A 57,671-nucleotide genomic window follows, 5' to 3' on the forward strand; every position below is an offset into this window, starting at 1 on the left:
GCGATCCAACGACAGTATCATGTCTTTAAGGTAGCGTTGCGCCAGGCCGTAACGGTTTTTGCAGGGGTCAGTTTGGATATCGAAAATTATTGTACTATAAGGACTTCCCCGGCATGTCAACGCCGGTGGTTACGGTTTCTGTCTGCACAACAGTTAAAAATAAAGGGGAGAGACTGCGGTACTATAAACGGCCATGATGAATCGCTATCGATTCGGACCCTGATGAAAGACGCTCGTGAGGCTCTCGTTCGGTAAACGGATAAGTATATCCTGTACAATAATCAGATATACCTCACGGGGTCTAACCCTTTATCATCAACGAGTTGCAGGTCAGATGGTTATACTGCTGCTTCGTGCTTTAACTGGCCGAGTACAACCTGAAATCATCACCGTAATGCAATGATGCCCAGCACAGCCTTGCGTTTTTGGCAGCGATGGCGACAACGGCACGCCAGTATCCTCTTCGCTCAATTAGCGAGCAAACCCAACGACTGAATGAGTCAGTCCTTTTTTCAGCACCAATCAGAACCGAACGGGCACCCTGAACCAGTAGCGTTCGCAGATACGAATCGCCCGCTTTCGTTATCCTGCCAAGCTTTGATTTTCCGCCACTGCTGTACTGCGATGGCGTAAGTCCGAGCCAGGCTGCGAGTTGGCGCCCATTCTTGAAATCATGCGCATTACCGATACTGGCGACCAGCGCACATGCCGTTGTAGGGCCAATCCCTTTCAGCTCCATCAACCTCTGACTGCGGTGATCAGCTTTGGCCATACGAGACAGGATCCGATCGTATTCAGCGATGTTATCTTCAATGCGATTAATGTGTTCCAGCAAATCATCAATGCATTGCTGAACCTGAAGCGGCAAGGAGTTCTTCTGTTCAGACACGATGTGGCGCAGGGCATCTGTACTCTGTGGAGCGATGATGCCAAATTCAGATATTAAGCCTCTTAATCGGTTATATGTTGCTGTTTTCTCTTCGATAAAGCCTTGCCGGGTACGGTGAAGGCATTGCATCGCCTGCTGGCTCTCATCCTTCACGGGCACAAACCGCATATGCGGGCGACGGACGGCTTCACAGATAGCCTGAGCATCAGCTGCATCATTTTTTCCTGATTTACCAGCCATGCGATAAGGAGAAACAAACTTTGCCGCCATCAGACGGGGTTCATGACCATACTGCCGGAACAGTCTTGCCCAGTAATGAGCACCGGAGCATGCTTCCATCCCGATAACACAAGGAGGTAAACCTGCAATCAGCTCAAGAAGTGCAGCACGTGATACTTTGGGTTTAACCAGAACAGTTCTGCCATTTTGGTCAACACAGTGAACAGCGAACACATTTTTAGCAAGATCGATACCGACAGTAGTGATGGTCATAACGAATCCCTCTGGGCTATGTTTACCCCATGATTGCACAGTATTTAACCAGGTGCATATCCAGGGGAAGTCCCTTCCATTCGTTAAGGTTATTTTTTGTACCTCTGAGCTATGGTAAAGCTTGACCACTTTGACAGGCAGCTTTGAGCGATCAACAGAAGTTCGTAATTGTTCTCACCGGCGACAGGATTGTGTAGTACTAAAATGACTAAGTGTTTATCAATGTGAGCAGAGCAAAATGACTATCATCATAAAAAATGGGAAAAATTCAAATACACTTGCGACCGACTGGTCGGTCGTATATCATTTCATTTTTACTCACTGGAATGATTTTTAATGCAACACTCATTTTTAAGGTTGTCGCTATCACTGGCCTTAATCACGATATTGGGGCCTTCAGCGATTGATATGTATCTGGCATCGCTGCCGGATATGGCAAAAGAACTCAATGCTTCCGTCACGCAAATTCAATTAACTTTGACAGTTTTTCTGCTGGCAATGGGATTAGGGCAGCTCGTTTCAGGACCAGTTATCGATGCAGTTGGCCGCCGCAAGCCCTTGTTAGCAGCTATTTTTCTATTTATCGTGTGCTCAATCTGGGCATCCTGGTCAGAGAGTATTACCATGTTACTTTATGCGCGATTCTTCCAGGGATTAGCGGCATCTATGACATTGGTCGTGGCAATCTCTACTGTCCGTGATCTAACTTCAGGGACAGAAGCTGCAAAGCTTTTTGCCTTACTGATGACAATAGAAGGGCTGGCTCCGGTGCTGGCACCGGCGGTTGGCGGCTATGTAGATGCACATGCGGGCTGGGCTGCGGTCATGTTGGTGCTGGCATTAATGGGATTAATTGCGTTCATCAACACCTGGTTTTCGCTGCCGGAAAGCTTGCCCGCAGAAAAACGTTTACCGCTTAAACCCGCTCTGGTGTTGAAAACATATGGACGTCTGCTCACAGATCGTGACTTCATGTTACCTGCAATGTCGCTTTCCGCAGCCTTTTTCTTTCTGTTTATCTACATAGGTGGTGCATCGATTGTGTATCAGTCACACTATGCCCTCTCTCCTGACACATTTGGTCTGGTGTTTGGCGGCACCGGTATGGCAGTGTTAATTGGAGCAATCAGCGCGGGGAAATGGGTGACGCACAGAGGTGTTCCGAAGGTAGCACTGCATGGCGTGCTGGCTATGGCGATTGGCGCGATGATTGCTGGTTTATCAGGCACCAGTGGTCTGGGATTGCCTTTTGTAGTGGCAGGCATGTTTGTTGCAATGTTTGGTTTAGGTGTGGCGGAAGCGACACTCATGTCCATGACCATGTCTACCCAGAAAACTGCCCTCGGTTCTGCTGCCGCGGTGCTGGGTGCCTTGCAGTTGGTGCTTTCAGCGGCAGCAACGCCAGTTGCAGGTTTCCTGTCAGAGCGGGGTAGTGCTTACTGGCTTGGCTTCCTTGTACTGTTTGGCATTGTGGTAGTGCTGCTCACTGTGATGAGCATTCGCTGGGCAAAAAGTGATGTAGAATACGGTTCCGCTCATTAATTCAAAGGGAAACACTTTCATATGGCAATCTCGTCTGCTGCGCAAAAAATATCCGATGCAGCTGTGTTACATTTCGCAGAAAAGGGTTTTGATGCTGGCTCACTGAACGCCGTTGCAGAAATGGCCGGAATTAAAAAAGCGACCATATATTCCCATTTCAAAAATAAAGACGAGCTGTTTATTTATGTCTTTGAAGAAGCCATCGCCGTAGAAAGTGTTTTCGCATTGCAGTGTTTTTCCCGTGATAGACATGTCGGAGAATGTTATCTCGCGCAGGTAACGCAGCGTTATCAAAATTCTGGCCATCTGCGTCTACTGCTTCGCACTGCATTCATTCCACCAGAAGGAGTGCGTGAGCAGGTTGCTTCGGGTTATGAGAAATTTCTTGCTCAACTGAAATCGAAATTCCTGGCTGGATTAGTCGATAAAGATGATAAAGATATGAGCATGCTGGCCGAGGCTTATTTAGGTATCGTCGACAGTGTGCACGTTGAGTTGCTTTATGCCACACCAGTCGCGGCGGAAATAAGACGAAGATCATTGTGGAAACTATTATCAGAAGCAATGTAAGTCACTTTTTCGTCGGCAGGATTGACGCATTGTTGATCATCTTCAGGCAGCCTAATAATATATTTGCTTTCTTGCAAGGTTATTACTGGATTAAATCCTTACTTCGATTATTACCTTTGGTTAGCAATGGAATACTTGGCGGAACGAACATTATGTCCGCTTCTGGCACACCGCGGACTTTACTTACATAGGGGGTCTACGCCGGAACCGCCGAAATTTCCGCCCTAGCATTTTTAGTGATCTTTGGGAAAGTCAATGACACCATCAGTAGCACCCTGCACCAAACGTTACATCCATTTTTGGGATTCTAAGCGAGAACCCGCCAACATTTTGTCATTGTGTATAAACCAAAGTCGGTAAATTTAACCATATGCTGATTAATCAACCACATCAGCTCGTAACAGGCGTGTAGCGTACATCCCCCCGGAAAGTCCCACCTAGTATCTAAAGAGTTATCTTTATCAATATATAAACTTTTAAAAACTGGTGAGACTCACCTGTAGCCAAAAGTCGCATTAAAATGTTCCTCAAAGCGAATACAATACAAATATTCACTAGAGCAAATATATTTTAGCTATTTGAAAACTACATTTCACCAATATTAATTATTCCCTTAGTGGCCCGTCTTTCTTCTTCATCTCAACGATCTTATCCCACTGATTTAAGACAGCCTTACATTGAATACATCCTATTTTTTCTGCTTTTAAATAGTACTCTTTGGACTTTATAAAGTCTTGCTCAACACCTTTCCCCAAGAGATATAATGTACCTAACTCTTGATAGCCCATATAGTCTCCATTTATACCGGCCTCAAGATACAATTTAACCCCAGAGTTATAATCACCATTGCTAACATTTATAGCCGCAAGGTTAATCATCGAATCTGTATAGTGGGAATCTTTACGAGCAATAGAAATTTTATATCTTTCTGCTGCTAGGGCCGTGTGTCGATTTTTATGATGGTATATTACCGCAAGCATCCAGTTAGCATCAGAGTTACCATCATCTGCAAGCTTTACCAATTTTTTAAAACTTGCCTCATTATTTGGCATTGTCACCGACAAGTTTGCCAAAAAATCTTTCCTATGTTTGTAAACAACTTCGGGAATCATTAACCCTCCTTCACGGTTAACTTCAGCAAAGCAGAAATGAGTAATGCTTATTAATAACAGAACCATTATCTTCAACATGCAACCTCCCTTATTCAATAACACCAACATCATTAACCCCAACTATATCGACCGTGTTAATTTTGTTAACATTAAAAACAATGTCAGAAATCACGGTTGTTGTACCGTTATCCCATGACACACTACCTTCAAGCCAGTGGTTGTTACCATTAGAATCATTGTGATTTTTTTGATAATACTCCAAGTTTATTTCGGAGATGCCAGAGGAAGAAAGAGAAATAAACTCCCCTTGTTCTGTTGCGCCGTTGACATTTTTATCAATCCAGAGCAATAGTGAATCCCACACATTGTCGAGTTCATTGATAACTCCGTCTGAATTAATGTCATGCTCTTTTAACGCTTCAAAACCATTTGAGGCATTGCCGCCCGAGGAAAGAAGTGTGTTATTACCGAATAATTCATTGCCGTTATTTATCTTGCCGTCTCCATTTTTATCTAAAGCAAGAAAAGCATTATTAGCGCCTATCCACCCAGTACTTTCCGCCACTCCATCGTTATTATGGTCAAAACAAATTAACCCGTCATTTGCTAAAGTGTTAATTCCTTCTCCTGTTAAGTCAATTACCAGTGGTGTTTCTGTTTCCTGTTGTTCCGTAATGTAATCATTAATTGCTTCTATAATCGCGTTAGGTGACATCCCCTGTAACTCGTTTATGAAATCAATATTATGCTTGTCATTATCATAGTGCGTAATTGAAATTACAGAATTAACAAATGAAATGCAATTATTCGAAACCAAGTTGTAATTTGGTGAGAAGTTTCCAAAGTCACCCATTTTCAGACCAGATATATAATTGGATATATTGTTGACAACGCTTTGAGAATAAAGTGGAAAAGTAATGCTCGTTGTCTTGGCATGGTCATAACCAATCGAGTCTCTAAATGTTAAGTTTTCTACTCCCCCCGTTGTTTTAGTGTCTCCCAGCCCCCACCCTATCGATTGTCCCTGAAACTCTATCCAAACATGACCAAACATAGAATTTGAAACTTTTTGATTCTCATTTGTATATTGAGTTCCCGATGGAGCCATTTTTATTGTCAATGTATCAATGTGCTGACCTTTTAATCTCGCACTGTCGTTTTTATCCACTAACCCAAAGTCTTTCCCTACATTAGTATTGTCCATCCCTTTTCCCTATATTAAGTGCGGCTATAACCGTTGTTATCCATCACCAATAAGAACGGTTATCATTATCACTTTCAAGCATTTTATTTATATATACCCAAAAGATCCGCCGCCCCCCTATAGGGACTGTTGGTGAGCCCAGATAGTGGCTCTTCGCCGAAACCCTCGAAAATTTTGTCACGTTTGTCACTTAAAAATGAAGCCGGATTATCAGTTTTGCCTGACTCGACTCAGTGTCCTGTAAACCGTCGGGCGTGAAACAGAAAATAATTCTGCCAGATCGCTGATTGAGTACTGGCCGGTTTCCCGCATACGGCACAGCTCTTTTTGTTGTTTTTCAGACAGTTTCGGCTGCTTCCCCCTCAATTTTCCTTTCGCCCGGGCAATCGCCATGCCTTCGCGAGTCCGCAGGCGTATCAGGTCGCCTTCAAATTCGGCAAACGTCGCCAGCACGTTAAAAAACATCTTCCCCATAGGATCTGCCGGATCGTAGAGGCTGGCTCCCAGCGCCAGCTTCACCCCTCTGGCCTGCAGCGCATCGGCTATCTGACGCGCATCAGGAACCGACCGGGCCAGGCGATCAAGTTTCGGAACGACCAACGTATCGCCACTGCGAACGGCGGCCAGCGCCTGATCCAGTCCGGGCCGTTGCCGGTTTGAGCCGGTCAGCCCTTTATCGAGGTAAATCCGGTCCGTAGATACACCGAGTTTCATCAGTGCCTCCTGCTGGGCGGTTAAATCTTGTTTATCAGTAGAGCATCGGGCATATCCGATCCGTATTTCAGTCATAAATGTGTACGTTTAAGGGGCCATGAAAGAGATTGATATCGTACCAGTTATGTGAGACAAGATCAGCGGTGATTTTAACTGAAGCGCAAATGTTATTTTTTACTGTCCGCAGAGCGATCCTCTTACGGACATTATTTCCGGGGTCAGGATGACAACTCGCAACAAAGCGACAGGCAAAAGTGAACGACTGGCAGTTTTAAATAGTGCCGAGCAGGAAGCTCTGTATGCTCTCCCGGATTTCGATGATGCTCAGCGACTGGAGTTTCTGGCGCTGGATGAATCTGAACTGGCGCTGGCCTGCAGTCGTCGGGGGCTTCCCGCTCAAATGTATTGCATCATCCAGATCGCTTACTTTAAAGCCAAGCACCTGTTTTTCCGCTTCGGGTGGGATGATGTTCCGGACGACTGCAGCTTTGTCCTGAGCCGTTATTTCCCCGGGGAGTCACTGCCTGACAAATCACCCACTAAGCACGAGCGCTATGCTCAGCGGGAAAAAATCTGCGCGCGGTATGGTTACCGCCCCTGGTCATCGGCACTGTCTTCAGCGCTTGAACAACAGGCCGCCCATATTGTCCACCGCGATGTCACCCCCGGCTTTGTCGCCACAGAGTTGATCATCTGGCTCAACGCGCACAAAATCATCCGACCTGGCTATAGCACGCTCCAGGAGCTGGTAAGCCGGACGCTTTCTGATGAAAGGCAGCGTCTGGGGCGTATCCTGACGGAGCGGCTTGATGACGCCACCATGGATGGTCTGAACACGCTGATTGAACGCGATGATACCCTTTCCCGGCTGGCGATCCTCAGGCAGGATGCACGTGATTTCGGCTGGCGTCAGATGGTTCAGGAACGGGAAAAACGGGCCATACTGGCGTCATTGCACCGCAAAGCCTGCGACATCCTGCCGGCACTGAATATTTCTCAGCAGAATCTGCTTTACTACGCCAGCCTGGCAAATTTCTATACCGTTTATGATCTCCGAGAACTGAAGCCCGATCAGACCCGCCTTTAACTACTGTGCTATTCATGGGTTCGTTACCGCCAGTTTAGCGATAACCTGGTGGATGCGATGTTTTTCCATATGAAACAGCTCGAGGATGAGAGCCGCAGCGTGGCCAAACAGCTTCTGGCCGACGTCCAGGAAAAACACCGGCGTGAAACGTCTAAAATCGGACGGCTGTTATCGCTTTACGTTGATGACAGCGTCCCGGATCCGACCACTTTTGGCGAAGTCCGCCGGCGTGCATGGAAAATCATGCCTCGGGAGACGCTGAAAACCACCGCACAGCGCATGAGTGTAAAACCCGTCAGTAAACTGGCGCTGCAGTGGCAGGCCGTGGACGGTATGACGGCATTAATCCGGCGTCACCTGCGGCCATTATTTTTGTCACTCGACCTCACCAGCGTTGTCCACGACAGCCCGTGGGCTGAAGCGCTGAGCTGGCTCAGAATGGTGTTCAGCAAAAAGCAAACGCTTTCACAGCGGTCACTGGCGGAATGCCCGCCGGGCACATTACCGGAGCGGCTGCGCCCGTATCTGCTGGAGTTCGGCGAGGATGGCGAGCCCACAGGCCTGAACGCCGGGCGCTATGAGTTCTGGCTCTACCGCCAGATAAGAAAGCGTTTTCAGGCGGGTGAATTTCACCTCAATGACAGTCTCCGCCACCGCCATCTTTCTGATGAACTGGTACCGGAAAGGGAACAGGCCGCTGTCCTGGCTGAAATGAATATTCCGTTTTTGCAAAAACCGGTTAAATCGCAGCTCAAGGCGCTGGAGTCCGAATTGCACCGGCAGTGGAAAGCCTTCAACCGCGAGCTGAAGCAGGGGAAGCTGAAACATCTGGAATACGATGCAGTAACGCAGAAACTGACCTGGCATAAGTCCGTGGTCAGCCGTCATAAGGCGCAGGAGAAGCGATTTTATGAACAGTTGCCTGACCGACGTCTTCCGGTTTGTTAACAGCCAGTGCCGGTTTCTTCATGCCATGAAGCCGCTGCAACCCCGCTATGCCAAAAAGAATGCCGATGCAGACAGCCTGATGGCGGTCATCGTTGCCCAGGCGATGAATCATGGTAATCATGTGATGGCACGAACCAGTGATATACCGTTCCATGTGCTGGAAACCACGTACGAACAGTACCTCCGCCTGGCGTCACTGGTCACGGCCAATGACTGCATCACCGATGCCATAGAGGCACTGCCGATTTTCCCGCACTATTCGTTTGATCCGGAAACGCTTTATGGTGCCGTTGACGGGCAGAAGTTTGGCGTTGAGCGGCCGACGGTAAAGGCCCGGCATTCGCGTAAATACTTCGGCCGTGGTAAAGGCATGGTGGCCTACACGCTGCTGTGTAACCACATCCAGATCAACGGTTATCTGATTGGCACAAACGACTATGAAGCCCACCATGTCTTTGATATCTGGTACCGCAACACCTCAGAGGTGAAACCCACGGCTATCACCGGCGACATGCACAGCATCAACAAAGCCAACTTTGCGATCCTGCACTGGTTTGGCCTGCGCTTTGAGCCTCATTTTACGGACCTTAACAGGCAGTTACAGACACTGTACTGCATCAGAGAGCCATCGGCCTATAAAAAATGCCTAATCCAGCCCGTCGGACAAATTGACCGGAAGCTTATTATCCGCGAGAAAAGCAATCTCGATCGCATCGTCGCCACGCTGGGGCTGAAAGAAATGAGGCAGGGGACGCTGGTCCGCAAACTGTGCACATACACCACGACCAATCCGACCCGGCAGGCACTATTTGAATATGACCGGTTGGTACGCAGCATTTACACGCTGAAGTATCTGCGCGATCCGCAGCTGGAACGCAACATCCGGCGTTCCCAGAACCGAATTGAATCTTATCACCAGCTGCGTGCCGCAGTGGCCAAAGTCGGCGGAAAGAAAGAGTTAACCGGGAAAAATGACATTGAAACAGACATCAGCAACCAGTGCGGGCGGCTGGTTTCCAATGCGATCTTATATTACAACTCGGCGATCCTATCGCGATTGCTGAAACGACTGGAAACGGAAGGCAATACCAAAGGCATAGAAGCTCTGGCCCGGATATCACCGGTGGCCTGGCAACACATTTTGCTGAACGGACATTATACCTTCCAGAACAGCAATGAAATTATTGATCTGGATAAATTGGTTGCCCGGCTGAAACTAGGGTAACATATTTATGGATATAACCAATTGATAAAAATGGGGTAATGTTGACAAAAGGATAATTTTACCTTTGGTGGTTTACAACGTCATTAATAAGACCTCTCTAGCCACAGCCTATTAGTATTGTTCTTATAAAGTTTTTTTTCGATGAAATTGTTTTTATTTTCCGAAAGAAAAATGAGAGCGGTCCCGTATCCTTTCGTTGGATCTATAAATAGCTTGCTGAGCTCTGCCTTAAAATAGTTAAGTTTACCTCGAGCAGGATCAATGACTTGGAACCATCCATTTTTGTAGCCAGTGTAAACAATAAAATGCCCACCGTTAGTTTTAGTTTTAAGTATCGTTGGCGAATTAACATTCTCAAGATCAGACATGGTTATTTTTAACCCGACACTTGATATGCCAAACTTCTTTGATGTGATGAATAAATCGAGCAGAGAATATTCAGGTTTCAGACCGATAAAAAAGAATAGATTCTTCTCTGAAGTGTTCTTATTAAAATACATATTGAATACATAGGCTAGCGAAGCGATACCACAAGAGTTATCCATAAGTTGTGGTTCAACCCCATTTGTACGGTAGTCTATCATTGTGTTTTTTATCATCTCTCGTGGTTTGCTCTGAGGGTAAACTTGTACAGAGAACATATAGAGTGTAATGATTAATGTAAATTTTTTAATGAAAGCACTCTCATTAATCATGAGCACTACCCCCAAAGAAATAATACGAACAAATAATTATCAGACTAACCAGAATGGCGATAAAAAAACTTACGGAAGAGTCTATTTTTTTGGCTGCCTTTTTATTTATTATCTTAATAATTACAGAAATAATGAACCAAATAAACATCAATAATGGGGTGGCGTACAAGTAGATATTCAAATATTATATCCTCACAATCAATCACAAGGTTAATACATTTATTTGCTTATGCCTGATTGCCATAATTTTTTCTAAATGAGAATCGATAAATGTGTTGATGTATTGACATCTCAATTAAACTAATGGCATTGAACACATGAACGATTCATTACTTTCTTCCATGAGGATGGATCGTCAATGGCTTTCCTAAATATATCATCCATTTTCGATGGTGCCATGCCGGGCATGTTTTTTAAGTGTTCTTTTGCCCAGTTTGGATTGTTAAGTATGGTATTTAACTCTGCCTGAGTAGGAACCGCGTCAAGTGGGGGGCCAATTTTATGTTTATTTTGTCCGAGAGCTCCTTCTCCTGCCAGGCCTCCAAAGAATAAACCGCCAGACTCCATTAGCATAAATTTGGTTATTGTTGTTGCGCCAGAGACCCCACCACTAAAGGCTCCGCTAGCAGCAGCAAGGACTGCATCAGTAGTGTTAAATTCCTTTCCTGAAATAGCTAACATGGCAGCATAGGAGCTTAAACTAATTGCCATACCTTGTGCTGCTCCCCATAGCAATGGAACCAAAACTACAGGAATAGCTTTGCCTTTTGTGTTTGCCATTTCAGCATCAGTCATCACCTGATGTGGAAAGTATTCCAGGTTGTCAATTTTTCCAAACGATGCTTTTGCCACTGCATTGTTGGACAATAATATTGTTGAAAGCAGCGTCCAAAGAATGGTTGTTTTCATTATACTCTCCATGAAAAATCAAGGGAAAACGTGTTGGCATTCATACCGCCGAGCTCGTGGTCAATTGTAAAGTCCACAACTAAATTTTTCCAACTGTTAAACGTTACTCCACTTATTATTGCACTTGATGTATCCCAGGATGGAGTATGCGGATTTCTTTTTTTTGTGGTATATATATCTTTGGATGCTCCAAATTTGATATCCACATCGTTATTTAAAGCAATGCTGAGTATACCTGCGGTTGAAAAATAGCGGTATTTTATATCATCCTTCTTACTGGATATTCCATCGATATAGGAAGGATAAAGAGTGAGAACTACGGGATCCATAACCCAGCTAAATGAGGATGATAGTGTATAATTGTTAACATTACCTGCCTTAAATCCTGACCCTACGCTTAGCACCGTTAACGGATAGAAATTATCAAGGCGATATGATAAGCCGACGTTATAATTATCTGCATTTCCTTTTGTTTCTGAGTTAAGGTTTAACTGTGAATCTGATGTGTCCTTTCTGGTATATTTACCGAACCAGGTTCCCCGTAAAGAAAAATTATCTGTCAAACCATATTTGAAAGAAGCATACCCACTAAGTTGTTTCGTTTTATTGTTAACGACTGACACCGAATTATCGAGGAAAAAAGAGCCTAGAGATGTGATATTTAACGTATACTGAGGAAGCGTGCTGGACTTGTTGTTTTCATAAATAGATATACCAGAACTGATAGTCCATTTATTTTTCTCTGGCAAAAAATCTTCAATTTTATAGATACTTCCCCCTGCGCCCATTACCAGATTTGGCGGGTTTTCTGCGTAAGCAAAATCAGTCTCCAGGCACATAGCCAAGATAGCAAAAGAACAAAAACGTCGTTTCATGTTGTTTCAACATCCATTGTTGATAATGATTATCGTTATCTTTATGTGGATTTTGCCATATGTATTCAGCTTGTCAATAAGTGAAAGTAATTGTTTCTTGTCGACAACAGGCCTGGCCTCAGCAAGAGCCCGCGGGAGAAGCGGCGGACGGCCTTACAAAATGACGCCAATAAAATTGCGATTGGCAATGGCATCAATGGGACGGCCAGAGACGAAAGTCAGTACGTTATGCCAGGAGCTGGGGATAACCCGACAAACGCTGTACCGTCACATTTCCCCAGATGGTCAACTGCGAGCTGACGGAATAAAGCTGCTCAACCGGGGATAATTTCGGAGAACGGAAAAATCTGGGGTTCCGGCGTAGAACCCCGATCTGCACCTTGCGAAATGGGTCACCCGCAAATATAAGCGGGTACACGGTAGCCAGGCTCAGGCATATGAATGGTTGAGAAGGATACAGAGCGCTAAGCCCTGCCTGTTTGCACACTGGGAAATTGGTACGCGGCGTGAACGGTCAACGACAAGAGCCGGATGACGGGAGAGTGTCACGTCCGGTTCCGTGGGAGCGCAGGGGGGAAGTTCCCTTGCGCGACCCGATAACCCCGAGTTGCAAAAACGGGAGTGACCATTGATTCGATATCCAAACTGACCCCCAATATATTTATCGGAGTTGGGAATATGAAACTAGGTCTTTAGCTTAATTATGAAATTTATTTCAGCGAACACTGGGTGTTTTTTGATAGGATATGACAATCAATTAAAAACTACCGATCGTTAATAACCATTGTATTAAAATGGTTTATAGGAGTACCTTTTACTTTCGATAGAGAGGACAACAACATTGAAAATGTCGCCATTTATTCCTGTTTTAAGAAATGTCCGAAATTATAAAAACTATTTTTCAAGGAAATAGAATATGCTTGCTTTGACTCGGTATTGCACCGACATAGAAGTAATGGTTGCATCTTTGTGCGGCGCATTGGTCTGGATTATGACACAACGGTGCTTTAATTGGAGGAAGCAACCCGCTTTATTTCTCGTTTCGTTTGTTATGGGAATAATGGGGGGGGATGTGACTCTGGATATTGTCAAGAGCATGGTGCCTGGGGTTTTTTCAGATGAAAGAACTATCGGGGCTTTCCTGTGTAGCGCTTTAATTATTACGCTTATAATAAATATCACACACAAAATAAACCTGATTAGCAAAAATAAGTGATAATTAAGGTGGGTAATATGTTTATTAGGTTTTTACATAAGTTTATAGGCGATTGTTTTGTTGGTTGATGATTGTGTTTTTTATGTAAAAACCAATGGTTTTTTTGTTATTCCAATAAAATATTTGTTTAATAAATTAAACTTATTTTACGAGAAAAAACAGGGTGAAATACGTCAGATGGGATGTATTAATCAGTCACTGAAGATCGAACAAATAAAAGGAAATCCGAGATGATACTGAGCGAACGGGGGCTTAGCTTGATTAAGCACTTTGAAGGTAAGCGCCTACAGGCATACCTATGTGCGGCTGGAGTCTGGACAATCGGCTACGGCCATACCGATGATGTGCGGCCCGGTGACGTTATTGACGATATGAAGGCAGACTCCTTTCTAAGAAGGGATGTAACAGTATCTGAAAATATCGTCAGACGTTTTGTCCGAGCTCCCCTTAATCAAGATCAGTTTGATGCTTTGGTCTCTTTTGTTTTCAATATTGGCATACGAAATTTTGAGTCGTCCACTATGCTGAAAAAACTCAATGCCGGTGATAGTGTCGGGGCATCTGATGAGTTTTTGCGTTGGGTTTATGCGGCCGGAAAATCAATTTCAGGATTGGTATTTCGCAGGCAGGCAGAGAAACGACTGTTCCTGAGCTTAGGGTGAAAGGATTTTATAGAATTATATTTCTCACATTGTCATTGGAAATGTCAATGTGGTTGTTTTTTTTAAATTAAAAATGACGTTAAGTGATGACAGTCTTTGTGTTCCATCAAAATACATAAGGTTGCGATATGCATATTGTCATTGGAGATGATTAATTCTGGCGCCTTCTTTAGGTTGGGTAAAACACAAGTTCAAGAAGAGAATAATTGATTGATATCATGAAAATGCTAAGTGATAATTAATAAAACACCCAATTTTTGAGTGTATTACTTGCTAAAAATGCAAGGAGCATTAATTGCGTGGTGAGTATTAGTGGCTATAATAATAAAAGATATTTTTAGTTAAACAAGTACTTGGGTTAATAGATTTAATTTCTGAAACATAGATGGGTTTTTATATATTTCTAGATAATGATTGTAAAGAGGAGATACATATGACTGATATATCAACCAGTGGTTGGGACGTGGTCAGTATTACCGACCTTGATACCATGAATGCAATTGTTAATTCTGATGGACTTTATCCGTCAGATTTCTCAGCAAGTGACAGTGTGCTAGGCGCTAAGATTGATCTTGAAGGAAAGTGGGGTAAATGGGATATAAGCAATAATTCAAGCGGAGGAAAGATCAACATCCGGTGTGAAATTTGTAGCGGTACCGTTGAATACGGTGGGGTTAAGGTTGATATTAATGACGATAATAATTACTCATATGTTGAAATTGAAGTAATGTTGAAAGGTATTCAAGCTAGCCCAGAAAAATGGACCTCGGGTGATGATGAGGTTACAGAAGATACCCTGTGTCATCAGCTTATGATGGACACTAGCAATATAGTTATTGTAACGGATTCTGACTTTACTGGCTCTGCTATGGGTCAGGATGGGCTTACTTATATCGTACCAGACTTATTCCAGGAGTGGTTTAACGATAATGTTGACAAATTCGGGCAGATTTTCTCCGTCATTCTCCTCGGTCTCGAGGCTGGCAACAGCGATTTTCAGTGGCTTTATCCCTCCGCATACAGTTATGCGTCCAACAGCTCAATAGACGGAAATACTACCGGGTTTGGCGTGCTGACTTTGGTTGACGGAGATATGGATACCGGGAACCTCCAGCAGAGTATTGACATTCAGGCTCTTAATCTTGTTAAGAGTTACGGAGCTAATCTAGCACTGGTCGTCAGTAAGTCCATGTTTGTTAAGCACATCCTTCTGCCTGCTGCCATCAGCATTGTCAAAGATTCCACCGATAGTGATTTTACCATCAGTGATACCGGTCTTTCCCTGACCAATAACAGGGAAATGGTCTGGCAGAATTTCGATGATGGGAAAGGACACACTGTTTCCCCTACCATTCCGAAAGAAAATTTCATACTCACTCTGCAATCAGATTATATCCATCTCTCCATGATGGGGGCTCATTACATGCCTCATGCAGGAGTAACTGTCTATATGGGGGTTGAACAGGACTTTAGATATAAAGTAGAAAAAAATGGTGAAGGAGAACCCGTGTTTGTACCCGATGAAAAGGGGATGGGCGATGCACAGATTTCTTGTTTCTGTAAATTTGATTCGTGGCTTGGTGCTCTTGAATTAGCGATGGGTATTATTTCATCCATTGCCGGAGTTATAGCCCTGGGCACAGGTTTTGCAGATGCAATAGCAGCTGGGGCTGCAGAAACAATGGCTATCGAAGAAGAAGAGCTGGTTATCAATTTTACGTTTAATATTGGTCGTTTTGAAATAACCACAAACGCTCTGGCTGACCTCGCTGTTGCTATCCAGGACGGAGTGATCTCCAACCCGACAATTTTTAATGTCGTGAAAATTGCCTCCATCGTTACAGCGGCTACCACCGGCATCGCTTTTGGTTCGATTATGATAGCTGAAGCTGTCTATAAGGGTATTTATAAGGAGGTCCCGTCTTTTCGCTCTATTGCGAATGCTATCACCGGCAGTGCCGTGTGGCCCAACATCAAAAATACCGAACTGAAATCTGCCTCTCTGGCTGACAGCTTTGTTATCGGGCTTGAACTCAAATAAGTGAGGTGTGCATACATGGATATGTATGGTTGGGACATAGTCTGCGCAGTGTCCTGTACTGAGCTGAACAAAAAACTCAAAACTGCTTCCCGAGATGCTTTTGGTCAGTTCAGCTGGTCTGATGAGGAAGGTAACAAGATTTCAGGCGAGTTTGAAGGGTGGGAAATCGTGGCTGGCGGGGATGCACAGCGTATTAATATTATTACCGCTGTCAGCACCGGAAGGCTAGAGGCAGAAGTTCTCGGTCGGCGTATTGACGTGCCCGTTGACGGACTTTGCCCTGAACTTCAGGTTGAGTTGACGTTTGTTAATGCAGGAACCGGCGATAACACCACACACCTGAAGTTTAACCTTGCCCGTGTGGATAAAAGGGATGATGCCATTTCTGCGGGGAGTGGCAGTGTCGTGGTGCTCAATCCGGATACAGCTCTGCTTTTTCCGACTTCAGAGTCTATTATACCTAAGCTTTACAGCGATATGATGGCTGACATGCTGGTTGTCATGAAGAATAAAATCAATTTTATCTTTGCTGAGGTGACGGATATGCCCGCTGGAAGTGAAGTTTCATGGTTAAAACCCGCCATGCTTGCTTATGCTTACAATGAAAAGTTGAATTGTCACCTGGGTTGCCTGGCCGTGCTGGCCACTCTGGATAATTATGCCGATCCCAGACCTGTGCCTGAGCAGCTAATTTTTGACTCGGCGCTTGTCCGGGAGGGCGGCAGTAAGGGGTTTATGCTGTCCCGGTATATGTTTATGGCCCATATTGTTTATCCCGGCTTGCCCAGCGTACTTAAGGGCTCGACTCTGGAGCAGTATTATGTTGATGGCAATGGTGCCATAAGAAATTCTTTACCCGTGTCCTTAAACAAGGTGGAGGGTTATACGCCATATATTAACAACCTTGAAATTGAGATTGTTGATAACCGTGTTGTCATTAATAATACTTATGGACGTTGTGATGTGGGAAAGGATCAGAGTTATAACACATTTGAACTGTCGGGGAAGTATGCTCCGGAATTATCGATCAGCGGAGACCGGTACAGCGTACTACTGAATAATACGAATGGTCCGCACCTGAATGTTGAAATACATGACTCTATGGCCAAATGGCTTTGGCTTTTTGGCGGTAAGCTGGTCGACGAACTTCTGCATCGGATTAAGGATGAAATGAACAGTCTTCTTTTTGAGTTTAGTTCAAAAATGAATTTTGATATTTTACCTGTAACGTTCAATGCAGAGGCTATTTACAGCAACTGCGGGCTGGCTGAAAATTTCTATATGCAAAATTGATTATTATTTGGGGAGGGGTATGGGTGGTTTCACTACTTTGACAGGCATAGAAACATTTGATTTATTGATGACTACAAACCAATATGGTGGTGCAGGTGAAAATATGCAAGGTGATGATTTATTTGTTATATTTAGGGGGCGGGATAATACCGGTCGTCTTTTACTTGTTGATTCTGCAAAAATAATTGAGTGTTTATCCAAAGAGTATATAAAGTTAATTAACTACATTGGAAGCGGGGCTTACACGGTAAGCCTTGAAGAAAGCAATCCTAAAAAAAATGACCTTATACTAAAAGAGAATTTTGGCTATAGCAAATCTTATTATCATGTGATTAAATTCACCGTAAGTGAAACATTTAAAAGTGCTGCTGTCAGTGTTGCCATTAACATGGATGGAACAAATTTTATTTCAACCTCATTTGTTTCTGATGAGCACCCAAGGAGAAGTCCGCCCAGTTTTGCCATGATTAAATAACATGTGCTTTTTACTTTAATTTGATTTTGTGGTCGCCTATTATGATAAAATCCAGCAGTAGGATAGCAGGTTTTCTTTGTTTTTTTGATTAAAGCCATGCAATAAAAACATAATTATGATGGCTATTTTATTTGATTACACTGTCTATAGATTGTTTGTAAAGGTTAAGTATGAAATTTTTAGTTAATGTGTTTTCGTCGCTAGCCCTTTTTCTTTTGCTTTATTTTTCTCAATTACCTATTGTAGAGGCAGTAAGTTGTGATTATTCACTCGAAAATGATAAAATTATATATAGTACGCAAGTTGATGTTTATAATGGAAAGTATTATATAAAAACAAAATTGAATGACAATTATGTTATGATGAAAGTTTATAATGGTAACAATAGTGATGTTATGGAAATTATGAATTTGGCAAAAATTGCCCAGGTATTAGGGAGTAAAGTAAATATTTGTTACTATAACTATTCGAGTGGTGCTCAAATATATGCCTTGGAGTTGCAGTAATCTAATAAGCGCTGGGTGATAATAATTTGGGAGTAGTGCACCTTAGGAGATTTGGGGGGGGGGGGGGCTTTCTGTATTAATATCGTGACAACGAACGAGTTAAGTGATTCTTTTAATATGCTCATGAAAGGGGGCTCTTATGAGCGATTTTGAGTTCTGCTTGCTAAGATAACTTGTTTTTTAATGCCGAAATATATAATTATATTTTAATATGGTGGTTTTTTGCTTGATTATATCTTCATTAAAAATAAGCGATAAGGGTTTTATGAAAAAGGTTATGATGTTCCTCGTCACGCTGTCGTTTTTTTTGTCGCTACCTTCTCAGGCTATAAATATACTCTATAGAAGCGATCAGCGAGCTCCTGAGGAAGTTTTTAGATATGGGTTTAGAAATTTGGGGGAGAACGATAATATTCTCTCTCATGTTGAAGGTGAATCCTGCATCTCAGGAACAAGAGATTCCGCTTTTGTTGCGACAACTACATCAAATACTTTTGCTGAACGATTTTCCCGAGATGTTAGGGCGGGGGATCCTTTTTGGGTTTACTCAATAAGACCTTCTAATAACTTTTACTCAGTGTATTCAAGTCTTATGTATGCATATAATGCTTCTCATAACGATATATTCCGGAGGACGGCTGAAACTTTCAGCGAACAAGGCGAATATGCAGCATTTGGTGGAGTTGAGTCACGGCAAATCATGGGGGCTTGGCTTTATCGCTCGAATGGTCCCGGCGTTCCTGCAACCAGACTTTCATACACAGTAAATCCTGGCTATATTGATGAGGACACTCATGTAAATACGGAGCCTTATGTCGTTTACTATTTGCCTTCAGTCACAAGTAGTCTTTTATCATGCGAAAGTTGTGTTAACTCATCCTCCCATAGTTTTTATATTAAAAATAACAAAGGTGACTTGGCGGAAAAGATAATTTACTGTAAAAGATTGTTTTATGTGATTTTGTTTGATTGATGATAATTGTCGGTGTCAATTTCGTACAGGCGGTTTGCTGAAAGAAAAAGGAAAAGATATTGGAAATTAAAATTATAGTGGAGAGCGTTATTAATACCGAGGTGCTATGAGAGGGCCGCTGTTCAGAGCCAGGTTGCAGTTGTGGGATGTGTATGCGCACATAACAGTTTAGTATTACCTGAACCTTCATTGAAAAGCGAATAGATTGTAAACATAGTGGGATAAAAAGTATATAAGCACACAGTTAATCGTTATAGGAGGGTAAAATGCAAAATAATCTCGTTGACATCCCTGATGAAGAGTTGAGAAAAGCGATTTGTTCCGTTTTGAATAAAGATGTGAGTGAGGATGTAACAATTGACGACATGGAACAAATTAAGGAGTTGAGTTTTTGGGCAGATAAGGAGGTAACGACACTTGAAGGATTGCAATATGCCAGTAACTTAATTATGTTGTCTATTGGCTTTTATGGTTATGGTGGGAGTGATTTAAGTTATCTTCCTAAGAAGCTAAGTGTTTTATCATTAGTTCTATCCAGAAAAACAGACTTCAAAAAAATCACTTTGCTTGATGATTTGTTCAAGTTAACAATCATTGACAATGAGGGGTTAATGGATTTTAATGATTTAATTGGCGTTAATACTGAACTGATGTACTTTGATTATACATCGGGAGTTTATTGCAATAATAATTCAAAATCATTGAATTTTGTAATGCCGTTAACTAACATTACATCTATTACAACTAAAAACTGCGATGTTTTAAATGAAAATGGAGAGCCATTGTATTTGGGGGTTTTGAATAATAAATCTTTCGAATTGAATTATTCTGCGTCGAACACTACATTGGTTGATATTTCAGACTTTGAAAGAAAGGGATTTGGTTTTTTTAAATTTAATTCTTTCATCGAAATCTTTGACCCTTTGGTTGGGAGTGAGGATATTTATATGTTTCAAAATGTGTTTAACTCCACGGGTGGTAGAATTCCTGTATTAGGCATGTATCCTCCAGGTGAGTATAATGAGAAAACAGGTGATGTGATTTTTAAAAATACTAAGGGTGCAGATTATGTTGGTTATTCAGTTGAAAAATTAGGGGGGAGGGTTGATTTCAGCGGGGTTTTACTTATAAAAAACGCAGTTTGATTAATATGGGGTTATCGGGTCGCGCAAGGGAACTTCCCCCCTGCGCTCCCACGGAACCGGACGTGACACTCTCCCGTCATCCGGCTCTTGTCGTTGACCGTTCACGCCGCGTACCAATTTCCCAGTGTGCAAACAGGCAGGGCTTAGCGCTCTGTATCCTTCTCAACCATTCATATGCCTGAGCCTGGCTACCGTGTACCCGCTTATATTTGCGGGTGACCCATTTCGCAAGGTGCAGATCTATATGACTGGCTATACAGTCCATCGCTGACCGATAAAAGCGCCCATAGTACTTAATCCAGCCTCGTAACATGGGATTGAGCCAGCGTGCCATTACTTCCAGAGACAACGGGATTTTGTGACTCAGATCCCAGCCCCGTACCGTCTGCCGGATTGCCTTCGCAGCTCTGGCGCTTATCGCTGGCAGGAAATTCACCGACAGCTCTCCCTCTTTCGAGAATGACTTTCTTGGCCTGAATGTATAGCCCAGAAAGTCGAAGCTGATTTCAGGGTATGCCTCCGTTCTTTCCCTGTCCTTGCAGTAGACGACTTTCGTCTTGCCTGGACTCATTTCCAGCTTACATTCACCCAGGCGTGCTCTGAGCCTGCCGCGCAACATCATTGCCTGCGCATGGCTCTTTGTAGTGGTTTACTGAATTTGGCCACCTGAACAGAGGTGATATGCTCACCTCAGAACAACACAGGTGCCATAATGAAAAAAAAGAAATTTCAGCGCAGAGTTTAAACGCGAATCCGCTCAACTGGTCGTTGACCAGAACTACACTGTGGCAGATGCAGCCAGCGCTATGGATGTCGGCCTTTCCACAATGACGCGATGGGTGAAACAATTACGTGATGAGCGGCAGGGAAAAACACCAAAAGCCTCCCCCATTACCCCGGAACAAATTGAAATCCGTGAGCTCAGGAAAAAGATGCAACGAATTGAAATGGAAAATGAAATATTAAAAAAGGCTACCGCGCTCTTGATGTCAGACTCCCTGAACAGTTCTCGATAATCGGGAAACTCAGGGCGCGTTATCCTGTGGCCACTCTCTGCCATGTGTTCGGGGTTCATCGCAGCAGCTACAAATACTGGAAAAACCGTCCTGAAAAGCCAGACGGCAGACGGGTTGTATTACGCAGTCAGGTATTTGAACTGCATGGCATCAGCCACGGCTCTGCCGGAGCAAGAAGCATCGCCACAATGGCAACCCAGAGAGGCTACCAGATGGGGCGCTGGCTTGCTGGCAGACTCATGAAAGAGCTGGGGCTGGTCAGTTGTCAGCAGCCGACTCACCGGTATAAGCGTGGCGGTCATGAGCACGTTGCTACCCCGAATCATCTTGAGCGACAGTTCGCCGTAACGGAATCAAATCAGGTGTGGTGCGGTGATGTGACCTATATCTGGACGGGTAAACGCTGGGCGTACCTCGCCGTTGTTCTCGACCTGTTCGCAAGAAAACCAGTGGGCTGGGCCATGTCGTTCTCGCCGGACAGCAGGCTCACCATGAAAGCACTGGAAATGGCATGGGAAACCCGTGGTAAGCCCGTCGGGGTGATGTTCCACAGCGATCAAGGCAGTCATTATACGAGCAGGCAGTTGCGGCAGTTACTGTGGCGATACCGGATCAGGCAGAGTATGAGTCGGCGTGGAAACTGCTGGGATAACAGCCCAATGGAGCGTTTCTTCAGGAGTCTGAAGAAGGAATGGGTGCCGGCGGCGGGCTATGTAAGCTTCAGCGATGCAGCTCACGCAATAACGGACTATATCGTTGGATATTACAGCGCACTAAGACCGCACGAATATAATAGTGGGTTACCACCAAACGAATCAGAAAACCGATACTGGAAAAACTCTAACGCGGTGGCCAGTTTTTGTTGACCACTACATTCCTGATGGCGGCTAGACGAGGGCGAATCGATCGGCGATTGCCCATTGATAAACCGATGATGTCTCGCCAGCAGGCTGGGACATGTGTCGTATTTCATGATGGATGGGGGACCGTAACGGGGCATTACGATCTCGGCACGCTTGATTTACCGCAGGATATTGCCCGTCTCCTGGCGGATGCCTTCCGCCAGCATCATGCCGCGTTGTCGCATAACTCTCAGCGCCATTGCTGGATTGCATTGCGGGGGTTTGCCCGCTTTGCGGCGGAAGACAGGCAAGTGTTGTCCGTGAATGATCTGAGTTCAGGCATGGTAGGGCGTTATATCGCGTGGTTGGAGCGGCAGAGCACAGGTACGACAAAGCAGCCCTGGTCTAAAGGCACGCGAGCGAATGTGTTGATGCAACTGCGCCAAATGATCGACTGGACGAAACGCCGTCATCCATCGCGACTGCCGGCCCGGATAGATTTTCCCGGGCGCATTTGGCCAAATCGGAATGCATCACCCCGCCCGCAATTGAGCAGCGATGAACTCAATATTATTTTGCGTGCCTGCAATGAGGATATTGACGAAGCCTGGGCCCGTTTCGAAACGGGAAGGCGCATTCTCTCTTCGTCTGGTAATCCGGAGGGGATTAAACTTGAGCTTTGTCGTTGTGTTCGTGCGCTGGCCCAATTGGAGCAAGGCGTTCATGGTTAGGAGATTGGATCGTGTCTTTTGAGAGCGACTGACCATAAATGGCCGCGCGCTGTATCCGCTGATGGTGCGACATTGTTATGGTTTATGTGTATAAATGGCTGTTTTTATGTATTTTTCATCTAAAACCTGTTTTTCAGGCGCACTGATCCAGGAGCGGTGCCTGAAGCCATCGTTTTTTCGCCATCCGATGTAGCCTGTCAGAGAGCAGTTTGGTGGCGTGTTCACCCGCCACGGCATCTGCAAAACGCAACCGGCCCTTGCACAGGATGCACTGGTACGGATCAGTGCCCAGGGAGCCCTTCATCAGCACCGCGAACCCGGGACGTTTTGGCTTTTCCCGTACCGTCATCTCCAGCGCTTCGTAGACCTTCGGCAGTAGCGAGCCCCGCTTGCGGTTGGCCAGAAAACCGTAATAGCGCACCATCTTAAAATGTCGCGCAGGAATATGGCTAACGTACCGCTGCAGCATCTCCTCCTGACTGATTTTCTGGCGTTTGTGTTGCTGCGTGCGGTGGTCGTAATACTGATGCACCACAGCCCCGCCGCGATAGTGGCGCAGCTGCGAAGCGGCCACCGGCGGGCGCTTCAGATAACGGCCCAGGTATTTCACGCTACGCCAGGCACCGCGGGTCTTTTTGGCAAAATGCACTTTCCAGTGCGCGGCGATATTGGGCATGCAGATAACGGTGCCACCGATCTTCATTACGGATATGACCGAGGCCCGGCAGGCCACCGGGGTTGATTTGCGAGTAGTTGTCGCGCAGCAGGTAAACCACGGCGTTACGCCAGATAGCTTCCACCTTTTTCTTTTTAAAGAACAGCTGCCGCCAGGTGACGTGTTTGATGTCGAGGCCGCCGCGGGTGACGGAGACGTGGATATGCGGGTGCTGATTGAGCTGCCGGCCGTAGGTATGGAGCGCACAGAAGATACCGACTTCATGCTGGAACAGCAGCTTTGCCGGTCGGGGAATACACATGGTGCAGAGTCTACAGGGGGGCAGGGGACAGGAAAAGGGCGTTGGTGCCAGCCGGCTCACGTCGCAGGCGTGCTCATTTTATGTCGGTGTCAGGGGATGCGCCACCGTACGAGCCGCCGGGCCGTCAGGCGGCACCGTGTTGATGTGAGGCTGGGGCTTAAAGACGGTTGAGGCAACAACGCTGCCGTGCTCGCACCGCTGGGGCGCTACGTTCTTTCGTATGGGTTAAATGACGCTGCAGCTATAGTATTAATTTAAATAAGAAAAATCCTATCAAATAATTTTATTTAAAATAGTTGACCATGGTAATTAGTTGGGGTTAGATTATAATCTGACTACAATCAGGGTAACATTAAGATGGCTGTGGTTTTATATTTCTTGGCGTTAAATGTTTTTTCGTGTAATGATCTCCCATTCATCATTTTATGAGTTTTTGGGGTGGATGAAAATTACAACCATGTATTACGACGAGGCCAGCTCATCCTGATCATTGCTGGAGTGAAGGGCTTATGTTTTGTTAATTTTAAATACCTCAGCTATAGCTATTAACTCATAGGGTAATAATGCGAATGATTGAGTGTTGACGCACAATGTTGTCTTGTCAGGTGGAAAGATATTTTTATTGGTTACGAGTGAAATGAGAGTGAGCGTAATGGCTGGGTGGGTTTGAAATCTCAATTATAGATGAAGTAAAGAGTTTATTACTTAAAAATCACTTTGCAAGCCAAATGGTAACTGTTGGTTTAGTGTGATTGGCATCTTTTAAATGCACTTTGTTTTTTTACTTATGATATGTGGGGTGTTGCTGATGATTGCTAATGAGGGTGAATGTGTTTTTTATAAAATGATGGCTATCAAATTGGTTTTGAAATGTGTCCTTTTGTCATTGGATGCTCAACAAAGAGATCTCGTTGCTCGGCTTGTAAATAATAAATTGGAATATCTGTCTGACATTGAACCGTCATACATAGTGGGTGTTAATAAAATTAAAATAATATCACATGATATTTTGAAGGTAAGCCCTGACGGCAAGCAATAGTTTTTAATTAAGTTTGATGAGGGTTGTGTTGCGTTTTCAAATTCAATTTGAGTCGAGGTGGCTAAGTTAAGGTTATTGCATTTGAATTGATGGTGGTGTATTTATTACTCGATGGGTTTTTCTTGGAGATAGGAATGAGAAACGAAAGAAAATATCTGACTGCAAGTGAAATTGAACGCATTCTTAGCGTTGTCAGTCAGGCGCCTAATGCGGCTCGAAATTGTTGTCTGATTTACATGTGTTATATCCACGGTTTTCGCGTTAGTGAGATTTGTCGCCTCACTTGCCAGGACATTGATATGGATGAGGGGGTCATCAACGTGCGGCGATTGAAAAATGGCTTGTCGACAGTGCACCCTCTGGAAGTGCGAGAAAAAGACATTCTTGCCCGGTGGTTGACCGAGCGTATCACTTGGTCGGATGGCGATAGCCCTTGGGTTTTTCTCTCTCAAAAAGGGGGACCACTTTCACGGCAGCAGTTCTATGTACTTCTGAGGAAATACGGTGAAAAAGCGGGCATTGGCGTACATCCACATCCCCATATGTTGCGGCATTCCTGTGGTTACCTGTTGGCTGATTTAGGCACGGATACGCGATTAATACAAGATTATCTGGGGCATCGAAATATTCGACATACGGTGCTTTATACGGCCAGTAACGCTGCCCGATTTGCCAGAATATGGAAGAAAGAAAACGAAATAAATGAAGCACTTTGGACCAAACTGTAATTATTATTACCCACAAGAATTGTCTTGTCAAACCTGGCAGGGATGCCTTGCACTCACATCACCTAACTCACTGATTTATCATAGTTCTCTATTTTAATTTCCTTCCACGCCATACACACCCTCAGTACTCCAACCTTATTTGCAACAAAACCAGATCGGTAAAATAACCATATTGCAACAGTCAATCTTTCTAATGTTGCATGTCTAAGTTCCCGCGGCTCGGTGAATTAAACTTCAAACAGTTAAAACTTCAGTTAGTTACTCTGAATGAAACAGTTTGGTCCAAAGTGTCCGGTTTTTGGCTTTTCGCAGCCGTCCTTCACCAAACTTTTTTATTATCACGTCTTCCGATACTGATAGTTGAGATTAATGATGCGGCGCGTCATTGATTCCTTCGTGTTGTGGCGGGAAAGGCTGTGGAGTACCAATTTCCTATTGTTTGGAGTTTAACTAATGAAAAAAACTTTTCTTGCAGTGATGATGGCTGGCTCGACGCTGATGGCAATCAATGCAGCTCATGCCGCTGACGGTACCGTAAGATTTACCGGGAATATTATTGCTGATGCGTGCACTGTTGATACTGCATCCAAAGATCAAACGGTCGTTCTTGGCGATGTGGCAACGACTAGTTTTGCTGCTGCCGGTGACAAAAGCTCTCCGACCCGTTTCCAGATCAAACTGACCGATTGCCCGGATAACGTGGACCATGTACTGGTCAAGTTTGACGGTACTTCCGACACGGTTAACTCCGATTTGCTGAAACTGGATGCGGGCCAGACGGCAACCAATGTGGGTATCGAAATTGCTGATAGTACCGCAACAGCTATTCCTTTACATACCGCATCTCCAAGCTATCCGGTTACTGATGGTACAGCAACTCTCGACTTTGTCGGTCGCTATGTATCAACTGCAGCAGCCGTTGGTGCGGGTACTGCCAATGGTACCTCCCAGTTCACCATTAACTACCAATAATCTTTCTCGATAGATATGTGCCACTCCATAAAACTTCGGGTGGTGGCGTGTTGAGCATATCCTGAACCCCCGGCCAGCAGACGGAAATATACCGTTTGCTGGTTGTTATCTTAATCGGGTGGAACAAAAAACGGGCTGGTTAACGAGTGTGTCCAATGAATAAAAAACAGATGATTTTTCGCTGGCTGTGCGGTGCGATCTTTTTATGGGGGGGGGTAACCCAGGCAGGGATCATTGTGGGGGGGACCCGGGTGGTGTATGACGGCGGAAAACGTGAGGCTTCCCTCTCGGTCAACAACCCAGATAAACACCCTTATCTCATTCAGGCCTGGTCTGATGCTGATGGCGCGACCGGTGAGAAAAAAGGTGGTGACAAGCCACCCTTCGTCGTGACACCGCCACTGTTCCGGCTCGATCCTGGCAGCGAAAACATGGTGCGTATCATTCGTACCGGCGGCGTGCTGCCAGAAGACCGCGAATCAGTCTACTGGATGAACGTCAAATCCATTCCGGCTTCCGCCAAAAGTGACCGCAATGTGTTGCAGATCTCGGTAAAGACCCGCATCAAGCTGTTTTATCGTCCGGCCGGCATCAAGGCCCCAACGGACGAAGACTATCGGCAACTGACTTTCCGGCGCGCCGGTAATCAACTCCAGGTCACCAACCCGACACCGTACTACATCACCTTCTATTCCCTGCGCATGGGGAGTGTCCCGGTCACCACCACCAACGTCATGGTGCCTCCTCGAGGTACGGCCACGTATCCGCTGCCGGCAGCTGCCAGAGCGGGACAGGTGAGCTGGCAGGCCATTAATGACTTCGGTGGCAACAACAAGACAGTGACCATCACGCTGCAGTAACAGCGTGGGCAAACAGGTAAACGGCAGTGGTGTCGTGCAAAGAGACAACTAAAGATTAAAAGGGCTTGGGGTGTCAATAATGATAACGAGCGCGAAACAACACGATATTCAACCCAATGGAAGACCGGCACTCAGGGTGTCCCGTCTGGCCATTGCGATGGCCTTGCTACTATCGGTCAACCCGCAAGGCTGGGCGGTTGACAGTTTCAACCCGAACGCACTGGAAATCGATAATCCATCGGCCACGCCCGTGGATTTGTCACAGTTCGCTGACAATGGCAGCCAGGCGCCCGGAACATACCGGGTCGATATCTACATGAATGGGGAACAGCAGGATACACGGGATGTCACCTTTGTTGCCGGCGACGACGGCAAGTTAAAACCACGCTTGACACCGGCCCAGCTGGAACAATGGGGAGTCATGCTGAACACGGCTCCTGCGTTGATGGGGCTCGCAAAAGACGCGGTCATCACCGACCTGTCGCGGTATGTCCCGCAGGCAGATGCGCAGTTCGACTTCTCGCATCAGGCGCTCAACATTTCAGTGCCTCAGGCGTCAATGAAGCCGTCGGCACAAGGAGCCGTCGACCCCAGATATTGGGACGAGGGCATTCCGGCCATGTTGTTGGATTACAGCTTTACCGGCGCCAATACCCGTCGGGACAGTGGGGATGGTCATAACGACAGCTATTTCCTGAATTTGCACAGTGGTGTCAACCTCGGGGGATGGCGCCTGCGCAACTACAGTACCTGGAACTACAGCAAGAGCGATCGGCAACTAGGTGAAGGTGAGAGCACAGCCCAGAGTAGCTGGGACAGTATCAATACCTTTATTCAGCATGATGTGGATGCTATCAAGGGGCAATTCACGGCCGGCGAGAGCTATACCCCATCAGATGTGTTCGACAGCATTCAGTTCCGTGGGGCTCAGCTGGCCTCGGACGATAACATGCTGCCGGACAGCTTGCGCGGCTTTGCCCCGACTGTCCGTGGCATCGCCAACAGCAATGCCCAGGTGACCATTCGGCAGAACGGCTCGGTGATTTATCAGACCTACGTCCCGCCGGGGGCGTTCACCATCAACGACCTTTATCCGACCTCATCCAGCGGTGACCTGCAGGTCACCATCCGCGAGGCCGGTGGGGCCGTACGCACCTTCGTGCAACCGTTCTCCAACGTACCAGGCATGCAACGTGAAGGGCGCATGAAATACGCGTTTACGGTGGGGAAATACCGCGCGCCGAATGCGTACGACGACGAGCCGTTGATGGGCCAGGCCACCTTGATGTACGGGTTGCCACATGACATGACCGTGTACGGCGGTTTCCAGACGGCCAACAACTACAGTGCACTGGCGCTGGGTATGGGGGTCGGATTGGGGGAAATGGGCTCTGTATCACTGGATGCCACTCAGGCCTACACCACCCTGGGTCCGGACAGCTACAACGAATCCAAGGAAGGTCAGTCCTACCGCTTCCAGTACTCGAAGGATATCCAGGCTACCGACTCGACGGTCACCCTGGCCGGTTACCGTTACTCCACCCGAGGCTTTTACTCGTTCAGCGAGGCGATGGATTACCGTGCATTTGATGAAGGTAATTATTTCAATATTCACAACAACAAACGCAGCAAGGTTCAGGTCAACCTGACACAAAACCTGATGGGCGGGCAGTGGGGGGCATTGTCCTTCTCCGGCTATCAACAGGATTACTGGAATGAGAGCGGTTACGAACGTAACGCCAGCGTCGGTTACAGCAACTCCTGGGATGGCATCAGTTGGACGCTGATGTACATCTATACCCGATATGCCAATACCAACACCAACAACAACCAGCAACTGGCGCTGAACATTAGCGTGCCGCTTAGCCGTTGGTTGCCGGGCAGCTATGCGACGGCCAGCACGACCAGCGACCTGCGCGGGCGTTCACACAACCAGATGGGAATCAGTGGAACTGCGCTTGACGGTGACAACCTGTCTTATAGCGTGGCGCAGGGGTACGGTAATCGCGGTGAGGGCTACAGCGGCCTGGCCAGTGCGGATTATCGGGGGACCTACGGCGAAGTCAACGCCGGTTACAACTACTTCGACGGTACCCATCAGGTCAACTATGGCATGCAGGGGTCAGTTATTGCCCATCCGTACGGTGTCACACTGGGACAAAGCCTCGGCGGAGACATGTCCTCGGTGGCGCTGGTGCGGGCGCCAGGGGCCAGTGGTACCCGGGTGCAAAATGGCACCGGTGTATATACCGACTGGCGTGGTTACACCATCGTGCCTTACCTGAGCACTTACCGGCGTACACGCGTCGCGCTCGACCCGGCAACGTTAGGAGATGACGTTGACATGAAGGAAAACGTGGCCTCGGTGGTGCCGACGGCGGGTGCGGTGGTGCTGGCTGACTTCAAAACTCACGTGGGTAACCGTGTGTTGATGACCCTGTTGCAAGGTGGCAAAGCGGTACCGTTCGGTGCCACGGTAGCGGTTGACGGCGACGACGACAATGCCGGCATCGTAGGGGAGGAGGGCCAGGTCTACCTGAGCGGCGTACCACAGAGTGGCACTGTGGTGGCGAAGTGGGGCAACGGGGGGGCGCAGCAGTGCCGGGCGAACTTTGCTCTGCCTACGGCAGTGAACACAAAATCGCGCGCCGTGGGCGTGCAGCAGACAACGGCGAACTGTGGATGATGAACATGAACAAAACAATCAACGATAAATGTACGACGCCGAGGATACAGGCATGGCTGCTGCGTGGCGCGGTGGGTGTATTGCTGATGATGGGGTATCAGAGTACATCTTGGGCTGCCGGCAGCTGCAGTAACACTGCAACTGCTTACACTCTGAATTTTGGAAATCTTATCATTCAAAGAGATGCTCAAGTAAATACTTATATGACCGATTACGTTAACGGAACAGGAGCGGCCGTATATAGAGGTTGCTCTGGGTTTAATTCCAATCAGAATCACGCTATAGGTGTTAAAAGCAGGCTTGGAAGCTTTGGTTCTGTTGACGGTCATAATGTTTTCAATAGTGACCTTTCTGGAGTCGGATTTATATTGGGTTCTTTTGGCTCTTTTGCTGGGCAACAAGGGTGCTCATGGAACCAGCGCACCGAAATAATACGAGCGGGACAAACTGACCAACCATCATGCATCATTTCTGGGGATGGTTTTAATCAAAATAACTCTTGGATTTTGCCTTATTTTAGATTGGTGAATACGGGGCCTCTGTCGGGAGGAACTTTGTCCCAAGTAATTGGCTATGTTTGGGGTGGTAGCGCCTCTGATGGATGGTTGCCCGAGGTACCAATTATGGCTACGGGAAGCATAACCATTGCAGCATGTTCGGTTGTTACACCGACAGTTAATGTACCTTTGGGCAGTTTCTTCGTGAATGATTTTACTGCAGTAGGGCATACCACCACTTCGCAACCCGTCCCCATTTCGCTGAACTGCAATGGCGGCGCGCGCATTAATGCCACCATCACCGCCGATGCAGAGACCTCTCAGCAAGGCACGCTAAAACTGACGGCCGGTGCTGGAATGGCAACCAACGTCGGCGTCCAGATACTGGATAAAAACGGCACGCCCGTAGCACTCAACCAGAAGTTTGTCGTCGATACTACTACAGCTGATGGATTATACGACTTTGGTTGGACCGCGCGCTATATCCAAACCGGAAGCTCGGTCACCACCGGGCCGGCAAACGCCTCCGCCACCATGGCGTTGACCTATGAATAATCACCTGCCACAGGCAGCGTCGTTGCCCTCCTGTGAGGCGGGGCGCGTGACCAGAGGAGTATGCAATGTTGTTTAGTCGAATTAACGTGTTGCTCTTTGCTTTGACTGCCACTGCGGGGGCTGTCATCAGCATGGGGTCTCAGGCCGCCGATGTGGATAATATTACCATGAACTTCACCGGCGAGATCCGCGCAAGTACGTGTGATGTGGGTACGTTGTCAAGCGACCAGACCGTCGTCTTGGGTGATATCAGTACGACACTGTTCAACACGCCTGGAGACATGTCGCCTGCCCGGCCGTTTTCGATCTCCCTTTCTTGTCCGGAAGGGGGCCCCGAGCAGGCAAGTGTAACTTTTAGCGGGCAGGCCAGCACGGATAGCACATTGTTGGCGCTGGATGATGATCCCGGCGGTGCTTCTGGTGTTGCTGTCCAAATTGCTGAAAGCGATGGTACCAAAGTGAGTCTGGGCACCAACTCAGCCACCAAGTCGCTGGTCTCGGGTGAAAATGTGCTCAATTTCACTGCCCGATACCAGTCTCTGGTTGAGCGTTCTGCAATAACCCCTGGAGTGGCGAATGCCACTTCCCAGTTCACGATTAACTACCCGTAGTTAACTGAACATGCCACTTCGGCATGGTTCTGAAGTGGCATATCCATTTATGAGAAAGGATGAAAACAAATCGATTTTTATTAAGGGCGTTGAAATATTTTTAACGGTATTAATGTGTAAATTACAAAATCACACGCCAGTGAAAGGTCAAATATGCACAACAAATTTACTCAGACAATGCTTTATTTATTACTTTTTATTTTATTACTCGCGGCCATGGATGTTGATGCATGGTTTTTAACTTGGGCGAGCATTTTTCTGCACCGTATTGTTGCGGCTTTACATTGGTGTGCAAGTCATGTGATGAATTCGCTCTTTGTTGCTGAGATGTAACGTATTATTCCCGAGACTTTTCTGGTGAATGATTAATCGTCTATCCAGAATGTTATGGCACTGAATTGTTAACTATGATCTATGCATGCTCCCATGAAAAAGATATCACGAGCTAATAATGCCATTGCGGTGCTGGCTGAAGACCCCTTGGTTCAGGTTGGGCTTAGTCATTTATTGACAGATCCGGCGCACTCCGTGGTGGCCATAACACTGGATGAGTTGCGGCCGATGTTTCTTAAAGCGGTACCGCCTTTTTCTGGCATCATTATAGTACCATCGTCATTGGAATTATTACGTTGGATTCCAGTTATAGTCCGTCATTGGTTCATCCATAAGGTCGTTCTTTGTCCAGAAAACAAACGAGAGGTATGCCACTCGTTGATTAGTACAAATCCTGCGTTGTTCATGAATACAACCGTGGTATCGATTGATACCGATGTTGAGTTACTTGCGTCAATATTGTTTTGGAAAATAAAAAATTATCCACCATCTGACGATGATGAAATCCAGGTACCAGATTTATCGGTTAGGCATAGCACTGAAGATCCACTTATAACACGGCTTCATCTGTTAACCAAAACGGAATGCAAGATTATGAAGTTACTATTAAACGAACTGCCTCCTGCAAAAGTTGCTCAAATAATGAAACGGGATGTTAAGACTATCAGCGCTCATAAACTGAATGCGATGAAGAAACTCCATGTGTCTGGGGTTGTCGGATTGCACTCATTGTTGGTTAATCCCTCATTCATGCGAGCATTGAATACTCTTTGTCTGGCAAAGGTTCTGGTATAATATGAAATTATACTGGAATTATTTATTGCCAACTCCCGCTATTATATTAGTTGTGGCATCTTGCAATGTCACTCGGGTCGGGGTGTTTATGCTTGCCAAGCGTATTGTGCCTGCGTGTCGTTTTGTTTGTGTGGATGGTAATATCAACTCGTTGTCAGAGGTTATATGTAAGCTCCGGCCTTCTCATGTTTTTCTGGTGCTGGATGATTGTTTTGATGTAATTGATTTTATTCGTGTTATTTCGGGGGCTAAGAAGGCATTGGTATCGAAATGGCATGTTTTTGTCTCCTGGTGTAATTCGGTGGGTTTGCCTGTTTTATGCGAAGGATTGAACGTTAATGTTATAGATATTCGCCAGTCTCTGACATCCTTGTCAAGGGATATGTTGAAGTCGTTTTCTATTTCTTCTTTTATCAGTGAGTCGCTGAAACCCTATTGCTCCCGGCCCCATCTGACCGTTCGGGAGCATGATACTTTATATTACCTGAGTATGGGGTTGACTCTGGAATGTGCAGCATCTCTGTTAGCGTGTAAAAAGAAAGTTGCACAAGTATACCGGGCTCGAGCCATGCGCAAATTACAGTTAAGAAATCAGTCCGAATTGGTTCAATGGTTACCGCTTTGGCGGGGCTGGTAGCGGTCCGTCTGACGTCATCGTGACTTTCAGGCATCACATGATAATGATTTTATGGAGAACAACATCGTGATTTGCAGTAAATATAAGCGTTACATCATTGCTGGGTTCCTGACGGGAATAACAATGATGCTGTTTGGTTGCTCTTCTGAACCTGCAGAAAAAGAAGCTAGCCGCCCATTGCAACCGACTTCAACTGTGGTATCTGCCTCTGCCACTCGGGCAAATCTCGCCTCGCCAGAAAATTCACGTCCCAATCCAGTAATTTTGTGCCAAAAAACACTGGATTCGTTGCAGGTGGTCAATCCGTCGGCCTGGAAAAGACACAAGGCTGAATTCGATACTCTCATCCGTTCGGCCTCCCAGTATGGCGCGGTGCGTGATGGTGTAAGCGATAAAACCAAAGACACGGTAGACGCTATGTACCAGTTCCGTACCAACAAAATTTGCAGTGATATTGAAAATGAAGTCATGGACGCTTTGATATCCCACGGTGAAAAGGCGGCGCGATGAAAAAACTCTGGGGAATTCTCTGGGTATATGGCCTCATCCTGTGCCTGCCTAACAGTGTGATGGCAGCGAAACCTATTGGGAGTAGCAAATCGACTCAACGGGATGTTCCTGCTCTGTTGGATTTCGCTCAACAGCAGGCGAGGACCTTGGACGAAACGCCAACTGCCTCACCTCGGGGTAAAAATCAGGTCAGTGCTGCACGCAATGTAGATAATCGCCGATTGCTGAAGACCATTCGGGATCAACAAGCCATCCTGAGTCGACAAGCCGAAACGATAACACAGCAGAAGGCTCAACTTGCCGCGTTATCCGAAAAGGCCGCTCAGTCGCAGTCACTACAGGCTCGGCTTTCTGATGTACAACAACAGAATGCGCGTGATCTCAATGTACAAGCCACGCTGCGGCAATCATTAGCCAAGGCTGGCGAAGAGGCGAGCTCAGGGATCGTCGCCAAGACCCTGCGATTAAAGAATGACATGCTGACAACACAATTGCAGGCCACGATGGCACAACTCAAAACGGCTCAGGCTCAACAACAAGCCGAACGGCTCAAACAACAGCAAAATCAGAGCGACATGGAAAGTCAGCGCGCTGAACAGGAGAAGCAGCGGCGTGATCTGCAAGCACAGCTGGCCCAGCTTCAGCACGATCGGCAACAAATGGAAACAAAGTTGACGGCAGACCTCACCGAACTGAAGTCCGCGCAGGAAAAACGCAATGCGGGTACAGAACAATTGCAGGCACAACTAAGTGACGCATTGTCGAAATTGCAGGAGAAACAGCAGGCATTACAAAAAGCACAAGCCGCGTTAGCTCAAAAATCAGGGGAGGAAAAACAGCAGCAAGCTGAACTGATGGCCATTCAGACTGAACAGAAGAAAACCGTTCAGGATTATGTGACCCAGTTAAAGGTGGCCGAGCAACTACGGGATGAGGCGCGTCAACAGCTACAGGCCAGTGCGCAACGAGAAACAGCATTGAAATCTGCACTAGCAACGCAACAGACCAGACCGATATTGAATACGGATGGTGAAAAACAGGCTTATGCCGCCGGCGTATCAATGGCACAGGATGCACTGGCGCTACTAAAAACACGGGCGGCGCAGGGATTGATGATGGACAAAAAAACGGTTTTAGCCGGTATACACGATGCGTTTTCCGGTCAGTTAGCCCTGGATGAATCTGCGCGCAACAAGGCACTGTATGACTCAGCCGTTACCGTTAGCCAACGTTTGGTCCAGCAGAAAAAAGCGGCCCAGGTTCAGGGCGATCGTTATCGAACTCAATTCGCTCAGCGAAAAGGCGTGCAGAAAGGCCAGGATGGGGTTTATCTGCGGGTGAACTATGTCGGTACCACACGTCTGGCTCCGACTGACACTGTTTCTGTGGTGGTTAAGGAGAGCCTGCCTGACGGAACGGTTACCAGTGATATGGAAAACTCCGGCAAGGTATTGACACTTCCTCTCAATCAATATCCGCCATTATTCCAGAATGCCTTGGGTCTCTTGGGTAATCACGGTGCGGTGACTCTGGTGGTGCCGCCGGAAAAAGCCTATGGGGATCGGGGCGTACCGCCCAATATCCCTCCAGGGGCCACCATGATTTATGACATTCGCGTTGTTGATGTAGAACCTGCGACTGCCTCATCACCAAATGACGCGGCCATGCTGCCGAATAAAAGAAAATAGTACGGAAAGCGAGTTCAGACCACGGGTGTTCGAAGCGGTCGGTATTTGATGATTTTTTTGTCTGCACCTTTGGTGCGGGTTAACAGGCACGCACCTTCTGGAATGCGTACAAGATGAGAGGTAAATAATGATGAGAAAGACAGTAGTGGTGTTGGCCATGATGATGGCTGGGGTCAGCAGCGGGGCTATGGCATCGGCCGATTCGGGGGCCTGGTATACCGGCCTGAAAGCCGGGTGGTCAGATTACTATAACGAAGATCTCGGTCATCACGTCAGTCAGAACAGCAATGCATCGACCCAATTGGGCGTTAAGGGCGATAACGGTGCCGGCGGCGTATTCCTGGGATATCAAGCGACAGATTGGCTTGCTCTGGAAGGCGGTTATGACTATTTGGGGAATATGCGCGTCAGCAGCAATAACAGCAGTGGCGCCAACATGGAAAACCAGGGTGTTCAGCTGGCTGTCAAGCTTGGCTTGCCGGTCACTGACAGGTGGGGGCTGTATACCCGAATGGGGATGATGGGCTGGCATGCCAGAACCAAAAATGCAGGCCAAGCAATGAATGACGAGGGTATCAGCCCGTTGGCAGCATTAGGTACGGAACTGTCACTGGGTGAGGACTGGTCCATGCGACTGGAATACCAGTATGTATCCAACATTGGGGAAGGGGGAGATACCGGTATCACCGTAGACAATGGCCAAGCAAGTCTGGGCATTATTTATCACTTCGCCCAGCCGGCATTACCTGTACTCCCGCCAGTGACGCCGGCACCGTTACCCAAAACCACGGCACAGACATTTAATCTGCGTTCTGATGTGTTGTTCTCGCATAATTCAGCCACGCTGATGCCTGCCGGCCATGATGCCGTAGTGCAACTTTATCAGGGACTACACCCGCAGAATGCGAAAAGCCTGCATATCACCGTAAAAGGGTACACCGATCGCATGGGCGCCACCGCGTATAACCAAGTTCTGTCAACCCGGCGAGCCCAGTCTGTCGCTGACGTTTTAGTCGAGCAGGGAATTCCGACAACGGCGATTACTGTTCAAGGGGAGGGGAGTGATGCACCGATCACCGGTAATACATGTGACACGATGAAAAGTCGTGATGCGCTGATTACTTGCCTTGCACCTGATCGACGCGTTGTGGTTGACGTCGTTGGTGAGAAATCAGAAGCCACTGTCAACGATCCGAATCCCCGAGCACTTGAAATGCATTTTTAAGCACTGACTGACGTTGTTCTGATGCTTGCAGGTACGGTCGACAACGTCATCAGATTCATCAATGCGTGGCCAAGTGAACGCTTGCGCCACGTTCACTTCAGTAAACGATATTAAAGATGAACATATTATTTAGAACAGCACGAGTTTCAGCCCTTTTAGGTATCGCCTTTTTTCAACTTCAGGCGGGGGCTGCAGAGGTACAAACCCACGTGACAAAGTACGAAACCATTCTCGGTGCCAATCGGATTATTTATAACCCATCCGATGATGGTGTTTCATTATCCGTGACTAACCCACAAGATTTTCCAGTGCTCATCCAATCAACAGTGCTCGACGAGGCGCATAACCCCGCTGATACTTATGTTGTCACGCCGCCAGTCTTCCGTCTTGACGGTAAGAGTATGAACAAGCTCAGTATCGTGTTGGCGGAGGATAACGGAGTCTCAGACAGGGAAAGTCTGAACTGGCTTTGCGTTAAATCCATTCCTCCCAAGAGGGATGATGTTTGGGCTAAAGAAGGAGATAACGAACAACCCCAAAAAAAAGCTGATGTCAATCTGCAACTGTCTTTGAACAACTGTATAAAACTGATTAAGCGGCCGTCGTCATTGAAAGGTTCGCTTGAACACGATGCTAATACCCTTACCTGGCAGCAGAGTGGCCACGAGTTAGTAGCAACAAACCCCAGTCCGTTCTACATGAGCCTGTCCACATTAAAGCTGGATGGAAAGATGGTCAGCAATAACAAATATATTGCCCCGTATTCCTCTTTAAAAGTCTCATTGCCTGCTGCCTTTGGCAAGGGGCGTAACGTTTCTTGGCAGGTTGTCAATGACTTTGGGGGTAACAGCCAAGTTTACACCAAGAGATTGAATTAAATCGTGCTCTGGCGCAAGGGTATTTTTCCTTACCTGTTTGTCGCGTACATTATGGTATCTAAGGGCAGTGTTGCCAAAGACTATCACTTTGATACGGATATGCTTGGGAAGGCTTATTCTGGAGTGGACCTGTCTGTGTTGAATAATGGTGGTCAACTTCCCGGTTTTTATTTTGTCAATGTAATGTTGAACGGCAATTTGGTTGACAGCAAAAAAATTAACTTTAAGACGGTAAAGGGTAAGAATAAACAGGGTGTATTGACACCCTGTTTGACGCTAGCGGAGTTGGCATCTTATGGGATAAAAACGGATGCGTATTTTTCGGTGCCTCAGAGCGATTTCGTATCTGATTGTGCTGATATGACTGCGATTGCGCAAAGTACGGTTGACTTTGATTTCAATGCTCAGACGCTTTCTATCACAGTGCCACCGGATGCAATATCTTCTACGCAGTCCGATATTGCGCCAGTATCTCAATGGGATGACGGTATTCCGGCGTTATTGATGAATTATTTGGCTACCGGTCAACGTATAGAAAGCAAGGGGACGGGCGAAAAGAGCCGTCAGGATGCTCTGTTTGTACAGATGACCCCGGGGGTGAACGTGGGGGGGTGGCGCGTGCGGAATATGAGTAACTGGCAGAAAAATGGCGGCAATGGTCAGTGGCAGAATGCCTATACCTACGCCAGCCATGGTATCAATGCTATCAAGAGTCGGATAACTGTCGGGGACAGCAGTACGCCATCAGATGTGTTTGACAGCCTGCCTTTTCGGGGGATTATGTTGGGCACGGACGAGAATATGGTTGCACTTTCGCAACGTGAGTTCTCACCCGTCATTCGTGGGGTTGCACGAACGCGTGCAGAGGTAGATATTAGTCAGAATGGTTATACGCTTTATCATACGGTGGTTCCGGCCGGTCCGTTTATTATCTCTAATATGCCAACGACCCCTTCTGAGGGTAACATCGATGTGACAGTAACCGAAAACGACGGTTCAAGGCATTCTTTCTCTGTGCCCTACATTACACCACCGGTAGCCTTGCATGCTGGTTATCTCAAGTATGGTTTAATCAGCGGCTGGTACCGTCCTTCAATAGCAGGGACAACCTTTGCGTTACAGCAAGCCACTGCACTCTATGGCCTGCCCAGGAATTTAACCATTTTTGGTGGTATCCAGTCAGCCCCTGGCTATGGGGCTGCGGCATTGGGGCTCGGGGTTCTGCTCGGACATTTTGGCTCTCTGTCGGTTGATGTCACGGGACAACAAGATACCCGAAATTCAGACGCTAGGCATGGTGGTGACGTCTGGCGCATCCGTTACCGTTGGTCCGTAGCCCAGGGCGTTTCATTTTGGTTGACGCAACGCCATTTATCGGCGAGGTATACAGGCATAACTGATATACCGACACAGTGTGACTCCATTAATTGTCAAAGAAAAACATCGTCGCTTCGTAATGAAAGTCAGGCGGGATTGTCATGGTCGCTCGGATCTTGGGGAGGCCTGAGTGTTAATGCCACTCGGCAGAATTATTACGCCAAGCCGGACAGTAATGTCAATGTAGGGGTAGGCTATGGCGTGACCCTTCCGGGAAATGTGTTTATGGGGCTCAACTTCTCCCGTCAGCGATATGAACGTGCTCACGGTGGAGCCTCTCAAGAAAATATATTCAATCTTACCCTTAGTATTCCGCTGAATTACTTTGGATCAGAAATGTATGCGAGTTACCAGATGACAAGCAGCCAAGATCGTAGCCAACAAATAGGCATTCAGGGCGCCACATCCGGACATCAGTTACGCTGGGGAGTGCATGCTGATTCCCGGTCAGTCAATAGCGGTGAGGGCGCGCAACAGCAAAGTGGAAGTGTTGATCTCAATTATAAAGGTACTTATGGCGAACTTGCCGGCAATGTCAGCCAGAGCCGAAGTATTCGGCAGTCCAGCGCGACGATATCGGGAGGGGTGCTTGTACATGATCATGGGCTGACATTGGGGCAGACTATGGATGACACGATAGCGTTACTGGCATTGCCGGGGGCCACTGGCGTGCCTGTCGGTAATCTTCCCGGTGAAAAAACGGACTATCGTGGGTACGCCATTGTTAATGGAGTTACTGCCTATCAGGGAAATACGCTCACTATTAATCCGTTGTCTCTACCTACAGATGTGTCTGTTGAACGAGCAGACTCATTGGTGGTACCGACCTACGGGGCAGTGGTACCCGTCAGGTTTAGTACGCATAAAGGTGCAAAAGTATTCTTCAAGTTGAAAAATGGAAATGGCCAGGACATTCCGTTTGGGGCGCTGGCTAGCCTGGAGGCAGACAAAACGAATACCGGAATTGTGGGGGAACGGGGGGGTATCTATATGACCGGCATTCCCGACCAGGGGCGGCTTAATATTGTTTGGGGGGATGGGGGAAAGTGCAGTGCGGATTTTAAATTAATTACCCATGGTGAGTTATCTAAAAAATTTAGGCATGTGGCACTGGTGTGTGAAATATGGCGTGCGGCACAATCCTAATTTCATATTTTAAGCAATAAATGTGATTAACTAATTGTGGTTTCTATATATAATTGGTGTGAGATCCATGGTATTAGTGTGGGTTTTTGGTGGTCATCATATATTAGTTAACTCTAACCAGAGGTATTTGTATGAAAAATATTCGTCGACTCGCTATTGTTGCTGCAATCATTTCCAGTGTTTCAGGTATGGCATATGCCGATGGAAGCGCTGCGTCGGCATCCGCGCAGGTGCAGGCTTCATTCTCACTGACGAATCCAGGTACGGTGAGTACAACATGGAACCCTGCCGGGGATATGTCTGTCAATTCAGCCTCTGGGACGGACATTGGCAGTTTGGATATTTCATTTTCGGGTGGCAATACGGTTGTCATCAAGGATGCTGCCGGCCCTGAAATGCAGGGGCTCTTTACCTGGAGAAATGATAGTGATACAGGGGTAAAGTTGTATGCGAAAGCATACTATCAGGGCAATGCGTTGGACATGAACACCGCGGGTGAAGCTACTATTAAAAACCTTGATGGGAAAAGCAATATTCGGGTGACTTTTAAAAAGCAGGCGGGTCTTCAACTTAAAGCTGGAAGCTATTCGGATTCATTGTTGGTTGATTTGTACACCATGTAAGTTTTATGTTCTATTCTTTTATAGTGGTTGTTTTTTATTGAGGAATTACCCTTCTTTGTCTATATGCGTAAAGTAAAAAGATGAAGTGATGTTAATTTATTTTTTAGCAAGGAAAATGAAAATGAAATTAAGAAAAATGTGTTTTATTTTGGGGGCGCTTGGATGTTTGAGTGCTGGTTCTGCTTTGGCTGATACGATGCTGGCATCTTCCACTGTGTCGGTTGATGCGGCTGTTCAAGATCCTGCATCATTGAGCTTAAGTTGGACGCCGTCTTTAGTTTCTTTGACACGTTCATCGGCCGTGGGTTCTGAAATTGGTACATTACTGATTAACACTACTGCTGCGGCTACGCAACAAAGTTATTTCCTTATTAAAGATGCTGCGTCTAATAATAAATCAGGTCTTGTCACATTTGCTAATGGTGACAAAAGTTTTGGCGCAAAGCTATATGTTGGCGGCTCGGTTTTGCCTGTTGATATCAATGGTAATTCCAGATTAACCACTATCGCACGCGACCAATCTGTTGTATTGAAAACTGCCGTTGCGCTAACATCATTACCAGCGGGTAAATATTCTGGGGTTATTCAGGTAGAGTCTTATGTGATTTAATTTTTAGTTCCCGGGCACCCGTGATAGAGGTGTTCGGGAATATTTACTGGAGAGTAAAGTGGCAATGTTATTTTTTTCTGTTATATTGTTCGTTTTTTCAATTTTTGCTTTCTATATGCATTTAAAAAAAATGGTTGTAAGTGAGTTGGGAAAATGAGAGTGACAGAGTGGAAAGTTAGATGGGGCTACCTTCTGCCTCTTGTCGAATCCGTATTATATACATGCAGTTCTCTAACAAAATGGCTGTTTCAGTACGCTTTACCGAGTGCTATTGCCTATTATTCATTAGGTGAATGGTTCAATAAGTTATTAATTAGATAAACTGGACTGGATGGCGTTATGAAAAATAATTTTCCTGCTCACCTCTCACGCAGGGCGATCCTGAAACGAACGCTTGTTGTTTCTGCCCTTTCGGTCACAGGGATAGCAGCTTTATCTGTGCCCTCCATTTCTTTTGCAGTAACACTTAGCAAAGAAGAACGTGATGGCATGACACCGGATGCTGTTATTGAACATTTTAAACAGGGTAATTTGCGCTTTAGGGAAAATCGGCCAGCTAAACACGATTATCTGGAGCAGAAACGTAGCAGCGTTGCAGGCCAGTATCCGGCTGCTGTAATCCTTAGCTGTATTGATTCACGTGTCCCGGCAGAAATTGTACTGGATGCGGGGATCGGTGAAACGTTTAATGCCCGTGTTGCAGGGAATATCAGCAATCGCGATATGCTGGGCAGCATGGAGTTTGCCTGTGCCGTTGCTGGCGCAAAAGTTGTGTTGGTTATGGGACATACCCGGTGCGGTGCTGTTCGTGGTGCTATTGATAATGCTGAATTAGGACATCTGACGGGATTGCTGGCAGAAATCAAGCCTGCGATTGAAAAAACAGCGTACAGCGGGGAGCGTAAAGGGGGGAATTATGATTTTGTTGATGCTGTCGCCCGAAAAAATGTCGAGTTGACCATCGAAAATATCCGCAAAAATAGCCCGGTGCTGAAACAACTGGAAGGCCAGAAGAAAGTCAAAATCGTCGGCAGCATGTACAACCTTGTTGGCGGAGTGGTTGATTTTTTCGAAGTATAATGTCCGTACGAAGTAGGCTACGGCTCGGCGTTACCACGGAAAACATCTATCTGCGTAAAGGTATTCCCTTATGGCGAGTAGTTGATAGAGTGCTGATTAGGGCGGTTGATGTTATCGCTCTTAAAGAATAGCTTTACACTCCGTTAACGGGAGTTGATTGAGGGGATATCAACAAAACATAGCGCTAAAGCCCCAGGGTTTACTGTCAAGGAAATCAATCATTACAAGCAAATTATTTAACGAAAGCAGGCTGTCACCGGGATGTTGAGTTTTCCTCCGCACTGACACTGCTCAGATTAATGTGCGCTGTTCGGGGCATTTTCCCAACGTGGGTACGCATTATATTAATAAATCACCATAAGGACAAACACGCAGTGAAACTGAATAATCTTGCTCTGGTTATTATGTTGGTTTCGGGGGGCATGGCAATTGCAGCTGCTGATGAGCAATCTGCAGATGTACCGATAACTGCAGCGTCCGTCACCGTACCAAACCCCGTAGCTACTCCCTCGCGGATCCAGCAGGCTTCATTAATAGAAACACGTCAGACAAGCCGTTCCCCTGTAGCCCCAGACCCAAACACGAAAGGTGCGGAGAATAAAGATGAAGGGGCTAAGGCAAAATATGTTCTCATGCAGGCATCCTCTGTTCACCCTTCGCCTCCGACCGTGGCGGCTCAAATTCAGACACAGCGATTTACTCCGGAGCAGGAGGCCCGTATAGGCGAAGTGACACGGGAATACCTGCTGGCGCATCCTGATCTTCTGGTGGCGGTCAGCCGTAAACTGGAGGCTCAGCTACAAGCGCAGCAACTCGATGCCATGACGCAGGCGGTTCTTCGTCATCAGGAAGCTCTACTTAATGATAAGTCCACGCCGTCATATGGTCCGGATGATGCGAAGGTGGCCTTTGTGGAATTCTTTGATTACCAGTGCTCTGTCTGCGCCCGTCAAGCGCCAGTCATTAGGTCTCTGATGAAGGCGAACCCGCAGGTGCGTTATATGTTTAAGGAGTGGCCGATCTTTGCTCAACGCTGGGAACCTTCACTGATGGCAGCAAAGACAGGGCTTCAGGTCTGGGAGCAGAAGGGAGGGAATGCGTATCTGGATTACCACAACGCACTTTATGCGACCGGTCACGATGAAGGTAAGCTGACACAAAAGGATATTGAAAAAGCTGCCGCACTGGCTGGAAAGCTGAGGGGAAATAATGACGGAATGCTTGAGGTGCTGTCACGAACGGATGCGCTGGCACAGAGCCTGGGGTTACGTGGCACGCCTGGTATGATAGTGATGCCGTTGAATGGTGCCACAGCAGATAGCGTGACGGTTATCCCGGGGGGCGCGGACCTGAGTACGCTGCAGGCTGCAATTGATAAAGCCGGTTCGGGAAATCCCCCTTCTATACCTAGAAGATCAGGAGCAGTGAAAAAATGAAGTGAGCATTATTAATAACAGATAAGCATTTCCCACAAGCTATTTCATACAAGAGTGAAACCTCATGATTAATCAACTTAACCTGGAAAATATTATCGCCGAAGCTGATTTGGATGCTATCGCGATGACACTCTACAATAAATATTTCGGAAGTCGGGGGAGTGTTGAGCAGCAACCCCGGTTGCCCGATAATGCAACTGCTAACGAACTCCGTATTTATGACGATGCCATGTGGTATTGGAATGCAGAGAAAAGTTCCTACTCAATTGATTACATAGATGCAACTGGTGTGAATCAAACTCTGTACGGATACTTTCTAAAAAACGGGAGAAGCAAAAAAACAGCCATGATTGTTCATGGCTGGACTGCTTTTGCTGCAGAGATGGGAGGCTGGGCGAAAATTTATTTTGACTTGGGTTATAACATTTTCACTCCTGACCTCCGGGGGCATGGACGTTCCACTGAGGATACCATTAATTTTGGGGCACTGGATTCATCCGATCTGGTGAAATGGGTTGAGGTATGCTGCGAGAAAGAACCGGAAACTGAAGAATTTTCATTGTTTGGTATATCTATGGGGGCTTTGACAACACTCGGAGCAATAGGAAAGTTTCCCGAGAACCGGAAAATTATGCTGTCTTCACTATTTGTTGACTCTGCTTTTGATGATGCCCAGACATTACTCACTTTGGAGCTTTTTCAGGATCCTGCTGTTCAGGGGCTAGATATTGTACAAATGCTTATCATCAAGCAGAAGGTAGATGAATTGTTTAAACGGTACCAGGGTGCTTGCTTTAGTGATCTGCTTACGTCTTCTGATGTTAAAAAACTAAGTCTTCCAGTGTTAATTATTCATGGCACTGAGGATGCATTGGACACCCTGAAGGTACCGTATAACATATTTTCGGATGTTATGACAAACCAGAAACAATATCTGCTGATTGAGGGGGCTGGCCATGCCGGATGTTTCGGCATGGATTATGCGGGTTATAAAGATACTGCCATTAATTTCCTTGGCCGTCGGGAGCTTTCCCCCCTTATTTCTGGATATAACTTACCTCATCTTTATATTGTTAAAAACTCAGAGGATATTGGTGATGTTCATCTGCCAGTAATGGATTCTGTTGATGGAGATTTATCAAGGGAGATCAATATACGTGATATTGATTTTTCAAATGCTGGGTTATACATGGCTGAAGCCATGGTGGTTAACAGCAGAGGAGTTAGCTCAAAAAAGACACTGGAAGTTATGTATTTTAATGGTGGCGTGGATAAATTGACTGCAATACCTTATGCAATAGGTCAGCCATATGTGTATGTGTTGTATCCTTATTTAAAAGAGGATATTTCCATTGCCTTGCTTGGTATATATCAGAACGATGGCAGCTACCATGGCAGAGGAACCCCTGATGTGAATGATAATTTTGCATTTTTTAATGTATCCGATGGGGTTGTTAATTCAGAAAGTGCTCGCGTTGAGGTAACTGTTGTGTCGAAATTATCAGGAACTGATGTCGTTAGTGTCGACATCCTGAGCGTTAAGTGAAGTTTTATTTCAATTTTAAATTGATTAAGTAAGATAGCAATTAATATCGCAATAACGGGCGTCCGATTTTATGTTTACATATTACATATTACATTTACTCTGGCGTTATAATAAATAAAATATTGGATGAGCAGCAGGTTCCATAATTGCAGATCTGGTGGTGAATGGCTTGTTGTTAAAATAACTTAAGCAGGGGGGTGAAACACCTGATAAGAACCTAGTCCGATATCCCTATCTGTCAGGCTTGACTTACTCCATCTTCGCCCGATTTCAATAGTTTATTTCCCCCGCGTACCACCTCGTAATTGCCGTCACCGCTGCTTGCTTCAACAGACTGGGTAGTATAATAATTAAAGACGATGAAATCTGGGCGACCCTGTTTCAATATCTCAGCGTCGCCGGGCAGTATTTAAGGGGTATACCATTTTTCTTCCATGTAACACCAGGCAAGAGTGTTGTATTCCAATGCTTAATGGTCATCAGGAATGGCTTGACGGCCTAATTCGAGCAGCAAAGAAATAATTAACTGTTCCGTTTTTCACAAACAGACTGGATAACCTGGGCGCGAACTAACTCTTTATCAGACATAGTCACCAACATTTTTGGGATCCCTGAAGTCACAAAAGCTTAATGACCCACGTATCGCTGCCTGTGATGTGGTAGAATTCCCCTTCTGGGTGGGTTGTAATACATTGAAAATGTTAAAAAAGTACAGATAATGCGCATTATGTTAAATTGCATCAATGGATACGCACCAGGCTATTTCTTTAGACTCTATCTCTCCTCACCTTCAGTCTTTGCCTGCTTCTTTCGCAGAATTTGCTGAGGTTTCATACCTTGGCTATTGTTCTGGTTTTAACATTTTTAACTTCAATCATTGATCGCCGTGCCTTGATGAAAACGCATCTGCCATCGAACGCCATTCTCTTCTGAGTTTAACAACGAGATCGACGGTCGCAATATACAACCGGCATCACCGCCATCAGCAATGCGGTGAAAACGTCGGTATGTAATGGCACCGAAACCTTCGGCATTGCAGCTAAACACAGGCTGCTCGGAGAATCCTTCCAATGTCAGGGCGATTCAAATCCCGCGTTACCTTGCCAGCTTCACCGCGCGGGATTTACAGAGATACCAAGTTACCCCGGCCGCTCTATTCATTTGTGCCCGACAACCATGCCCGGGCCTGCAGGTCGGCTAGGCAATATAACGCTGATTGAGCAAACGGCGACTTTCGTCAATATTCAGCAGGTGATGGTTGGTAAGCAAGGTTTGTTGTTCACGGGCAACCTGTACCATTAGGGCCGCGACCTCACGTGATAATTGGGCCAGACCGTCAAATTTTGCTTCTTCATCCAATATACGTCTTGAGCCGTCAGGCACTTCAAGCGTTCGGGCATATGCCGGGTTCGCGACAAGGAAGGCCAAGAAACGTTGTGTTTCGGCCAATATCGCCAGTTCATAAACGGCACCATGGAGAAGCTGTGCTGTATCCGCATGATAAATCAGTGAGGCGATATCAAAACTACTGAGATTGCAGTTGCGTCCCTCTTCAATGGCGTCTGCTTTGAGATTTTTGCACAGGCGGATCGCTTTGCGCAGGCTGCCGAGGGTGGTTTCACAGCGATTGCGGATCCGCTCAATGTGCAGGAAAGGATAATTATCTAGCGTGATGGGAATACTGGTATCGAGGATGGCCACGCCACGATGGTACTCGGCCCCCGTTTGCTGATAGTCCGCCGTGTCGAACCAGTGGGAAGGCACCACATCGACCTCGCGGGCGAGTGATCCCCCCCTTAGCCGCAAGGATTTTCGCCCGCTTGAATCGATTTCGACAGCGGGGAAAGCTTTACGCAGGGCTGTTATGCATTGGTGTCTCAGCGATTGTAACCGACTGACAGCGGTATCTGTCGTTGGGTAACGGTATTCCCCCCGGCGGGCCCGAACCCCCGTCGTGTCATAGGTTAAAAATCCCAGGTCGAGAGTCAATATATCGACATCACTGACGCCTTTGATATGAACATTGAGGGGGACTGACCCTTGCAAACGAAACTCTGTTACCCTGCTTTCCTCCAATAAGCGACCATAAAGTTGGTTCTGGATCCTTTCTGCTGTCACCACGCTGATACGGGTGTAATCAGGATCAACTTCCTGCATTGCCCCCAAGGCATAGCGAGTAAAGGGTTTGCTGGTTTCCCGTTTTTCCCACTGTTCTTGTTGCCGGTTCTTGGCAAGAAAAACGTCCCTGTCTGCGCTGTCAAAAGTCAGTACCTTTTCGTTCCCCCGTCGCCGTTGTCGCAGCCGTGCCAGACTATTATCAATGCTCATTACGCTGCCTTCTTTTCAAGAGTAAAGGCCCCAAAGGTATTGCGTCCCCGACCGGTAAAATAGCTCGCCTCGCCCGTTTGCACCTGTTTGTCGATCATTAAGTCGGTAAACCATACGGTCGCGCTGGAGCCCGCGTAGCATTGCTCCCTGCCAAACCGGTAAAAAGGAAACACCGATGACAATGGCCGATTTTCGCCGAATGGCGGCAAAAATGGATCAGCATATGCAGAAGTTGGACGAGCAAGGCGTCACGGAGCCGCACCAGGTTATCAACCACATGATGGACCTGCACAACGAACGCAAACCCGATATCGCTACGAAGCTCGACCGCAACCCATTGCGCTGACAGCAAGTGCGCTGAGTTGTAGACTGACCCCTTTAATGCCCTACTGTTTCTGACGATGCCATTGTTGGACCGGTTTTTTATTTATCGTGTTCTACCAGAGTGGCCAATGGTTCCGCTGACCGGTAATTTCGCAACGTTCGCACGCTTAACGCCACGAACAGCCCGATCAGTGCGGCAAACGCCCCGAACGACAGCACGCTAATTAACGGCGTAAACACCCGCCCCAGTACGCCAAGTCCTAACGCTCCTATGGAGTCGCCGGTCACGTCCTGCGCGGTACCGAGGCTATTCACCCGCCCTAGCAGATGATCCGGCGTGTTGCTCTGGATCAGCATGAACTGCAGAAGTGAGGCGATAGCGTTGGCGTAGCCGTAGCACACCATCGCCAGCAGCGCCGGCGCCAGGTGGCTGAACAGCCCCAGTGACGCGATGGCGGTGAACGCGACGATAGCGGCAACCAGGATCAGCACGCCGGGTCGAGAGAAACGTCCCACCCAGCCGCTGGTCAGCGCGCCCAGCATCGCCCCCAGCGGCACCGCGGAATACATCAGGCCAATAGAGGACGCGCCTACGTGGTAAGCATCCTGCGCCAGCGCCGGGAACAGTACCCTGACGGCACCGACGATGCTCATCAGCATCCCCAGCAACACCACCGAGCCGACCACCTTATTGCGCCATACAAACTGGAAGCCGCTGGCGAGTGCACTCAGCGGATGTTCCGGTTCTTGCTGCTGTGGCAACAGCGTCGGCAAGCGCACCAGCGGGACCAGGGTGCCCAGCGTCCCTGCCGCCGCGACGGCGAAGGCGAAACCGACACCCCCGAACACGATGATAATCCCGCCCAGCGCCGGCGCGAGGATCGCGCCGATGCGCACCGTCACCATGCTCAAGGCCCCCGCCGCCGCCAGGTTTTCACGCCCGACCAACAGCGGGATCACGGCCATCAGCGCCGTCATGCCCAGCGCGCCGAAGAAGCCGTCCCAGGCTGCCAGCAGGTAGAGCGCCCACAGCGACGGGGCCGGGGCGAAGGCGTTCAGACTCAGGGCGACAAAGCCCAGCCCACAGGTGCCGCGCGCAAACAGGATCAGCTTGCGGCGATCGTAGCGATCGGCAAGCACCCCGCCCAGCATCAGGCCGATAAACATGCCCACCCCGTCCAGCGCTACCGCCACGCCCACCTGCAAGGTGGAGCCGGTCATCGCCTGGATCTGAATCGGCACCCCCACCGCCAACATGCCGAGGGAAATCACCGACAGCATGCGGGCGCAGAAAATCGCGCGGAAATGTGCATTGCTTCTCAGCAAACTGAAATCAAGAAAAAAAGAAGGTCTGGCCATAGTGTCCTGCATGTCATGTTTTAGTGCGGGCCGGGACGCACGCTTCCCGGCCCGGTTGCGTTATACCAACCCGTATTGCCGCGTCAGCAGAGAATGCAACAGCGGCCCAAGCGTCTCCAGCGAGGCCGGCGACAGAATGTCCGCGTGTTCGCAGCGCTGATGATGGCAGATCAGCCCATCCAGATACGGCGCCCATACGGCGTTGATGTCCATCTCCGGCGGCAGCGTCTGGTCGGCGACAAACAGCGTCGCCGTGCCGTGAAAACGCCGGCTGCGTGCTTGAGACAGAATGCGCACCGCATCGCGGTAGTTGGCGACGATGCTGTCGAACATCGCCGCCTTCTCCGCCATCAGCGCCGGATCGCCATGATCTTCCGCCATAAACTCGGCCTGTTCCTGCGCCACCTCTTTCTGCGCATCTTCCTCGCTGGGGCCGGTCCAATCCTGTCCTTCCGGCGGATAGGTATCCAGCATGCCGAGGAATGCCACCTCTTCGCCCTGCTGCTGCAGGCGCGCGGCCATCGAGTGCGCCAGCGTGCCGCCGAGCGAATAGCCGAGCAGGTAGTAAGGCCCCTGCGGCTGCAGGCGGCGCAGATGGGCGAGATGACGATCGACCATCTGCTCAATATCCTCGCAGGTGGCGATAGCGCCATCCGGCCTTGGCGACTGCAGACCGATGATCGGGTAGTTCCCCGGCAGATAACGGCTCAGCCCCGAGTACTGCCAGGCGAAACCGGAAGCCGGATGCAGGCAGAACAGCGCCGGGCCTTGACCGGCCCGCAGCTGCAGGCATTCGCCGACGCCACGGCTCTCGGCCGAGTTGGCGGCCTGCGCGTCATCGAGCAGGTGCGCCATCTTCTCCAGGCTGCGGGCGAACATGATCTGCCCGACGCTCAACGGCCGCGGGACGCGCCGGCGCAGCTCTGCCGCCAGACGCATCGCCAGCAGCGAATGGCCGCCCAGCGCGAAGAAGTCGTCGTCGGTATACACCGTCTCGCGCCCCAGCAGTTCCCCGAACAGCGCCGCCAGCAGGCGCTCGCTGTCGCTCTGCGGCGCACGCCCGGCTTGCAGGGCCAGCTGCGGCCGTGGCAACGCTTTGCGATCCAGTTTGCCGCTGGCGCTGAGCGGGAAGCTGTCGGTCATGACATAGCTGACCGGCATCATGTGCGCCGGCAAGCGCTGCTCCAGCGCCTGATGCAGCACGCCGGTATCCAGCGTCACGCCCGGCTGGGCGATCAGCCAGGCGACCAACTGCCGCATATCGGCGCCGCCTAGTCCCGTCGCGCCCTCGCCCAGTTCGATGGCGTGCACCGCCGCTTGCGCTACCTCCGGCTGCGCCAGCAGCGCCTGTTCGATTTCACCCAGCTCGATACGCTGGCCACGGATCTTCAGCTGCTCGTCGCTGCGTCCCAAATACTCGACGCTGCCGTCTTCCAGCCAGCGGGCGATATCGCCGGTGCGATACATGCGCGCACCGTTGCCGGCGGGATCGGCGACAAACCGCTGCGCCGTCAACCCCGGTCGATGCAGATAGCCATCGGCCAGCTGAATGCCGCGCAGGTAGAGATCGCCGGCGCAGCCGACGGGAACCGGCCGCAGCATGGCGTCGAGAATGCTCAGTTGGGTGTTCCAGACCGGTTTGCCGATCGGCACGCCGGCGCCGTTCACCGCCGCCAATGCCGCGCCGGACGCCGGTTGATAGGTGACATCGACCGCCGCCTCCGTCGGGCCATACAGGTTATGCAGCGGCGCAACGACCAACGCCTGATAGCTGGAAGCCAGTTCGCACGACAGCGCTTCGCCGCTGCAGAACACGCGTTTCAGGCTGGCGGCGGCGCGCTGTGGTGCCCGTTCGTTCAAGGCCTCCACCCAGATAGCCAACATGGACGGAACGAAATGCAGCGTGGTCACGCCATAGTCGTCGATCAACGTCGTCAGCGCCTGCGGATCGCGGTGCGCCTCCGGCGGCGCCATCACCAGCCGCGCGCCGACCATCAGCGGCCAGAAGAACTCCCAGACGGAAACGTCGAAACTGCACGGCGTTTTCTGCAATACCACGTCCTGCGCATCGAGCGCATACTCGTGCTGCATCCAGAATAGGCGGTTGACGATCGCTCGGTGGTTCACCACCACGCCTTTCGGCCGCCCGGTAGAGCCGGAGGTATACAGCACGTAGGCGGGATAATCGCCGTTCCCCGCCGGTCGGCGCGGCGCCGGTTCGCGCCCACTGTCGTCCAGCGCATCGAACAGCAGCGTCGGCGCCAGCGCGGCAAAGCGTGCATACAACGCGCTTTCGGTGATAATCAGCCGCGGTTTGGCGTCCTCCACCATATAGGCCAGCCGCTCGTCCGGGTAGCCGGTGTCCAGCGGCAACCAGGCGGCGCCGGTCTGCACAATCGCCGTCAGCGCCAGGCTGAGGCGCACGGAGCGTGGCAACGCCACCGCGACGATATCGCCCGGCTGAATGCCAGCCGCCGTCAGCCGCTCGGCCAACAGCGCGGCCTGGCGCTGCATGTCACGGTAGCTGAGACTGTGCCCGGCATCCTGCAGCGCGATGCGTTCCGGCGTGCGGCGCGCTTGATCGGCGATCGCCTGATGCAAGGTGGTGTCCGCCACCGCCTGCCCGGAGCGGTTGACCGCCGCGATCAGCGCCTGCTCCTGCGGGGTTTGCAACTGCCAGCGCGGCAGCGGCAGATCCGGCTGGGCGATCCACTGCTGCAGCAGCGCCATCAGCCGCGCGGCGAAGCGCTCAGGCTGCGGCACCGAGGCTCGGTACTCCATCAGCAGGCGCAGACGTTCGCCCGGCAGCACCAGCAGCGTCAGCGGATAGTGGGTATAGCCTTTGTTGCGAATGCCGTCGCAGCGCAGCGATCCTGCGCCGCCCAGCAGAGCGTCGTTGTCCGGGTAGTTCTCCACCACCAACAGCGTATCGAACAGCGTGCCCGCCCCGGCCAGGTGCTGAATTTCCCCCAACCCCAAATCGTCGTGCTCCAGCAGTTCAATCTGCCGGTGCTGCAGGTCGGTCAACTGCTCCGTCAACGGACGATCGTGCTGCAAACGAACCCGCACCGGCAGCGTGTTGCTGAACAGGCCAACGTGTTCCTCGATCCCTTCTATCTGGCCAAAGCGGCCGGAAACCGGCGAGCCGAACACCACGTCCTGCTGGCCGCAAAAGCTGGCCAGCTGCAGCGCCCAAATGCCCTGCATCACAGTATTGAGCGTCAACCCGCGTTCGCGGCACAGGGTCAGCAAGCGCTTTTCCTCGGCCGGCGGCAGCGACATTTCCAGCTCATGCACGCGATCGTCCTGCGCGTCACCGAACAGCAACGTCGGACGCACATCCTGCAGCGTCTCACGCCACAGGCGGCGCGAGGCTTCGGCATCCCGCGCGGTCAGGCGACGCACGATATCGGCATAGTTCGAACGCAGCGGCGGCAACGCCTGTTCGCCTTCACGCAGGGCCAGCATCAGATCGTTGAGCACCACCGGCGTCGACCAACCATCGACGATCAGGTGGTGCGCGTTAAGGAACAGCGTGCAGCGTTCGCTATCGCCGTGTTTGACCCACAGCGCATGCAGCATCGCGCCCGGCTGGTTAAACAGATCGCGCTGCAGTTCCTGCTGCTCCAGCCGGTGCAGTGCCTGTGCCTCCTGTTCTTCGGCCAGCGGCGGCAGCGCGTGGCTGTCCAACGGCCAATGGCTTTCCTGCGGTATCAGCTGCAGCGGTTCACCCTCGCGGTTGAATCGGGCGGCCAATTGCGGATGGCGGCGGATCACCGCATCCAGCGCCTGTTGAAGGTGATTCGCGTCCAATTCTCCGCAGAGATTCAGGCGCGTCAGCGAGTTATAGCTGCCGCCCTGCTGCGCCGTCTGTGCATGGAACAGCAGGCCGTGTTGCAACGGCAACAGCGACAGGGCTGCGGTTAACGGCCCATACGCCCGTTCCCAGGCGCACACCGTCTCATCGTCAACGTTCGGCTGGGCGATCTCGGCCGCTACCAACGTTGACGCTGCGCGTTCGGGATGCCGTTCGGCAAATTCGCACAGTGAACGCACCGCTTGCTCGATGCCGCTGTGCAGCTGCGCAATGTCGCTCTCGCTGAAAACCCCCTCCAGCCAGCTCCAGTTGATCGCCAGGCACGCGCCGTCGCGCCGCTCTTCGACAAAGATATTCACTTCCAGGCCATACGACAGCGCCTGCTGCATATCCAGCGCCACGGCGAAGGCGTCGCGGAAGCGAGTTTGGCTGCGCTGCGGCGCCCAGTTTCCCTCGTCCTGGCTGAAGCGCCCGAGGTAGTTGAACAAGATCTCCGGCGCATTGCGCTGCGCCAGCGCTGCCAGTTCGTCACGCTGAGGATGCAGATAACGCAGCTGGCCGTAACCGACGCCGCGATCGGCCACCGCTCGCGTCGCCCGTTTCACCGCGCGCACGGCCTCATTGTGCTCGGCGTCATGCAGTTCGATGCGCAGCGGATACTCCGCCGTCAGCCAGCCGACGGTGCGGGCCAGATCGAGGCCGTCATCCAGTTCGGCGCGGCCGTGCGACTCCAGAGAGAAACGCAGTGAAGCGGCCTGGAAACGGCGGCGGCAGGCCTGAGCCAACGCGCACAGCATGATCTCTTCAACCTGCGCGCGGTATCCCTGCGGCAAGGTGCCGAGCAGCGCGGCGGTCAGCCGGCTGTCGATCAGCGTGCGCCGTTCGCTCACCGAGGCGATGCGATCGGTCTGCGGATCCAGCGCGCGCAGCCCCAAACGCGGCACATCGTCCGCCAGCATCTGCCGCCAGAACGGCAGCTCGGCTTCGCGGCGTTCGACGTCGGCCCGTAAACGCGCGGACCACTCATAGAGCGAGGTTTCTTCCGGCGGCAGCGTGATTGGCTGCCCCTGCATGGCGCTGTTGGCCACTTGCCGCAGCTCTTCGAGCAGGATGCGCCAGGAAACGCCGTCGACCACCAGGTGGTGGATCGCCAGCACCAGCCCCAGGCTCTGCCCGTCACGCTGCAACAGGATCGCCTGCATCATGGCGCCGGCCGCCGGATCGAGATGCTCGAGTGCGATGTCGAAAGCCTGTTCCGCCGCCGGCTCCAGTTCGCCGGATACGGCCTGAACCTGCATGAAATCTGCGGTAGCGGCTTCTTCAACCACCAACTGGCCATCGCGGAGCCGGGCGCCCAACGCCGGGTGGGCCGTGCGCAGCTGTTCCAACGCATCACGCAGCTGTTCCGGTTGCAGCTCGGCAGGCACGCGCAGGAAAACGCCGTGCGCGAAGCGGCGATGCATATCGCCCGTCTCGGCGAACCAGTGCAGGATCGGCAGCCCGTCGATCGAGCCTTGCCGCACGCTACGTGCATCCTGAGAGCCAACGGCCAGCGGCTGCATCGCCTGCGCCATGCGCGCGGGGGTGTGCAGTGCGAAGATCTCGCGCGGCCTCAGCAGATAGCCTTTGCGCCGCAGGGCGGTGCCCAGCCCCATCGCCGAGATGCTTTCGCCGCCGAGCGCGAAGAAATCGTCGTCGGTGCCGACGCGCTCCATCCCCAACAGGTGGGCCATCGCGCGGCAAATCAGCCTTTCCTGTTCGGTGGCCGGCTCGCGAATGCTTTGCGCCAGCGTTTCCTGCGGTTTGGGCAGCGCCTGACGGTCAATCTTGCCGTTGACATTAAGCGGCAGCTCCGGCATCACCACCAGGATCGCCGGCACCATATAATCCGGCAGACTCTGCGCCAATTGCCCCAGCAGCTCGCTTTGCAACGTTGGCGAAGCGCGACGCGCGTCATCCTGCACCGAGCAGTAACCGATCAAGCGATAGGTGGCGCCGATCGGCTCGGCGATCACCACCGCCCGCCCCACGTCCGGCAATGCGGCCAAGGCGCTTTCCACCTCACCCAGCTCGACGCGGAAGCCGCGCACCTTGATTTGGTGATCGGTACGGCCAATGAATACCAGCTGACCCTCCGCGCTCCAGCGCATCAGATCGCCGCTGCGGTACATCACCTCGCCTTCGGCGAACGGGTTGGCGACAAAGCGCGCCGCCGTCAGATCCGGGCGCCGCAGGTAACCGCGCGCGATGCCTTTGCCGGAAATGTACAGCTCGCCCGCCGCGCCGATCGGCACCGGCTGCAGCCGGCTGTCGAGCAGCCAGACGGCGGTATTGGCGAGGGGGCGACCGATCACCGGCTGTTCAGCGGCCGTGACCGGCGCGCCGAGGGTATCGACGGTATATTCGGACGGGCCGTAATAGTTGTGGATCTCCACCTCCGGATGCTGCTGCATCAGGTTCCACAGCGTCGGCGTCGCCGCCTCACCGCCGATCATCACGAACGCCGGCAGCGGGAACTGCCCCTTCAGCAGGCCGCAGTCCACCAGTTGCGAGAAGAATGACGGCGTGATGTCCAGCAGATCGATTGGCGTCTGTTGGGTTTGTTCGAGCAGCGCCCAGGGGTCGCGGCGCAGCTCTTCATCGAAGATAACCAGTTCGCTGCCCATCATCATGCAGAACAGCGGCTCCCAGGAGGAGTCGAAAGAGAACGAAGCGGTATGCCCGGCGCGCAGACGCCGCCCGCGGCGAGCCTGGAATTTTTCAATCGCCGGGCCGAACAGCGAGGCCTGATGCGACAAGAACAGGTTCAGCAGCCCGCGGTGCGTGGACATCACGCCTTTGGGTTTGCCGGTCGAACCGGAGGTGTAAATCATGTAGGCCAGATGCGTCTCGTTCAGCGGCACGCGCCGCTCTTCGTCCGATATCGGCGCGGCCTCGGCGGCCGCGCAGCGCGCCCGGCATTGCGCCTCATCGAGGCACATGATCTGCGGCAGATCCGGCATGTTGGCCCGCGTGTCGCTGAGGGTCAGCAGCATCACCGGCCGCGCGTCGTCGCACATCAGCGCCAGACGTTCACGCGGATAATCCAGATCGAGCGGCATATAGGCCGCGCCGCTGGCCAACACGCCAAACAGCGCGACCAGCGTGTCCACCGAACGCGGAATGCCGATGGCGACCACGTCTTCGGCGCCGATGCCGCTTTCGATCAACACGCGCCCCAGTTGCATCACCCGTTCACTGAGTTGACGGTAGCTGAGGCGCACATCGCCGCAGGTCACCGCCAACGCCTCGGGCTGTCGCTCAACCTGACGCTGGAAAGCGTCCATGATCGACACCATGCCCGCCGGCGGCGTCAGCTCAGCGCCGCGCCCCCAGGCCGCGAGTTGGCGCAGCTCCCCTTCGCTGACCAGCGCCAGTTGACCGTTCGGCTGATGCGGCCGCCGCGCCAGTTGCTGCAGCCAATGGCCAATGCGCTCCGCATGGCCTTGCAAGGTGCGCGGCGCGTATTTGGCCGGGTTGGCCACCAACGACAGCGTTAGCACGCCGCTTCGAAAACCGATCTCAAACTCGAGGTCGTCGACCGGCCCCATCGCCAGCGTATGGGTAACGGCCGCTTGACCGTCGAAGGACAAGGCGCTGTGGTAAACCTTGACGTTGACCACCGGGCCGTACAGCTCCTGATGGCCGCCGACCAGGCCGAGATCGCGTTTGATCTGCTCCGCCTCATAGCGTTGATGGCGCCGCACCTGTTTGATTTGCGCCGCGGTGGCCTGGCAGACGTCCGCCAGCGACATCTCAGGCGTCACGTTCAGCAGCAGCGGCAGCACGTTAACCACCGGGCCGATCGCCGCCAGCGCCTGCGAGCCCATGCG

Annotated in this window: 43 protein-coding genes and 4 pseudogenes (1 of these 47 running past the window's edge); 33 read left to right on the top strand and 14 right to left on the bottom strand. The window is 49.5% G+C overall.

What is annotated here, in order from left to right:
• Positions 1 to 358: 358 nt before the first annotated feature.
• A complete protein-coding gene (locus tag H0S68_RS25470; protein ID WP_410529515.1) occupies positions 359 to 1,381 on the bottom strand; it encodes an IS110 family transposase in 1,023 nt (340 codons plus the stop codon).
• A gap of 336 nt (positions 1,382 to 1,717) precedes the next feature.
• On the opposite strand from H0S68_RS25470, the gene H0S68_RS25475 reads away from it, so the two are divergent.
• Together H0S68_RS25475 and H0S68_RS25480 are read left to right on the top strand one after the other, a co-directional pair.
• Positions 1,718 to 2,923, top strand: a complete 1,206-nt coding sequence (locus tag H0S68_RS25475; RefSeq protein ID WP_410529516.1) for a multidrug effflux MFS transporter — start codon at positions 1,718 to 1,720, stop codon at positions 2,921 to 2,923.
• 21 nt (positions 2,924 to 2,944) lie between these two features.
• Positions 2,945 to 3,493: a TetR/AcrR family transcriptional regulator gene (locus H0S68_RS25480; protein WP_410529517.1), complete on the top strand. Its 549-nt coding sequence runs from the start codon at positions 2,945 to 2,947 to the stop codon at positions 3,491 to 3,493.
• A gap of 605 nt (positions 3,494 to 4,098) precedes the next feature.
• Here H0S68_RS25480 and H0S68_RS25485 read toward each other — a convergent pair.
• The 3 genes from H0S68_RS25485 to H0S68_RS25495 form a co-directional block, all read right to left on the bottom strand.
• A complete protein-coding gene (locus H0S68_RS25485; protein ID WP_410529518.1) occupies positions 4,099 to 4,683 on the bottom strand; it encodes a tetratricopeptide repeat protein in 585 nt (194 codons plus the stop codon).
• 10 nt (positions 4,684 to 4,693) lie between these two features.
• On the bottom strand, positions 4,694 to 5,809 hold the full coding sequence (locus H0S68_RS25490; RefSeq protein ID WP_410529519.1) for a hypothetical protein: 1,116 nt from the start codon (positions 5,807 to 5,809) through the stop codon (positions 4,694 to 4,696).
• Positions 5,810 to 6,019: 210 nt separating this feature from the next.
• Positions 6,020 to 6,598, bottom strand: coding sequence for a recombinase family protein (locus H0S68_RS25495; RefSeq protein WP_410529520.1), 579 nt, complete (start codon positions 6,596 to 6,598; stop codon positions 6,020 to 6,022).
• 148 nt (positions 6,599 to 6,746) lie between these two features.
• Between H0S68_RS25495 and H0S68_RS25500 the strand changes: the two are divergent.
• Positions 6,747 to 9,783: pseudogene (locus H0S68_RS25500) on the top strand (Tn3 family transposase).
• 83 nt (positions 9,784 to 9,866) lie between these two features.
• On the opposite strand, the gene H0S68_RS25505 reads toward H0S68_RS25500, so the two are convergent.
• From H0S68_RS25505 to H0S68_RS25515, 3 genes are all read right to left on the bottom strand, one after another.
• Positions 9,867 to 10,478, bottom strand: coding sequence for a cysteine peptidase family C39 domain-containing protein (locus tag H0S68_RS25505; RefSeq protein ID WP_410529521.1), 612 nt, complete (start codon positions 10,476 to 10,478; stop codon positions 9,867 to 9,869).
• Positions 10,479 to 10,778: 300 nt separating this feature from the next.
• Positions 10,779 to 11,387, bottom strand: coding sequence for a hypothetical protein (locus H0S68_RS25510; protein WP_410529522.1), 609 nt, complete (start codon positions 11,385 to 11,387; stop codon positions 10,779 to 10,781).
• Entirely contained in the window at positions 11,387 to 12,262 is an 876-nt protein-coding gene (locus H0S68_RS25515; RefSeq protein WP_410529523.1) for a hypothetical protein, read from the bottom strand. Before H0S68_RS25515 ends, H0S68_RS25510 begins: the two co-directional genes overlap by 1 nt.
• Before the next feature lie 106 nt (positions 12,263 to 12,368).
• Here H0S68_RS25515 and H0S68_RS25520 point away from each other — a divergent pair.
• The 9 genes and pseudogenes from H0S68_RS25520 to H0S68_RS25560 all read left to right on the top strand — a co-directional run.
• Positions 12,369 to 12,590, top strand: a pseudogene (locus H0S68_RS25520) (resolvase); the annotation flags it as partial.
• 627 nt (positions 12,591 to 13,217) lie between these two features.
• Positions 13,218 to 13,478 carry a putative holin gene (locus tag H0S68_RS25525; protein WP_410529639.1) on the top strand — a complete coding sequence of 87 codons (261 nt, stop codon included), beginning with the start codon at positions 13,218 to 13,220 and terminating at the stop codon, positions 13,476 to 13,478.
• A 230-nt stretch (positions 13,479 to 13,708) separates the two neighbouring features.
• The gene (locus tag H0S68_RS25530) at positions 13,709 to 14,140 is read left to right on the top strand and encodes a lysozyme (RefSeq protein WP_410529524.1); all 432 of its coding nucleotides are present in this window, start codon (positions 13,709 to 13,711) and stop codon (positions 14,138 to 14,140) included.
• Positions 14,141 to 14,573: 433 nt separating this feature from the next.
• Positions 14,574 to 16,181 (top strand): TULIP family P47-like protein, encoded by a 1,608-nt coding sequence (locus H0S68_RS25535; RefSeq protein ID WP_410529525.1) that lies wholly within the window; start codon positions 14,574 to 14,576, stop codon positions 16,179 to 16,181.
• 15 nt (positions 16,182 to 16,196) lie between these two features.
• Complete coding sequence (locus H0S68_RS25540) at positions 16,197 to 17,474, top strand: TULIP family P47-like protein (protein ID WP_410529526.1); 1,278 nt, start codon at positions 16,197 to 16,199, stop codon at positions 17,472 to 17,474.
• A 19-nt stretch (positions 17,475 to 17,493) separates the two neighbouring features.
• On the top strand, positions 17,494 to 17,949 hold the full coding sequence (locus H0S68_RS25545; RefSeq protein ID WP_410529527.1) for a hypothetical protein: 456 nt from the start codon (positions 17,494 to 17,496) through the stop codon (positions 17,947 to 17,949).
• Positions 17,950 to 18,119: 170 nt separating this feature from the next.
• Complete coding sequence (locus H0S68_RS25550; protein ID WP_410529528.1) at positions 18,120 to 18,455, top strand: hypothetical protein; 336 nt, start codon at positions 18,120 to 18,122, stop codon at positions 18,453 to 18,455.
• 265 nt (positions 18,456 to 18,720) lie between these two features.
• On the top strand, positions 18,721 to 19,428 hold the full coding sequence (locus H0S68_RS25555; protein ID WP_410529529.1) for an enterotoxin A family protein: 708 nt from the start codon (positions 18,721 to 18,723) through the stop codon (positions 19,426 to 19,428).
• 266 nt (positions 19,429 to 19,694) lie between these two features.
• On the top strand, positions 19,695 to 20,573 hold the full coding sequence (locus H0S68_RS25560; protein ID WP_410529530.1) for a hypothetical protein: 879 nt from the start codon (positions 19,695 to 19,697) through the stop codon (positions 20,571 to 20,573).
• A 76-nt stretch (positions 20,574 to 20,649) separates the two neighbouring features.
• On the opposite strand, the gene H0S68_RS25565 is transcribed toward H0S68_RS25560, so the two are convergent.
• Complete coding sequence (locus tag H0S68_RS25565; protein WP_410529531.1) at positions 20,650 to 21,195, bottom strand: group II intron maturase-specific domain-containing protein; 546 nt, start codon at positions 21,193 to 21,195, stop codon at positions 20,650 to 20,652.
• Positions 21,196 to 21,285: 90 nt separating this feature from the next.
• Here H0S68_RS25565 and H0S68_RS25570 point away from each other — a divergent pair.
• Both H0S68_RS25570 and H0S68_RS25575 read left to right on the top strand, forming a co-directional pair.
• A pseudogene (locus tag H0S68_RS25570) lies at positions 21,286 to 22,455 on the top strand (IS3 family transposase).
• Between the two features lie 65 nt (positions 22,456 to 22,520).
• Positions 22,521 to 23,162 carry a hypothetical protein gene (locus H0S68_RS25575; protein WP_410529532.1) on the top strand — a complete coding sequence of 214 codons (642 nt, stop codon included), beginning with the start codon at positions 22,521 to 22,523 and terminating at the stop codon, positions 23,160 to 23,162.
• A gap of 133 nt (positions 23,163 to 23,295) precedes the next feature.
• On the opposite strand, the gene H0S68_RS25580 is transcribed toward H0S68_RS25575, so the two are convergent.
• Together H0S68_RS25580 and H0S68_RS25585 are read right to left on the bottom strand one after the other, a co-directional pair.
• A complete protein-coding gene (locus H0S68_RS25580; protein WP_410529533.1) occupies positions 23,296 to 23,838 on the bottom strand; it encodes a transposase in 543 nt (180 codons plus the stop codon).
• Positions 23,774 to 24,139, bottom strand: coding sequence for a transposase (locus tag H0S68_RS25585; protein WP_410529534.1), 366 nt, complete (start codon positions 24,137 to 24,139; stop codon positions 23,774 to 23,776). The genes H0S68_RS25580 and H0S68_RS25585 overlap by 65 nt, the downstream gene beginning before the upstream one ends.
• Before the next feature lie 1,173 nt (positions 24,140 to 25,312).
• On the opposite strand from H0S68_RS25585, the gene H0S68_RS25590 reads away from it, so the two are divergent.
• From H0S68_RS25590 to H0S68_RS25675, 18 genes are all read left to right on the top strand, one after another.
• Positions 25,313 to 25,906, top strand: a complete 594-nt coding sequence (locus H0S68_RS25590; RefSeq protein WP_410529535.1) for a tyrosine-type DNA invertase — start codon at positions 25,313 to 25,315, stop codon at positions 25,904 to 25,906.
• Between the two features lie 453 nt (positions 25,907 to 26,359).
• The gene (locus H0S68_RS25595; protein ID WP_410529536.1) at positions 26,360 to 26,878 is read left to right on the top strand and encodes a fimbrial protein; all 519 of its coding nucleotides are present in this window, start codon (positions 26,360 to 26,362) and stop codon (positions 26,876 to 26,878) included.
• A gap of 155 nt (positions 26,879 to 27,033) precedes the next feature.
• Positions 27,034 to 27,738 carry a molecular chaperone gene (locus tag H0S68_RS25600; protein WP_410529537.1) on the top strand — a complete coding sequence of 235 codons (705 nt, stop codon included), beginning with the start codon at positions 27,034 to 27,036 and terminating at the stop codon, positions 27,736 to 27,738.
• 79 nt (positions 27,739 to 27,817) lie between these two features.
• Complete coding sequence (locus H0S68_RS25605) at positions 27,818 to 30,424, top strand: fimbria/pilus outer membrane usher protein (protein WP_410529538.1); 2,607 nt, start codon at positions 27,818 to 27,820, stop codon at positions 30,422 to 30,424.
• 5 nt (positions 30,425 to 30,429) lie between these two features.
• Positions 30,430 to 31,476, top strand: coding sequence for a fimbrial protein (locus H0S68_RS25610; RefSeq protein WP_410529539.1), 1,047 nt, complete (start codon positions 30,430 to 30,432; stop codon positions 31,474 to 31,476).
• 65 nt (positions 31,477 to 31,541) lie between these two features.
• A complete protein-coding gene (locus H0S68_RS25615; protein ID WP_410529540.1) occupies positions 31,542 to 32,087 on the top strand; it encodes a fimbrial protein in 546 nt (181 codons plus the stop codon).
• Positions 32,088 to 32,513: 426 nt separating this feature from the next.
• Entirely contained in the window at positions 32,514 to 33,215 is a 702-nt protein-coding gene (locus tag H0S68_RS25620; RefSeq protein ID WP_410529541.1) for a LuxR C-terminal-related transcriptional regulator, read from the top strand.
• Between the two features lie 88 nt (positions 33,216 to 33,303).
• Positions 33,304 to 33,852, top strand: coding sequence for a helix-turn-helix transcriptional regulator (locus H0S68_RS25625; protein ID WP_410529542.1), 549 nt, complete (start codon positions 33,304 to 33,306; stop codon positions 33,850 to 33,852).
• A 51-nt stretch (positions 33,853 to 33,903) separates the two neighbouring features.
• Positions 33,904 to 34,362 (top strand): hypothetical protein, encoded by a 459-nt coding sequence (locus tag H0S68_RS25630; protein ID WP_410529543.1) that lies wholly within the window; start codon positions 33,904 to 33,906, stop codon positions 34,360 to 34,362.
• On the top strand, positions 34,359 to 36,050 hold the full coding sequence (locus tag H0S68_RS25635; protein WP_410529544.1) for an FKBP-type peptidyl-prolyl cis-trans isomerase: 1,692 nt from the start codon (positions 34,359 to 34,361) through the stop codon (positions 36,048 to 36,050). The genes H0S68_RS25630 and H0S68_RS25635 overlap by 4 nt, the downstream gene beginning before the upstream one ends.
• Before the next feature lie 127 nt (positions 36,051 to 36,177).
• Complete coding sequence (gene ompA, locus H0S68_RS25640; protein WP_410529545.1) at positions 36,178 to 37,275, top strand: porin OmpA; 1,098 nt, start codon at positions 36,178 to 36,180, stop codon at positions 37,273 to 37,275.
• A gap of 116 nt (positions 37,276 to 37,391) precedes the next feature.
• Complete coding sequence (locus tag H0S68_RS25645) at positions 37,392 to 38,153, top strand: molecular chaperone (RefSeq protein WP_410529546.1); 762 nt, start codon at positions 37,392 to 37,394, stop codon at positions 38,151 to 38,153.
• Positions 38,154 to 38,156: 3 nt separating this feature from the next.
• Positions 38,157 to 40,676, top strand: coding sequence for a fimbria/pilus outer membrane usher protein (locus H0S68_RS25650; RefSeq protein ID WP_410529547.1), 2,520 nt, complete (start codon positions 38,157 to 38,159; stop codon positions 40,674 to 40,676).
• 131 nt (positions 40,677 to 40,807) lie between these two features.
• Positions 40,808 to 41,299: a hypothetical protein gene (locus H0S68_RS25655; protein WP_410529548.1), complete on the top strand. Its 492-nt coding sequence runs from the start codon at positions 40,808 to 40,810 to the stop codon at positions 41,297 to 41,299.
• 121 nt (positions 41,300 to 41,420) lie between these two features.
• Entirely contained in the window at positions 41,421 to 41,909 is a 489-nt protein-coding gene (locus H0S68_RS25660) for a hypothetical protein (protein ID WP_410529549.1), read from the top strand.
• 339 nt (positions 41,910 to 42,248) lie between these two features.
• Positions 42,249 to 42,989 carry a carbonic anhydrase gene (locus H0S68_RS25665; protein WP_410529550.1) on the top strand — a complete coding sequence of 247 codons (741 nt, stop codon included), beginning with the start codon at positions 42,249 to 42,251 and terminating at the stop codon, positions 42,987 to 42,989.
• A gap of 632 nt (positions 42,990 to 43,621) precedes the next feature.
• Positions 43,622 to 44,425: a DsbA family protein gene (locus tag H0S68_RS25670; protein WP_410529640.1), complete on the top strand. Its 804-nt coding sequence runs from the start codon at positions 43,622 to 43,624 to the stop codon at positions 44,423 to 44,425.
• Positions 44,426 to 44,489: 64 nt separating this feature from the next.
• On the top strand, positions 44,490 to 45,971 hold the full coding sequence (locus H0S68_RS25675) for an alpha/beta hydrolase (protein ID WP_410529551.1): 1,482 nt from the start codon (positions 44,490 to 44,492) through the stop codon (positions 45,969 to 45,971).
• 250 nt (positions 45,972 to 46,221) lie between these two features.
• Here the strand turns inward: H0S68_RS25675 and H0S68_RS25680 are convergent.
• Both H0S68_RS25680 and H0S68_RS25685 read right to left on the bottom strand, forming a co-directional pair.
• Positions 46,222 to 46,431: pseudogene (locus H0S68_RS25680) on the bottom strand (glycoside hydrolase family 1 protein); the annotation flags it as partial.
• 737 nt (positions 46,432 to 47,168) lie between these two features.
• Positions 47,169 to 48,299, bottom strand: coding sequence for a hypothetical protein (locus tag H0S68_RS25685; RefSeq protein ID WP_410529552.1), 1,131 nt, complete (start codon positions 48,297 to 48,299; stop codon positions 47,169 to 47,171).
• A 175-nt stretch (positions 48,300 to 48,474) separates the two neighbouring features.
• Here H0S68_RS25685 and H0S68_RS25690 point away from each other — a divergent pair, with 175 nt between their 5' ends.
• A complete protein-coding gene (locus H0S68_RS25690) occupies positions 48,475 to 48,645 on the top strand; it encodes a hypothetical protein (RefSeq protein ID WP_410529553.1) in 171 nt (56 codons plus the stop codon).
• A 77-nt stretch (positions 48,646 to 48,722) separates the two neighbouring features.
• On the opposite strand, the gene entS is transcribed toward H0S68_RS25690, so the two are convergent.
• Complete coding sequence (entS, locus tag H0S68_RS25695) at positions 48,723 to 49,982, bottom strand: enterobactin transporter EntS (RefSeq protein ID WP_410529554.1); 1,260 nt, start codon at positions 49,980 to 49,982, stop codon at positions 48,723 to 48,725.
• 60 nt (positions 49,983 to 50,042) lie between these two features.
• Positions 50,043 to 57,671: the 3' portion of an amino acid adenylation domain-containing protein gene (locus H0S68_RS25700; RefSeq protein WP_410529555.1), read on the bottom strand. Its footprint extends 882 nt past the window's final position; 7,629 of the gene's 8,511 nt are visible here — the last part of the coding sequence; the start codon falls outside the window, past its right edge; the stop codon is at positions 50,043 to 50,045.

This window comes from Serratia sp. AXJ-M (genome assembly GCF_046531865.1).
In the GTDB taxonomy this organism is placed as follows: domain Bacteria; phylum Pseudomonadota; class Gammaproteobacteria; order Enterobacterales; family Enterobacteriaceae; genus Serratia; species Serratia liquefaciens.

What these genes read in the sequence shown, in the direction of transcription:
- H0S68_RS25470 (WP_410529515.1), bottom strand. Translation starts at nt 1,381, where the DNA reads ATGACCATCACTACTGTCGGTATCGATCTTGCTAAAAATGTGTTCGCT.
- H0S68_RS25475 (WP_410529516.1), top strand. Translation starts at nt 1,718, where the DNA reads ATGCAACACTCATTTTTAAGGTTGTCGCTATCACTGGCCTTAATCACG.
- H0S68_RS25480 (WP_410529517.1), top strand. Translation starts at nt 2,945, where the DNA reads ATGGCAATCTCGTCTGCTGCGCAAAAAATATCCGATGCAGCTGTGTTA.
- H0S68_RS25485 (WP_410529518.1), bottom strand. Translation starts at nt 4,683, where the DNA reads ATGTTGAAGATAATGGTTCTGTTATTAATAAGCATTACTCATTTCTGC.
- H0S68_RS25490 (WP_410529519.1), bottom strand. Translation starts at nt 5,809, where the DNA reads ATGGACAATACTAATGTAGGGAAAGACTTTGGGTTAGTGGATAAAAAC.
- H0S68_RS25495 (WP_410529520.1), bottom strand. Translation starts at nt 6,598, where the DNA reads ATGACTGAAATACGGATCGGATATGCCCGATGCTCTACTGATAAACAA.
- H0S68_RS25505 (WP_410529521.1), bottom strand. Translation starts at nt 10,478, where the DNA reads ATGATTAATGAGAGTGCTTTCATTAAAAAATTTACATTAATCATTACA.
- H0S68_RS25510 (WP_410529522.1), bottom strand. Translation starts at nt 11,387, where the DNA reads ATGAAAACAACCATTCTTTGGACGCTGCTTTCAACAATATTATTGTCC.
- H0S68_RS25515 (WP_410529523.1), bottom strand. Translation starts at nt 12,262, where the DNA reads ATGAAACGACGTTTTTGTTCTTTTGCTATCTTGGCTATGTGCCTGGAG.
- H0S68_RS25525 (WP_410529639.1), top strand. Translation starts at nt 13,218, where the DNA reads ATGGTTGCATCTTTGTGCGGCGCATTGGTCTGGATTATGACACAACGG.
- H0S68_RS25530 (WP_410529524.1), top strand. Translation starts at nt 13,709, where the DNA reads ATGATACTGAGCGAACGGGGGCTTAGCTTGATTAAGCACTTTGAAGGT.
- H0S68_RS25535 (WP_410529525.1), top strand. Translation starts at nt 14,574, where the DNA reads ATGACTGATATATCAACCAGTGGTTGGGACGTGGTCAGTATTACCGAC.
- H0S68_RS25540 (WP_410529526.1), top strand. Translation starts at nt 16,197, where the DNA reads ATGGATATGTATGGTTGGGACATAGTCTGCGCAGTGTCCTGTACTGAG.
- H0S68_RS25545 (WP_410529527.1), top strand. Translation starts at nt 17,494, where the DNA reads ATGGGTGGTTTCACTACTTTGACAGGCATAGAAACATTTGATTTATTG.
- H0S68_RS25550 (WP_410529528.1), top strand. Translation starts at nt 18,120, where the DNA reads ATGAAATTTTTAGTTAATGTGTTTTCGTCGCTAGCCCTTTTTCTTTTG.
- H0S68_RS25555 (WP_410529529.1), top strand. Translation starts at nt 18,721, where the DNA reads ATGAAAAAGGTTATGATGTTCCTCGTCACGCTGTCGTTTTTTTTGTCG.
- H0S68_RS25560 (WP_410529530.1), top strand. Translation starts at nt 19,695, where the DNA reads ATGCAAAATAATCTCGTTGACATCCCTGATGAAGAGTTGAGAAAAGCG.
- H0S68_RS25565 (WP_410529531.1), bottom strand. Translation starts at nt 21,195, where the DNA reads ATGATGTTGCGCGGCAGGCTCAGAGCACGCCTGGGTGAATGTAAGCTG.
- H0S68_RS25575 (WP_410529532.1), top strand. Translation starts at nt 22,521, where the DNA reads ATGATGTCTCGCCAGCAGGCTGGGACATGTGTCGTATTTCATGATGGA.
- H0S68_RS25580 (WP_410529533.1), bottom strand. Translation starts at nt 23,838, where the DNA reads ATGCCCAATATCGCCGCGCACTGGAAAGTGCATTTTGCCAAAAAGACC.
- H0S68_RS25585 (WP_410529534.1), bottom strand. Translation starts at nt 24,139, where the DNA reads ATGTGTATTCCCCGACCGGCAAAGCTGCTGTTCCAGCATGAAGTCGGT.
- H0S68_RS25590 (WP_410529535.1), top strand. Translation starts at nt 25,313, where the DNA reads ATGAGAAACGAAAGAAAATATCTGACTGCAAGTGAAATTGAACGCATT.
- H0S68_RS25595 (WP_410529536.1), top strand. Translation starts at nt 26,360, where the DNA reads ATGAAAAAAACTTTTCTTGCAGTGATGATGGCTGGCTCGACGCTGATG.
- H0S68_RS25600 (WP_410529537.1), top strand. Translation starts at nt 27,034, where the DNA reads ATGAATAAAAAACAGATGATTTTTCGCTGGCTGTGCGGTGCGATCTTT.
- H0S68_RS25605 (WP_410529538.1), top strand. Translation starts at nt 27,818, where the DNA reads ATGATAACGAGCGCGAAACAACACGATATTCAACCCAATGGAAGACCG.
- H0S68_RS25610 (WP_410529539.1), top strand. Translation starts at nt 30,430, where the DNA reads ATGAACAAAACAATCAACGATAAATGTACGACGCCGAGGATACAGGCA.
- H0S68_RS25615 (WP_410529540.1), top strand. Translation starts at nt 31,542, where the DNA reads ATGTTGTTTAGTCGAATTAACGTGTTGCTCTTTGCTTTGACTGCCACT.
- H0S68_RS25620 (WP_410529541.1), top strand. Translation starts at nt 32,514, where the DNA reads ATGAAAAAGATATCACGAGCTAATAATGCCATTGCGGTGCTGGCTGAA.
- H0S68_RS25625 (WP_410529542.1), top strand. Translation starts at nt 33,304, where the DNA reads ATGCTTGCCAAGCGTATTGTGCCTGCGTGTCGTTTTGTTTGTGTGGAT.
- H0S68_RS25630 (WP_410529543.1), top strand. Translation starts at nt 33,904, where the DNA reads ATGGAGAACAACATCGTGATTTGCAGTAAATATAAGCGTTACATCATT.
- H0S68_RS25635 (WP_410529544.1), top strand. Translation starts at nt 34,359, where the DNA reads ATGAAAAAACTCTGGGGAATTCTCTGGGTATATGGCCTCATCCTGTGC.
- ompA (WP_410529545.1), top strand. Translation starts at nt 36,178, where the DNA reads ATGATGAGAAAGACAGTAGTGGTGTTGGCCATGATGATGGCTGGGGTC.
- H0S68_RS25645 (WP_410529546.1), top strand. Translation starts at nt 37,392, where the DNA reads ATGAACATATTATTTAGAACAGCACGAGTTTCAGCCCTTTTAGGTATC.
- H0S68_RS25655 (WP_410529548.1), top strand. Translation starts at nt 40,808, where the DNA reads ATGAAAAATATTCGTCGACTCGCTATTGTTGCTGCAATCATTTCCAGT.
- H0S68_RS25660 (WP_410529549.1), top strand. Translation starts at nt 41,421, where the DNA reads ATGAAATTAAGAAAAATGTGTTTTATTTTGGGGGCGCTTGGATGTTTG.
- H0S68_RS25665 (WP_410529550.1), top strand. Translation starts at nt 42,249, where the DNA reads ATGAAAAATAATTTTCCTGCTCACCTCTCACGCAGGGCGATCCTGAAA.
- H0S68_RS25670 (WP_410529640.1), top strand. Translation starts at nt 43,622, where the DNA reads ATGCAGGCATCCTCTGTTCACCCTTCGCCTCCGACCGTGGCGGCTCAA.
- H0S68_RS25675 (WP_410529551.1), top strand. Translation starts at nt 44,490, where the DNA reads ATGATTAATCAACTTAACCTGGAAAATATTATCGCCGAAGCTGATTTG.
- H0S68_RS25685 (WP_410529552.1), bottom strand. Translation starts at nt 48,299, where the DNA reads ATGAGCATTGATAATAGTCTGGCACGGCTGCGACAACGGCGACGGGGG.
- H0S68_RS25690 (WP_410529553.1), top strand. Translation starts at nt 48,475, where the DNA reads ATGACAATGGCCGATTTTCGCCGAATGGCGGCAAAAATGGATCAGCAT.
- entS (WP_410529554.1), bottom strand. Translation starts at nt 49,982, where the DNA reads ATGGCCAGACCTTCTTTTTTTCTTGATTTCAGTTTGCTGAGAAGCAAT.